Source organism: Pseudomaricurvus alkylphenolicus (assembly GCF_011683955.1).
GTDB classification, from domain to species: domain Bacteria; phylum Pseudomonadota; class Gammaproteobacteria; order Pseudomonadales; family Cellvibrionaceae; genus Pseudomaricurvus; species Pseudomaricurvus alkylphenolicus.
The window spans coordinates 1-46,344 of sequence record NZ_JAAQPI010000033.1; the positions used below are offsets into that span (position 1 = coordinate 1).

Annotated in this window: 33 protein-coding genes; 7 read left to right on the plus strand and 26 right to left on the minus strand. The window is 53.0% G+C overall.

The window, feature by feature from the left end; genetic code table 11:
• Positions 1-137 precede the first annotated feature (137 nt).
• Positions 138-851: a helix-turn-helix domain-containing protein gene (locus tag HBA55_RS35830; RefSeq protein ID WP_167000763.1), complete on the plus strand. Its 714-nt coding sequence runs from the start codon at positions 138-140 to the stop codon at positions 849-851.
• Between the two features lie 11 nt (positions 852-862).
• Here the strand turns inward: HBA55_RS35830 and HBA55_RS35835 are convergent, their stop codons facing one another.
• Positions 863-1,582: an AMP-binding protein gene (locus HBA55_RS35835; protein WP_167000765.1), complete on the minus strand. Its 720-nt coding sequence runs from the start codon at positions 1,580-1,582 to the stop codon at positions 863-865.
• Positions 1,583-1,791: 209 nt separating this feature from the next.
• Here HBA55_RS35835 and HBA55_RS35840 point away from each other — a divergent pair, with 209 nt between their 5' ends.
• Positions 1,792-2,994 carry an acetyl-CoA C-acetyltransferase gene (locus HBA55_RS35840; RefSeq protein ID WP_167000767.1) on the plus strand — a complete coding sequence of 401 codons (1,203 nt, stop codon included), beginning with the start codon at positions 1,792-1,794 and terminating at the stop codon, positions 2,992-2,994.
• Between the two features lie 14 nt (positions 2,995-3,008).
• A complete protein-coding gene (locus HBA55_RS35845) occupies positions 3,009-5,156 on the plus strand; it encodes a 3-hydroxyacyl-CoA dehydrogenase NAD-binding domain-containing protein (protein ID WP_167000769.1) in 2,148 nt (715 codons plus the stop codon).
• A gap of 218 nt (positions 5,157-5,374) precedes the next feature.
• On the opposite strand, the gene HBA55_RS35850 is transcribed toward HBA55_RS35845, so the two are convergent.
• The 4 genes from HBA55_RS35850 to HBA55_RS37945 all read right to left on the minus strand — a co-directional run bounded on the left by HBA55_RS35850 (position 5,375) and on the right by HBA55_RS37945 (position 16,875).
• Positions 5,375-7,780 carry a hypothetical protein gene (locus tag HBA55_RS35850; RefSeq protein WP_167000771.1) on the minus strand — a complete coding sequence of 802 codons (2,406 nt, stop codon included), beginning with the start codon at positions 7,778-7,780 and terminating at the stop codon, positions 5,375-5,377.
• A gap of 23 nt (positions 7,781-7,803) precedes the next feature.
• Positions 7,804-8,430, minus strand: coding sequence for a hypothetical protein (locus HBA55_RS35855; protein ID WP_167000772.1), 627 nt, complete (start codon positions 8,428-8,430; stop codon positions 7,804-7,806).
• A gap of 51 nt (positions 8,431-8,481) precedes the next feature.
• On the minus strand, positions 8,482-16,284 hold the full coding sequence (locus HBA55_RS35860; RefSeq protein ID WP_167000774.1) for a Calx-beta domain-containing protein: 7,803 nt from the start codon (positions 16,282-16,284) through the stop codon (positions 8,482-8,484).
• A gap of 468 nt (positions 16,285-16,752) precedes the next feature.
• Positions 16,753-16,875, minus strand: a complete 123-nt coding sequence (locus tag HBA55_RS37945) for a hypothetical protein (protein WP_277345774.1) — start codon at positions 16,873-16,875, stop codon at positions 16,753-16,755.
• Here HBA55_RS37945 and HBA55_RS35865 point away from each other — a divergent pair.
• Positions 16,874-17,980 (plus strand): helix-turn-helix transcriptional regulator, encoded by a 1,107-nt coding sequence (locus tag HBA55_RS35865; RefSeq protein ID WP_167000776.1) that lies wholly within the window; start codon positions 16,874-16,876, stop codon positions 17,978-17,980. The genes HBA55_RS37945 and HBA55_RS35865 overlap by 2 nt on opposite strands.
• A 104-nt stretch (positions 17,981-18,084) precedes the next feature.
• Complete coding sequence (locus tag HBA55_RS35870; protein ID WP_167000778.1) at positions 18,085-20,730, plus strand: cation-translocating P-type ATPase; 2,646 nt, start codon at positions 18,085-18,087, stop codon at positions 20,728-20,730.
• Here HBA55_RS35870 and hypE read toward each other — a convergent pair.
• The 15 genes from hypE to HBA55_RS35945 all read right to left on the minus strand — a co-directional run bounded on the left by hypE (position 20,713) and on the right by HBA55_RS35945 (position 36,753).
• Entirely contained in the window at positions 20,713-21,768 is a 1,056-nt protein-coding gene (hypE, locus tag HBA55_RS35875; protein ID WP_167000781.1) for a hydrogenase expression/formation protein HypE, read from the minus strand. The two genes, HBA55_RS35870 and hypE, sit on opposite strands and share 18 nt — an antisense overlap.
• Positions 21,761-22,876: a hydrogenase formation protein HypD gene (gene hypD, locus HBA55_RS35880; protein ID WP_240946466.1), complete on the minus strand. Its 1,116-nt coding sequence runs from the start codon at positions 22,874-22,876 to the stop codon at positions 21,761-21,763. The genes hypE and hypD overlap by 8 nt, the downstream gene beginning before the upstream one ends.
• A complete protein-coding gene (locus HBA55_RS35885) occupies positions 22,854-23,087 on the minus strand; it encodes a HypC/HybG/HupF family hydrogenase formation chaperone (RefSeq protein WP_167000783.1) in 234 nt (77 codons plus the stop codon). Before HBA55_RS35885 ends, hypD begins: the two co-directional genes overlap by 23 nt.
• A complete protein-coding gene (gene hypF / locus HBA55_RS35890; protein WP_167000785.1) occupies positions 23,078-25,360 on the minus strand; it encodes a carbamoyltransferase HypF in 2,283 nt (760 codons plus the stop codon). The genes HBA55_RS35885 and hypF overlap by 10 nt, the downstream gene beginning before the upstream one ends.
• The gene (locus HBA55_RS35895; RefSeq protein WP_167000787.1) at positions 25,353-25,613 is read right to left on the minus strand and encodes a hydrogenase maturation nickel metallochaperone HypA; all 261 of its coding nucleotides are present in this window, start codon (positions 25,611-25,613) and stop codon (positions 25,353-25,355) included. The genes hypF and HBA55_RS35895 overlap by 8 nt, the downstream gene beginning before the upstream one ends.
• A 22-nt stretch (positions 25,614-25,635) precedes the next feature.
• Positions 25,636-26,082 (minus strand): hydrogenase maturation protease, encoded by a 447-nt coding sequence (locus tag HBA55_RS35900; RefSeq protein ID WP_167000789.1) that lies wholly within the window; start codon positions 26,080-26,082, stop codon positions 25,636-25,638.
• A gap of 12 nt (positions 26,083-26,094) precedes the next feature.
• Complete coding sequence (locus HBA55_RS35905) at positions 26,095-27,399, minus strand: Ni/Fe hydrogenase subunit alpha (protein WP_167000791.1); 1,305 nt, start codon at positions 27,397-27,399, stop codon at positions 26,095-26,097.
• A complete protein-coding gene (locus HBA55_RS35910; protein WP_167000793.1) occupies positions 27,392-28,195 on the minus strand; it encodes an NADH-quinone oxidoreductase subunit B family protein in 804 nt (267 codons plus the stop codon). Before HBA55_RS35910 ends, HBA55_RS35905 begins: the two co-directional genes overlap by 8 nt.
• Before the next feature lie 3 nt (positions 28,196-28,198).
• Positions 28,199-30,211 (minus strand): 4Fe-4S dicluster domain-containing protein, encoded by a 2,013-nt coding sequence (locus HBA55_RS35915; protein WP_167000795.1) that lies wholly within the window; start codon positions 30,209-30,211, stop codon positions 28,199-28,201.
• A complete protein-coding gene (locus HBA55_RS37680; RefSeq protein WP_167000797.1) occupies positions 30,204-30,689 on the minus strand; it encodes a cyclic nucleotide-binding domain-containing protein in 486 nt (161 codons plus the stop codon). The genes HBA55_RS35915 and HBA55_RS37680 overlap by 8 nt, the downstream gene beginning before the upstream one ends.
• 133 nt (positions 30,690-30,822) lie before the next feature.
• The gene (locus HBA55_RS35925) at positions 30,823-31,275 is read right to left on the minus strand and encodes a c-type cytochrome (protein ID WP_167000799.1); all 453 of its coding nucleotides are present in this window, start codon (positions 31,273-31,275) and stop codon (positions 30,823-30,825) included.
• Positions 31,276-31,323: 48 nt separating this feature from the next.
• Positions 31,324-31,779, minus strand: coding sequence for an ATPase (locus HBA55_RS35930; RefSeq protein WP_167000801.1), 456 nt, complete (start codon positions 31,777-31,779; stop codon positions 31,324-31,326).
• A 101-nt stretch (positions 31,780-31,880) separates the two neighbouring features.
• On the minus strand, positions 31,881-33,545 hold the full coding sequence (locus HBA55_RS35935; protein WP_167000803.1) for a formate--tetrahydrofolate ligase: 1,665 nt from the start codon (positions 33,543-33,545) through the stop codon (positions 31,881-31,883).
• A gap of 1,277 nt (positions 33,546-34,822) precedes the next feature.
• On the minus strand, positions 34,823-35,308 hold the full coding sequence (locus HBA55_RS35940; protein ID WP_206020121.1) for a thioesterase family protein: 486 nt from the start codon (positions 35,306-35,308) through the stop codon (positions 34,823-34,825).
• Positions 35,308-36,753 carry an MFS transporter gene (locus HBA55_RS35945; RefSeq protein WP_167000804.1) on the minus strand — a complete coding sequence of 482 codons (1,446 nt, stop codon included), beginning with the start codon at positions 36,751-36,753 and terminating at the stop codon, positions 35,308-35,310. Before HBA55_RS35945 ends, HBA55_RS35940 begins: the two co-directional genes overlap by 1 nt.
• 220 nt (positions 36,754-36,973) lie before the next feature.
• On the opposite strand from HBA55_RS35945, the gene HBA55_RS35950 reads away from it, so the two are divergent.
• The gene (locus HBA55_RS35950) at positions 36,974-38,065 is read left to right on the plus strand and encodes a helix-turn-helix transcriptional regulator (protein WP_167000805.1); all 1,092 of its coding nucleotides are present in this window, start codon (positions 36,974-36,976) and stop codon (positions 38,063-38,065) included.
• A gap of 117 nt (positions 38,066-38,182) precedes the next feature.
• Here the strand turns inward: HBA55_RS35950 and HBA55_RS35955 are convergent, their stop codons facing one another.
• The 5 genes from HBA55_RS35955 to HBA55_RS35975 form a co-directional block, all read right to left on the minus strand.
• On the minus strand, positions 38,183-39,349 hold the full coding sequence (locus HBA55_RS35955; protein WP_167000816.1) for a CaiB/BaiF CoA transferase family protein: 1,167 nt from the start codon (positions 39,347-39,349) through the stop codon (positions 38,183-38,185).
• Positions 39,350-39,375: 26 nt separating this feature from the next.
• On the minus strand, positions 39,376-40,152 hold the full coding sequence (locus HBA55_RS35960) for an enoyl-CoA hydratase/isomerase family protein (protein ID WP_167000818.1): 777 nt from the start codon (positions 40,150-40,152) through the stop codon (positions 39,376-39,378).
• Between the two features lie 82 nt (positions 40,153-40,234).
• A complete protein-coding gene (locus tag HBA55_RS35965) occupies positions 40,235-42,421 on the minus strand; it encodes a TonB-dependent receptor (protein ID WP_167000820.1) in 2,187 nt (728 codons plus the stop codon).
• 246 nt (positions 42,422-42,667) lie between these two features.
• Positions 42,668-43,834, minus strand: a complete 1,167-nt coding sequence (locus HBA55_RS35970; protein ID WP_167000823.1) for a CaiB/BaiF CoA transferase family protein — start codon at positions 43,832-43,834, stop codon at positions 42,668-42,670.
• A gap of 24 nt (positions 43,835-43,858) precedes the next feature.
• Positions 43,859-44,635 (minus strand): enoyl-CoA hydratase-related protein, encoded by a 777-nt coding sequence (locus HBA55_RS35975; protein WP_167000825.1) that lies wholly within the window; start codon positions 44,633-44,635, stop codon positions 43,859-43,861.
• Positions 44,636-44,910: 275 nt separating this feature from the next.
• Here HBA55_RS35975 and HBA55_RS35980 point away from each other — a divergent pair, with 275 nt between their 5' ends.
• The gene (locus HBA55_RS35980) at positions 44,911-45,996 is read left to right on the plus strand and encodes a helix-turn-helix transcriptional regulator (protein ID WP_167000827.1); all 1,086 of its coding nucleotides are present in this window, start codon (positions 44,911-44,913) and stop codon (positions 45,994-45,996) included.
• Positions 45,997-46,004: 8 nt separating this feature from the next.
• Here the strand turns inward: HBA55_RS35980 and HBA55_RS38275 are convergent, their stop codons facing one another.
• Complete coding sequence (locus tag HBA55_RS38275; RefSeq protein ID WP_420821522.1) at positions 46,005-46,208, minus strand: 2Fe-2S iron-sulfur cluster-binding protein; 204 nt, start codon at positions 46,206-46,208, stop codon at positions 46,005-46,007.
• Between the last annotated feature and the right edge of the window lie 136 nt (positions 46,209-46,344).

Below are 46,344 nucleotides of genomic sequence, written 5' to 3' on the forward strand. Positions count from 1 at the left end.
TCTTTCCCGGTCAAAGATTGACCAGATTGTAGGGCTTCCAGTGCTTTGTTAAAGTCGAACTCGTTGGACATGTGTCGTTCCTTTTGGGTCGTGATTATAGGAATGACACAGAATTTTTAACAGTCCCGGCAAAAGAGGTGTTTTCGAAGTACTTCTCTCACAACGACTACTTGCTGCGTCTGACCAATTATGTGCGACAAAACACCTGGTATAACGAAATCAAGGAGACCTTTCCCTTAACGGACCTGTTGCCCTTCGCCATCGAGGAATCCGCGGTACGGAGCAAGACTTTGCCGGAGGTATTGACCGGCAAGCCCCATCCTATCTTGGAGCTGCACTTGACCTATCCTGGAGAAGGCCGGGCCGAACTCTACGAAAAAACCTTCGAGTGCCCCTGCTACTTTGACCAACCCAAGAATCTGATGAAGCTGGATATCAGCCGCCTGGACGATAAGATTTTGATGGCCGATGAGGAGATGTTCAAAATTTGTGAGCAGCAGTGTAAGGAGCTGATTCTGACTCGCGAAGCGAGTTCCCGGGTTGCCGATAAAGTGCAACGCATACTGTTGAACATGCCTGGCCAGTTCCCCACCATGGATGAAATTGCGTCGATTCTGCACATTGGCACACGCACGTTGCGCCGTCAGCTGGCGAGTGAGGATATGTCTTACCAGCAAATCGTTGACTCAACCCGAAAGAGTCTGGCCCTGCAATATCTCGATGAATCGCGCCTGTCAGCGAAAGAGATCAGTTATATGCTGGGCTACACCCACGTGAGCAATTTTCGTAAGGCTTTCAAGAACTGGACCGGTCAGAACATCACGGAATATAAACGCAGCAGCTGCCACTGATTGGCGGGCTGTTAACACAGCTCCAACCATTGGATTTGTGCCCGTTTCATCCATAGCGCCAACATCCAAACAATTCCCAGCGGATGCCCCAGACTCAAGGTTACCGGTACGGATGGAGTGATCAGTCTATCCTCTATTGATTGAGCCACCCCTTTTGCGCAAAGAATCAACTCCCGGCTCTCTATACGCTGTGGTGCCAGTGACTGTGCCTTGGACAGGTGATCAAACCACCATATCGGGCTGTAACCGGGGGAATGTTCTACGCTCAGGGCCGTTACATCTGCTTGCGGTAAGTCTCCCTTGTCAATGTAAAGCACCCAGGCGTCACGCAGGAGCTGGTGAATGGCGTCAGCGATGGCACCGCTGTCTTCTCCGTCCCATTGGCCCGGCATAATGACGACACTGGGGCGACGGCTCTCACAAATTTGATAGAAACGATGGCGGTCCATTGTCGGCAGCACTGGTGTTTGTTCGGCGCCGAGTGAGTCCAGCGCAATGGCCAGGATCATCGCATCGGTGCCTTCAGGTAAACGCCATACCACGGGGGTGCCCTGTTTAATACCCAGGCGATGTAACCCGGCGGCACAGCCAGACACAGATTCAATCAATTGCCGAAAATTGTGATGCCGACCACCGGATTCGCGCATGGCTGCGGCCGTGGGTGAGCGCCCTTCTATTTGGCAAAGCAGGTCCCAGATACCCGCAGGTTCCTTCACAGCCGTTAGTGTCATGTCGTGTTCCCCTGGATCGACTTAATCCAATGTTACTCCAGTGTAAGCGGTTTCTATACCGACAAATGGGGAATCGCCGCCCATCACTCTTTGATGGCCGGTATGGATACCGATTGCCTCCTCAAATGCCATTGGTAGTCGACGGTTTTTGACATTGTTGTCACTGTGCGAGTCGATAAGCTGTGTGGGGTTTTTATTGAGAATTTGTTATGACACAAGACGTTTTTATATACGACGCAATTCGAACCCCGAGAGGGAAAGGCAAACCCGGAGGCGGATTGCATGAAGTCAAACCGATTGATCTCGTGGTCAATCAACTGAATGCGCTTCGCCTTCGCAACTCGTTGGATACTTCACTGGTAGAGGATTTGATTCTGGCAACCGGAGAACCGGTGGACGAACAAGGCCAGAACCTTGCCAAAGCGGCCATCACCTACGCCGATTGGTCTGATGCCACCACCGGTGCGCAACTGCATCGCTTTTGTGCCGGCGGTTTAGATGCCGTCAATCTTGCCTTTGCCAAAATCGCGGCAGGTATAGAATCGCTCAATTGCGCCGGTGGCGTGGAGTCAATGTCGCGACTGGGCATCGGGGCCAGCGGCGGTGCCGTGAGTGATCCCTGGGTAGCCTGGCAAAGCGACTTTGTTCCCCAGGGGGTCGCCGCTGATCTAATCGCCAATCTGAATGACTTTGACCGCGAGCAGCTCGACACCTACGGCGTTCTCTCTCAAGCTCGTGCAACACAGGCACAGACCAATGGTCACTTTCGCTCCCTGGTACCTGTGGTCGATATGAATGGTGTAACCATTCTGAATCGGGACGAAACCATCCGCCCCCAAACGACGGCAGAGGGTTTGGCAGACTTGTCGCCAGTGTTTGAATCCTACGGCGCTCTGGGCTACGACGAGTTAATCAAATTTAAATACCCACAGATTGCTTCATTGCGACATCACCATACCCAGGGCACCTCCTCTGGCATCGCTGACGGGGCAGCGTTAGTCCTGCTCGGAAACCAGCAGGCCGGCAAGCAACTGAGCATCGAACCCCGTGCCCGCATCGTTGCCACCGCTTTGGTGGGTACAGAACCGACCATTATGCTGTGCGGACCGGCCCCTGCCGCCCGTAAAGCCCTGGCCCAGGCAGACCTCAACATCGAAGATATCGATCTTTTTGAAGTGAACGAAGCCTTTGCCTCGGTGGTTTTGCTTTTTGCCAAAGAACTGGAACTTCCCATGGACAAGATCAACGTCAATGGTGGCGCCATTGCCATGGGCCACCCCATCGGTGCTACCGGCGCCATGTTAGTGGGGAGCCTGATTGACGAATTGGAACGGCGCCAGCTCCGTCGGGGCATGGTCACGCTCTGTGCCGGCGGTGGTATTGGTATTGCAACGATCATAGAGCGGGTTTAACAGGGGTACACACCATGGGATATATTCAACTGCAGAAAGATGCCGACGGCATCGTCGAGCTGATCTTCGACCAACCGGGAAAATCGGTAAACATTATGGGTGAAGATTATACCCAAGCCATGAGGGCTGCTGTTGCCCAATTGCAGCAGAGCAAAGAGACGATTACCGGTATTTATGTTCGCAGTGGCAAACCCGGCCAGTTTTTTGCCGGTGGCGACATTAATCGCATGCTGTCCATGGACCTGAAAATGGACACCACCGAAAAGGAAGAGATGTTTAACAATGTGATGCTCGCCAAGGCGCCGCTGCGGATCTTGGAAACATTGGGGGTACCTGTCGCCGTAGGCATTAATGGCCCAGCGCTGGGCGGTGGTTTTGAAATCGCCCTCGCCTGCCACCATCGTATTGCGCTGCGCTCGACCGTTATCGGCCTGCCGGAGGCTCAGCTGGGGCTGATCCCCGGTGCCGATGGATTGGTACGAACCACGCGTCTGCTGGGCATCCAAAAAGCGATGGAGGTGATTTCGCAGGGTCGTCAGTACCGGGCTGAAAAAGCGCTGGAGCTTGGGCTGTTGGATGCTGTTGTAGACAGTGAGGAAGACATGCACCGAGCGGCTAAGCGCTGGATTCGCGAAAACCCCGACGCCACCCAACCCTGGGACAAGAAAGGGTTTGACCTTCCCGGTGGCAGCCATAGCAGCAAGTCCATCCAACAGATGTTGAACTTTGCCCCCCTGCGGGTAAAGAACAAAACCCGCGGACTGATGCCCGCGCAACAGGTGATTACTGCGGCCATCAGCGATACCTCGCGTGTGGATTTTGCCAGCGCGCAACGCATTGAAGCCAGGTACTTTATCAAGCTGCTGCTCGACCAGACCGCTCGTAACCTGATGCGAACCTTTTTTGTCCAAATGAATGACTTGAAAAAGGGCGCCAGCCGACCGTCTGAGCCAGCACCCTCAACGGTATCCCATCTGGGCATTCTGGGAGCCGGCCAGATGGGCGCGGCCCTGGCCTTTTGTGCAGCACGGCAAGGCATCGAGGTGACGCTGCTTGACCGGAATCAGGAAGTCGCCACCAGGGGATTGGAATACGCTAAACGCTGCTGCGAAAAAGACAAGCGCATGGATGCGACAAGAGCCAGCGAGTTGGTTGCCCGCATCCACCCCGCTGCTGACTATGGCGCGTTATCCACCTGTGATTTTGTGATAGAGGCGGTGTTTGAAGACCGAAGGGTCAAGGCTGAGGTAACCGCAGGTGTAGAAGCCCAATTGCAACAGGATACCGTATTTGCTTCCAACACCTCCGCTTTGCCGATTACCGATTTGGCCGACGCCTGTAACCGACCACATAATTTTATCGGCATGCACTTTTTTTCACCGGCAGAAAAAATGCCATTGGTGGAGATCATCTGCGGCCAAAAAACTTCGCAAGAAGCACTGGCGAAAGCTTTCGATCTGGCGATGCAGTTACAGAAGACCCCCATTGTCGTCCAAGACGCTCCTGGGTTCTTTACCACCCGCGTGATCGGCGCCACGATTCTGCAGGGAGCTGCTCTTCTGGTTGAGGGCATAAACCCGATACTGATCGAGAACGCGGCCCACTTCAACGGATCGCCGGTTGGGCCCCTGGCCATCGTCGACGAAATCAGCCAGGCCACCGCCTATAAAAACGGCAAGCAGAACCGCCTCGACCTGGAAGCCCGAGGTGAAACTTACGTGGAAAAACCGGCCAACATTGCAGTGCGGCGTATGGTTGAGGAATTTGACCGCCAGGGTAAGGCCTATGGTGGTGGTTACTATGAGTACCATGAAGACGGTAGCAAGACTCTTTGGGGTGGACTGAAGGAACACTTTGCACCGCAGGGGTATACGGACATTCCATTTGAGGATATTAAAGATCGACTGATGTTCTCTCAGGTACTGGAAGCCCTGCGTGCAATGCAGGAGGGAGTGATTAAGAGCGCGGGCGATGGCAACATCGGCTCAATTATGGGGATTGGCTTTCCTGCACACACCGGAGGCGTATTTCAATTTGTGAACAGCTACGGATCGCGAGAGCTATTGGATCGCTGTCGGTATCTGGCGGAGCGATATGGAGAGGAGTTTGAACCGCCGGCTCTTTTGGAGGAACTGGCGGAAACCCAAAGGGAATTAGTTTAGAGGATTTGACCAGGGACAGTCGCTGCTTTCCAGTCACAGGGATGTGTTTTTTCGACTCGCGCTTTGACCAGCAGGCGCTCTCATCTAATGGGTAATTGTCGGCCATCTGGAATCTACCCTTTGCCTGCCGCTATTCATCGAAAAACTACATCCCGCATTCCATAATGACCCAGCGTCGAGTACAAGTTCCAGTTGGGTTCCGACTTCCGTACCGATACTCAGATCGCCTGAATCCTCTTTGCATACTTCCCTTTGAAATGAAAATACTCCAACATGCGATCTTCCAGTTTGCGAGTGACGCCTGAGTTACACTCAAAACTGTCTGTGACCTTACTCATAAACTTAACGGCGGCGTCAATGCTGTGGCTGGCGTTTTCTGTGCCTTCGCCAGAGTAGTAAGCATCATAGCGATTTAGCTGCTGGCTTCTGGAGACCAAATCGGCTGTGGTCGCTATAAACATTTTCTCCGCGTCGAAAGACAGGGTTCTGGCCACCGGCAAGAACTTTGGATTTACCTTATAGTGATAACTCACCGGATCATGCTGTTTGCGGTCAATGACAAAACCATAGCGATTCTTGTAATAGGTAGTTTTCTGGCGAGTCAGGGTGTATGTGCTGGCTTGAGGGCTGATACATTGCGGATAGCTGGTTTGGTAGCTCAGCAAGTAGAATTCAAACATCATCGATACCAGTGACCAATTATCTCTCATCAAACGACTGACCCGGGACTCGCCAAGTGAAGACATGTCGCCATTGATCAAGTGCGCAACAGGGTTAACTTGGCCATTGCTAAAACGGTAAGTTGCCTGCGCCATCTTGTTGAATAAATCCGCCATGGGTTGGGCAGACCGATGGTCAATGGCGATAGCGGTTTCAAAGTCACCGTAATAGATAGCGCTGGCGTATTCGCATGCTGGGAAGCCATAAAACGGGTTTTTACCCTTTGCTGAAGGCTCACAGTATTTACGGATTTCGTCCGTATAGGGCGAAACATCCTGTGGCCATAGCTGATGGTCCAGATTATCCTGAAACTCAACGATGAGCATAGCCTTACTATCGGATTCATAGTTGGCCATGCCTTTAATCGTCCCTCCGCACTGCCATCCTCTGATCGACTTCGCGGCGGTGTGTCGGTTTGCATCTTTGGAAAATGCAGATATCAGATTGTCCCGAATTTCGGGGTTGTACTTGCAGCGAAACTCGCAGGCACTGTCGCCATTACAGAAGTTCTCCGCCACATGTTGATACGCATTGGCGACCTCGCCGTAATCAAAAGTACGCTTAGTGTAGCGCTTTACGGGCGCAATAGAGTCCATTGAGTGAGATTTTGCAAATGCCAAATGATCGGGATCTTTGGGCCGCTTAAAGACGTAAGCATCGACAGTGGAAGCAGGACGATTATTTCGAGAATAGTGTGCATAGCGCTTTGGCCAAATCTCTTCCTTAATACCGTCTCTAAGCTGGTTAACCAGAGATTTATCACTACGGCTGCCTTTGTTCTTATAATGAAAATCATTGCAATCAATAATGGCGGCAACCAATCCATCGGCCTGCCGCTCAACAGCATCAAAGTTGACCCCAGAGAGATTGTTCAAGGTTTTGTTGAACGATTTCGCCTGGTTTGCCAGCTTTTTACACTGGCTTTTGCATTGTGATCGCTGCTGAGCGTTGCCTTGGCAACGGTAGGTATAAGAGTCGGCGATGTTGGCCAACATGGTTAAATCTACATTCTTCGCCACATAACCCAACGGCGCCAGTTCCAGATTTTCTTCATAGGGAACCTGATGTTGCTTCGCCAGTTGGAGGTTATGAAACCCGGGATTCTTTTCTATGCCCTCGGCGACCTGGGTGATCACGTTCAGAGCCGCGCTCCGTTGTGGAATGCTGCAACCTCTAGCACTGTTTTTGAGACCGGTTGCCAATGTTTTTATGGTTTTCTCCGCCTCATTAACCTGTGCTGCCGCAATCAGTTTTCCTGTCAGCTCTTTGACCCTATTGCAATTTGTTTGGCAGCCTCTGCCAAAGTGTCTGTCCGAACTGCAAAATCTGGCCAGATTGCCGACCTGAGAGCTGGCCTTTTTCAACTCTGCCAGGTACTGATCAGTGGCTACTGTCGGCACATTGGCGCTTCGATTCGAGGGCGATCGGGCCGGTTGCGGTCGCTGAGTGCCAAAATAAGGCAGTTGTGGATTGCGAGCCACCTGTTGTCGGGCACTGGGCTGCGGCAATTTCCCTTGATTGAGTTGCTGCGCCAGTTTGACAAACTCGCCCAGGGCTGCAGGACCTCGGGGTCCCCAGCCTTGAGCGCAACTCTTAACAGACTGCAGATAAGTGCGAGCGGACGCTACGACAGTTTGCCGATTGACGTTGGGGCGATTGATGGTTGCGTTGAGATTTGCTGATGTTTTGTAGATCATCCCACAGGCGTGTCGGCACCTCTGTGCCTGCTGACCTTGAAAAGTCTGTTGACAGGCCGCCAGTACTTGCTGGCTGAGCGCGGATGCGGCGTTAAGATTCATCTGTCCCTGAGCATTGAGCAGTGAATTTGACGCTGAATTCGCTAATGTCAAACCACTACTGAATACAAGCATAACGATGAGCAATGCTCTTGAATAAGCAACCATAGTTTTCCCCTGGATATCGATATCTATTCCTGATTTTTTCGTGCAAATCGATGTGCGAGATTCCAGCCCATCAGCCCAATCAACATCAGGTACAGTATACCAGGGGCCGGGACGTTGCCTGCACTGACAGTCACGCTGCTGAGTCGGAGTTGAGCGTTGATGTCGACCACCGAGTTCTGTGTTGACAGATTATCAAGCAATGCCTGATTAATCCCAATGCCTGCAAAGCTCAGCAACACATGGGAACCGTAGTCGGTAGCGGCACTGCCACCAGATACGCTCATCAATGCTCTCAGAAATCCGTCACCCACTTCAAAATCCAAGAATGTGGCCTCCAGGAACGGGTTAGGCAGAGGGGGAACCGTTGCAAACAGACCAATAGCACCTGCGGTAATTTCAGAACCGGTCACCCCCAAGAGGCCCGATGTGAGAATCCCACCAAATGGTGTGGCAGGAGGTATCTCAGCAATACCGAAAGGTCCTAAGCCCCCGAAAGTAATGTCGCTGCTGCTAAATGCCATCATCACGTCGCTGGAAAAGGCGGCTCCACCCGGCACCGGCGTTGTCATATCGATCAGCCCGGCACGGGCACCCTGGGTTGCTACTGCTGACAACAAGAGTATCAGGGAGGTAAAGAGTATATTTTTCATTATGTATTTCCTTTCTTCTTACTTGAATTCTCAATTGAGAAAGCGTTGCTATTAAACAAAGTCGATAACTTCCAATGAGCTAACGCCACTAACGATCAGCGTGTCATAGTCTCCGCCATCCAGGTAAATATGCAGATCAGTACCCACAGCAAATGCAAACGAAATGTCTTGATGCGGCAGCTCAATCTGGTCTTCGCCCGGCGTATAGTCGATGATTGTACCCATCTCTCGACCATCGCCGCCGAGCGCTGAGAAGACAAAGACATCGTTACCGCCACCACCAGTGAAGAAATCGAAACCGCCTCCACCGCTTAGGAGACGATCATCATCGTCGGTACCGACTAAGTAATCACTGTTCGTTCCGCCTTCGATTACGTTGGGTTCCGCAGAGCCTTCCTCTTCGTCAACTTCACCATCCTGATCGTTATCCTTGCCGTCGTTGACCTCTTCGGCGCCGGGGTAGATGCTGTTGTCAGAGTCGTCCCAGTCGTTGCCAAACACCGTCCATCCCGGTTGAATCTCGTAAGCGGAAATGGGGGCGGCGGAGTCACCGTAGCCGTCTTCATCCTGGTCTTCGTAAAAGGTGAAGGGGCCATTTACGCCCTCAACCACCAACGTAAACTGACGCGGCAGGCTGGCGCCATCGGCGTCAGACACGGTGGTGGTAATGATAATTTGCGCTTGCTCGCCAGCGGCCAGCTGTTCAGCGAATTGCGCAGGATCAAGCCTCAACAAGCTGTCTTCCAAACTGTAGGCGACCGGATTGTTATGCTGATCCAGCACCAATGTTTCGGTAACAGACAGCGGCCCGCCTTCAGGGTCTGTGGCGTTCTGCAATAAATCGATTTGCAAGGCGCTGCTGTTTTCCTGCACGGAAGGGAGAGCCACGTCGACAAATTGCGGGGCGGCATTGTTGTCATCATTGAGCACCCGAATCCGAATGGGAATGCCGTCGTACTCCGCGCCCTCTATGTCCACCACCCGAACATCGAACACTTCGTCCGCTTCCAGAAAACTGTCTGCCAGCAGTTCAATAAAGACACTTTGCCGGTCGGCATGGGCCGGGATATTGAGCTCCAGCAATAGCGGCTGTTGAGAAGAAAAATCTTCCGCATCAGTGGCGGCTGCGTCCGCAGGAGACTGAATCGCCAGCATCAGTGTGACAGGCGCATCACTGGCGGCGTCTAGCTGCAAGTCCAGCTGTACCTGTGTGGTGCCTCCGGTACCTTCCGGAATCTCCACGACAGGTGCACTGATTGTCAGTTGTGGCAAGGGGACGCCATCGTCATCGAGAACTTCGACGGTGGCGGTTGCTGAGGTAATTAATGCGCCTTCCGGCGCCACCACCGGGGAAATCGACAGGGTAACGCTGCGGTCCGGGTCGACTTCGGTGTCGGCCTCCAGCTGCAGGGTAATGGTTGTGGTGTCTTCGCCATCCGCCAGGGTAATTTGCGACGGCGGCGGAGTGATAAAGTCTTCCGCCAGCAGATCGCCTGACAGGGAGACATCAAAGGTTTGTTCCCCGCTCGCGTCGCCAGTACGATAAACGCGGTACACCAGATCGAGGGTTCCTTCGTCACCCTCTTCAAGCATGGGGGTCGGTGACACAATGCCCAAATAAACCAGGGTATCGTTCTCTTCACTGGCAATGTCTATGTCGTCCAGCGCGGTAATGGGTATCTCCAGCGCGGCTTCGACAAAATCAATACGGCCCGTGACCAGGTAATCGTAAATAGCATTTTTCCTGGCAGTGGGGTCTAGGATTCCCAGCGCATCTACAGCATTTTCAGCGGCGGCCAAAACTTCGTCAGGCAGTGCATCGGTGTCGAGATATCTAGCCGGGAATGACGTATCGGTGAAGCTGTCAGTGGTTTCACCCTCCGCGTAGTTGAACAAGGTGTTTAGCTCAGTCACCCTCCAGCTGTCGGCGTAGATACCGTAGAGTTGTTCCGGGCTCAGTTTTGCCCCCAGCTGGGTGCCATCGGCCAACGCAAATTCGTTATCAAGGTTTTCGTCGAAGTTGCCCAACAATCCATGGAAGCTGCCCGCTTCACGATCGTCTGCAGGAAGGAAGCCGTAGTTGATAAAGCCGTTTTCAACATCAATTGTCAGACTGTCGCCACTGCCATACTCCAGGGTATACAGGTTACCGTCAAAATAGATGCGTCCGGCGCCGAGGTCTTGGTAACCCGGAGCTAAGGGTATATTCAGCGAGACGCCATCAACTGTCAGCGGCGAGGCGTGTTTCGCGTCGAATACAATCCGATGGCCATCCATGTCGGTGGCGATCGCGCTGATCAATGAAGCAACATCGCTGCCCGGTACCGGCTCGGTGCGAATCTGTACGCTGATCGGCGCGCCTAACACCGACTCCAACAGCACAAATTCGCCCACCGCGTGGAAGTCGTAAGCCAATCCGTCCAAGGAAACCAGATGCGGGTCGCCGCCGCCCCAACGCAAGAACCGAGTAGAGAAGGACACACGGTCATCATCGTCTCGCAGAATCTGATCCGCAAAGGATTCCAGAATAACGGCGGAGGAGCCATCGGCCAGAATCGCATTATCAATGTGGAAGGAAATGGTCTGATCGGCCTCCGGAATTCTGTCCGCGTCGACGGGGAATCTGAGGATTTTTTCCGTCTCGCCGGGGGCAAAGGTGACGCTGCCCGACAGTGCGGCGCCGTCAAGCTCCGGGTTTTGGCGCACGGGGACCATAAAGTCGTAGATATAGGTATCAAACAAATCATCAAGAATAATACCTTCCCGCGAGAACACCTCCAGGCCATCGGTAATATCCACCGACAATGTCTTGTCGATAAAGGGCCCCACCGAGCCGCCCAGGCTCAGTACGTCTTCCGGATCGCCCTCCTCCGCGTCCTCTGGTGTTTCGCCGCCGGGCAGTTCATAGCTGAAGGAGAGACCGCCGCCAAGGGCCTTGATCGTCCCGGACATCTTCGGCTGCAGGCGGTAGCTGATGTCCATGGTCATCCCGAGTTCATAGGAGAGGCTGCCTTGCAAATCACCAAAGCTTGACTCGGGTACATCCAGTGTAATGGTTGTGCCCTCATCCAGATCGAAGACCTGACCGGCAATCGTCAGCGTTGTATGAAGTGTAGGGTTTAAGGTGACCGCCTGAATCAAATCCAGGCCCGCCGAGGCAAGCAGCTGCAACAGATTGAAATCCAGCTCCGCACCAAACTCCGCACCAAATAGAGAGAAGCTGGGCAGCTCATATTCCTCCTGGAACCAGTCGAGGGGTTCGAACTGATAACTTAACTCAGAGGCAAACTCCAACAGGTTCAAATTCAAACTCACCAAAGAGCTGCGAATTTCATTGGTGACCTCTGACAGCGCATGGTTGGAAAAGCTGCGGCTCTGCGTATCGCCGCTGGGAATAGAGAATTCCAGGTCAAGCCCTTCAAACAATTCCCGCGAAAAACCATTCAGTGCGTTGACTTCCAAAATTGGAATATCGTCGAGATCAAAAGTAATGGGGGTAATCGGCAGATCAATCGGATCGAGCAATGGCAGATCCAGGCTCAAGTTCTGCAAACCAATACCGGTACTGTCCAAATCAAAGTACAAACCGGTGCCGCCAAATTGTAACGACTGACCTTCGGTATGGTGTTGTATGCCGTTGTCACGCAGCATGATGGTCAGCTCGTCACCCGCCTGCACGTAATTGGGCAGCAGCAATTGCGAGCGCAGGCTGCTGTCGACCTCGTACTCGCCCAGACTGAATTGATCCAGCTTCCACTTCAGTGCACCGGAAAGATCAAAAACGGCCTCTCCAGATAGCACTTTATCGAATGCAACGGGGTCCGGGCTGAGATCGAAACTGGCCAGGGTGTACTCCAGATCACCGCCAAAGACCGGGTCGATGCCTGCCAGTTGGCTTAGCAACAGCGGTTCGTCCTGCTCGAAACGATGGTCCAGAGTCACCAGTTGCAGGTCGCTGCCGATGTCGCCAAAGGGGTTTTCGGCGAAGGCGTTGGCGGTGTCCTCCACGGTAAATTGACTGGCGTATTCAAGCTCGTATCTTGAAAACCGGAACAGCCGCTCGTATCCGAGCCACCAATGCTCGGCTGGTGTGGTACCGTTCTCCCACAGAGAATAATCGACGGTGAGGGCTTGATTAACGTCTCCCTCGCGCCGAATCACATAGGTCATTTCGCCGGGTTCGTCGTGATTTTCGAACCAATAGCGTCCTGAACTGCTTACCCCGCGACCACCGCCTTCATTAACATGAGTGCCCACGGCTTCCACCGTCACCATGGCTTGTTCGTCGTCATTGAGGATGGTGCCCAATGCGGTGCCCTGGTTCAGAATCTCAACGGTGTTACCAAGGTCGGAGGTGGCTTGCTCCAGCACCACTCGGACTTGTTCATTGTCTTCAAAGGTATAGTCGCCGATAATACCGAGTGTGATTTGTTGCTCCGTTTGTCCGCTTTCGAAAATCAGCGTACCCGACTGCGGCAGTGCCCCATCAATGTCGTCGGCAGTGGCGCTAACGCCTTCTATGCGGTAGTCCACCTCGATCCGATCTTGAGTGCCGCCCGAGCGGGTCAGGTTGAACACCAACTGACGATGATCACCCGGGCCGCCTTCGTCCGTGGTTTGCGCATTTAATATCTGAATTTGAGGTGCGTCGTCATCGTTTACCAGCGTGACGGAGGCACTGGGATTACCGATGCTCACCGCGCTGCCGTCTTCCACGCTGGCGGCCAATATCTGCAGTTCAAAGGTTTCGTTTTCTTCCAGCAGGTAATCACCCTGTACATCCACGGCAACCGTTGCTTGTGACTGTCCGTCGGTAAAACTGACTTGGCCCGAGAAAACACTGCCTGGGGCAAAGTCGTCGCTGTTGGTCGGGTCGCTGCCAGTACCCAAGATCTGGTAATCGACATTCAGGGTACCTTCAAGACTGCCGTCACGGGTCAGGGTAAACTGCACCGGGGTTGTGCCACCATTGCCCTCGTCGACCGATTGGTTGGCGCCGGCTGACACCAGATGTTCGCTGCCCGCGATGGTGCCGACGGCGGAAGCGGCAAGAATGTCCACCACACTTTGGTCAGAGCTTTGTGTGTCCGTGATACGCAGCTGCAAGGACTCGGACAACTCTGCCGTGTCGGCATCCACCAACGCCTCCACCGAGAGGCTTGCACCGGTCTCACCCGGCAACATTTGCAATTCTCCGGTTCGGGGCAACAGACCGCTGATATCCGCACTGTCAGCGGCGTTACTGCCTACACCCTCCAGCACGTAGGTAATCGTCAGAAGATTGTCGAGATCGCCGCTGCGGCTTAGCTGGAAAGTGCCCGTTTCGCCCTCATCAATGGCAAACCCGGACACTACGGACAGCTGCTGAGCACCTTCGTTGGGATCGGTTTCTGAGACGGCGAGTTCGAATTCGAATCCACCAAATCGATGCACTGATTGCCAATCCATATCGGCCACGGCCGGGATGTCAAGATCGGCAACGCCAACAAAGAAATCACCGGTATAGGTGGCCACAAAATTGGCGACCAGATCGCCCCCATCGTTGATCACGTCATCGTACAAAAAGCGTTGCAGTTCGTTGCCGTCCTGATCATAAATCGCCAGGTCCAGCGAGCTGCCGTATACAAGACGGCCGTCCAGCTGCAGGGTGTAGCTCTGCCCCTGCTGCCAAGAAACCTTGTACCAGTCCTGATCCTGTCCGGATTCAAGCACGCCGATTTGGGGGGTATCCAGTGCGAGTGTGGTTTCAGTACTCACATCACCGGCGACGCTGTCGAACACCTGCACCACGGAGAACAGATAGTCGCCACTGCCACCCGAGTTCGACTCCACTTCGATAATCAGCTCCCGCTCTTGCAACACCGGCACGATGTAGCTGGTGTCACCTACGCCCCCCGGGCCTTGCCCGCGAATCCACAACTCGCTGTTGGAACCGGTGGCGTCGGGATCATGAAGCCAGGACGTCATCATAAAGCCGTCGAGAGGATTATCACCAATAGAGGAAACGGTAACGTAGACAAAACTGCCCGGGTCGGCCTGGATGCGGAAAAAGTCTTTATCTTCCTCCGATTGCAATCCGGCGACAACTGCCTGACCAATGTCCAGAACAGTGGCGTTATCGATATCGTTGCCGAGGGTATCAGTATTGGTTTCTATCTGTTGGGCTTGCAATACGGATATGCGGTAACCACCGGTAGTTTCTATTGGTTCGAAGAAACCTGTTATGGGGTTGTACCTGGAGCCCGCGTCGACATAAAAGAAGAGCTCTTTGTCTTCCGTATCCGACACCAGATACTGCTCAACCGCTCGGCTGCCGGTGTAGTTGCTGTAATCCACCCGATTGGTTTCATAGTCACCATAGATCACCGTGCCCATGCCGGGTGGCAAAAGGGGATTGCCACCCACACCTATCGTGGTAACGACGTAGAACTCTCCAGCCTCGGCGTTCAGACGAAACTCATCGTGATCGCCAATATGATTGATCGCCGCATAGTAACCGCGTCCCGGCTCCAGGGTTACGGGGGTATTGTAGTCGGGGATAACGTCAACATTGCCTTCCAGTGGCGGTTGCAGGGGGTTTTCGACACCGCCCTTCTCTTGGCCGTCATCCAGCGGACCATCGTCGCCCCCTCCGGAGCTCCCATCTCCGCCGCCAGGGCCATCAAACTCAACCCGATAGTATCCGGATGAAAAAGAATTGAGCTCCACGAGAATCAAGCCATTACGGTATGGCAGAAAATCGTTAATACCCTGGCGCACACCAAGTTGGTCGCTCGTATCCAACGTGAGCGAATTCAAGCTAAGCGGCTCTTCAGTGACAGTGCCGTCATCCATGTAGGTGAAATCGTGGAGCAGATCAATATCAAATTCTGCAGCGCTCAGATCGGTTGCTACAAAAACCACGTCGGCATCCATTCCCGGCAGCGGCAAAAACTGTGTATTGTCTGCAAAGATGTCCAGGTTATAGAGTTCACCAGCCACCACTTCCATCAACAGGACGTCTGTAGCGCCAGAAACATGCGGTAAAGTAACGGCGGTGTTGTTATCGATGATAAGCGGTTCGATGATGGGATCGGGTAACGAAATTACCGTCAGATCGGATTCCGAAACATGGCCCATCTGATCAAACAGCAAGCGATAGGTCTGGCTTGACGACCAGTTTGTGGACACGCGGGCATAGAGCGTTTGATCCACCTCTGGGGTTAACTCCAGAGCTTTTTGGTACGACTCATCCCAGGGATAAACGGTGCGAATAAGATTACCGTCTGCGTCGAGCAACTCCAGCTGCCAGGACCAGTCATTGCCAACACCCAGTTCAGCCCCTTGGAGCTCCAGGGTATACGTCAAGCCCGCCTGTACATCGAATTGATACACATCGACATCCGGGGCATTCGACACCTCGCCGTCGGCACGTTCACCCGCCAGGAGTGGAGCCGCCTGTGCTACGGTATCGCCGACATCGGGGATATCGGCGCTGGCAATTTCGTGGACACCCAAACGATAGTGGCCGGGAAACCCGGAAAAGTCGCTGGTTTGAAGGTAATAGGAGCCTGTTTCCGGCGCCTCAAACTGCAAACCAGAGGCGGAGAACCCCCCGAATTGAAAGCCCCAGTCAATCCATCCCTGATCCGGCCCAAACAGCTCCAGGGACAAACCGTCGTCAAACTCCCCGGTGGCACCAAAACCGGTAAAGCTGTAGGTCTCACCGGCCACCAGGTCAATCTGGTACATGTCGATATCGCCGGAATAATGTGAATAGCCGAAATAGGTATTATTGATTTCGAGCGGATGGGCATTGAGGAAATCATCGGTGATATCGGGTGATGATGGAGTATCGGTGGTTAGTCTGGACACAAAATCGCTCCTTTCAGACTCAGGGGCCTGGCCCCTGGGGATCCTTGGTTAAACAACGTTGGAGTAATCTCAGGGGTTCGCCGAGTGGGAATCCCTCCAACTGGATTGCCGGCGACAGAAACATTGATTCCGTACAGCAAAAAGCGCGCCAGGAGATTAAACCTTTAACTGCCGGCAGCTTGGACGTATGTACCAACTAACTTTGGAGCTCTAATTGTCAATCTGTAAAAATAATTGACGTGCGCACTTTCGATAAAACCGGTGATTTCCCAGAAGGAGCGGCTGCATGGGCAGAGAGGTAAGACCCTGGTATTCATGCCCCAAGCCCTGCCATTCTGACCACACAATTCCACCCCGTAGCCTGCGGGAATTAGCACGCCTGAGACTGTAGAATAAAGGTGCCTTAAAACTTCGCCGGTGTATACAGACGTCAAATTAGCAGCACTGGTATTCTTGCGAACCTACCATTTAGTAGGTGGAGGTTTGGCCGAAGCCTTCCACAAAGCTGGACAGGGGGATGAAGGAGAAGCTATAAATGAAATCAGCCATTGAATGAATGACCACCAAGCCTTCAGGAATATCATCTGTCATGGAATCGATGCATGAGCTGATAAACCGTATCTACGACGCGGCGCTGGCCCCTGAAAATTGGAATCAGGTATTGGAATTGTTCAATCAACGATATAAGGCGATATCCACCGGTTTCTTCACCCAGTCTGATCGTCACGAGCTCTTATTCACCCAAATTATCGGTATGGATGATTCGTATTGGGAATCGTACGATCAATACTACGCGGCCCAAAACCCCTGGCTCATCGTGCCGGGTTTGATGCGACCTGGAAGGATTCTAACCGACCACTCTTTGGAGCGTCTGCATGGTACAAGGGATGCATTCACAGGAACGGAAATATACAACGAGTGGTACGGAAAGCAGGATTTTCGCCACACAATGGGCGGCACCATCGTTGATCACAGTGGAGACAAACTGAACTTCACCGTGAATCGACCCGCACAAGCAGGGTATTACACGACGAATGAGATCCAGGAACTGAAAATACTGTCCAAACACATCATGCGCGCCGTGGACATTAATCAGCGAATTCAACATCTGTCCGTTGTTAACACCGCATCAGAGGCCGCCTATGAATCCCTCAATCTTGGTGTCTGGGCTGTTAATAAAAGGCTGAAGGTAATTTACCAAAATGTTTACGCGAAGAAACTCAGAGATACAACGGAAATCTTTTCTAAGGATGAAGGGGCTGTACTGAACCCAGGTCAGTTTAAAGAAGTGAATTCGAAGCTGCTCAGTAGGATCGAACAGGATAGAAAAGATTTCATTTCCATTCCAAGGGTAGGAAAACCCCCTCTAATGATAACGATTATTCCATGCCGAAGATCCGGTTGGTTTGGGATTCAGGAAATATCAACAATTCTATTTGTATCCAACCCCGATGACAGAGTGCTTGGTAGTCAGGAGTACATTGAACAACGCTGGGCACTCACACCCATGGAGGCGCAGTTCACATTACTAATGTTGCACGGAAAAACGATAACACGTATAGCTGAAGAGCTATCACTGACGAAGGCTACTGCCCAATGGTATTCCAAGCAAGTGATGAACAAGCTTGGGGTGAATCGCCAGGCAGAGGTAATTCTCAAGGTCTTAAGTGATATTTCCCTGCGCCTAAATCAGTAAGTGATCGTCACGTAGATGGGAGAAATAACATAAGCTTTATAGCCTCTCGTAAATCTATGATTCTTTGAAAACGTTGATACAACACAGTAAAGGAATATCTGGCGATGGAACAAACAGCTGCACAAGGCCTGTCCTCTGCCGAAGCCAAAGAGCGACTGCAGGAGTTCGGTCCTAACCAGTTGCCGGAGAAACGCGGCGACAACCCAGCGCGTATTTTTGTGTCTCAGTTCAACAGCCCCTTTATCTACATGCTGCTGGCTGCGGCCCTGGTGTCATTCGGCCTTGATCATACCGTCAATGGGGTGTTTATCCTCGCGGTACTGGTACTGAATGCAACGATCGGAACCATACAGGAATACTCTGCTCAACGTGCCGCCACTGCCCTTAAGCAAATGGTTCCGCAGTTTGCCGCTGTGATTCGCGACGGCGAGACGCAAACGGTGAACGCGACCGAGCTGGTGCCAGGGGATATGGTACTGCTGGTCTCCGGTGACAAGGTTCCGGCAGACTTGGCTCTGTCCAGTGTGCAGGATCTGTTGATCAACGAATCCGTGCTCACCGGCGAGTCAAACGCGGCAATAAAGCAAGTCGACACCCCCATACCCGCAGATGCGCCTCTGGCCGACCGCAGCGATCAGGCCTTTGCCGGCACTATCGTCACTCACGGCCGGGCCAGGGGCGAGGTCATCGCCACCGGGCTGCAATCACAGATTGGTCGTATCGCTGCCGACGTAAGCGCCGTCGAACATATCAAGCCACCGCTGCTGCAACGTATAGAGCGCTTTACGCTGAGAGTATCCTATAGCGTATTAGCAGTGATCCTGTTGTTGTTTGTGATCACGCTATTCCGGGGCGCGGACCTGGCCAGTGTCTTTTTACTGGGGGTCGCGCTTGCGGTTTCAGCCATTCCGGAGGGGCTCCCCGCGGCCATCACCGTGGCCCTGGCTATTGGTATGCGGCGTATGGCCAAAGTCAACGTCATCGTGCGCAAGCTGGTGGCCGTGGAATCCCTGGGCTCCTGCACTTACATTGCCTCTGACAAGACCGGCACCCTGACCGTTAACGAAATGACTGCCAAAGTAGTCCTGCTACCCGACGGCAGACGCTACCGTGTGGGTGGCGAAGGCATGGACATGCACGGCGACATCCTCGGTGAAGGTCTGCCCCCGGGTGAAAATGACGATCTGGAGCCCTTGATTCTCTCGGGTTTGCTGGCCAACGAGGCCAGTCTGGTTTTTCGTGACAACCAATGGAACGCCAGCGGCGATGGCGTAGATCTGGCTTTTCAGGTGCTGGCCGCAAAATACGGCTTTGACTTACAAAACTATCGCCAAACCTATACCGAGCTCAGCCGCATTCCCTATGAATCGGAAAACGCGTATAGCGCCAGTACCAACGACGTCGCGGGTGAACTCCGAGTACATGTGAAAGGCAGTGCGGAGAAGGTGCTTGCCATGTGCAAGCGGCTGCCCGGGGGAGCATCCATCGACCCCACTGCCATTATGACACAGGCCGATCAACTCGCCGGCGAGGGTTATCGCGTGCTGGCATTGGCAAGCGGTGCTGTTTCTGAGGGCACCCCGTCGCTTGCCGGTTGCATCAACGATCTCACCTTTCAGGGGCTGGTCGGTATGATTGACCCCCTCAGGCCGGAAGCCAAGGACGCTATTGCCCGTTGCCGCGACGCTAACATCAAGGTGGCGATGATCACTGGCGACCACCCGCAGACGGCACTCGCCCTGGCCCGGGAGCTGCGCATCGCTGACACTGATGACAAGGCCGTGACGGGCACACAGGTGGAGAAGGCTGCCGCACAGGGCGAGGAGCAACTTGCAGAATGTGTCGCCTCTTCGAGCGTTTTCGCCCGTGTTGAACCCACCCAAAAACTCACGATTGTGCAACGGCTAATCGACTCCGGTCACTTTGTTGCCGTGACCGGCGATGGGGTTAACGATGCCCCCGCCCTGCGCCACGCTCATGTGGGTATTGCCATGGGTAAACGCGGTACCGACGTGGCACGGGAAAGCGCAGAACTCATCATTACTGACGACAATTTCGCCTCGATATTACAAGGCATCAAACAAGGTCGAATTGTTTATAACAACATTCGCAAAGTGGTGTTTTTGCTCATTTCCACCGGTGCGGCTGAGATTACCCTGTTTATTTTGAGTGTCCTGTTCGGTTTTCCCATTCCCCTATTCCCCATTCAGTTGCTCTGGTTAAACCTGGTGACCAACGGTATTCAGGATGTAGCGCTGGCGTTCGAACCTGAGGAGGGCGATGAGCTGAAACGAGCGCCCCGTGCACCCTCCGAAACCATTTTCAATCGCATCATGGTGGAAAGGGTCTTAGTCAATGCTGTGGTGATGGGGTGCCTCGCTTTTATCGTCTTTGCCTGGTCCCTTAGCCAGGGGATGAGCGAAGAGTCCGCCCGTAACATTACCCTGCTGCTGATGGTCCTGTTCGAAAATGTGCATGTGCTCAACAGCCGCTCCGAAACCCAGTCCGTGTTCCGACAACCGTTTTTCGGCAATCCGTTACTGCTGTTCGGCATGCTCGCCGCCCAAGGTATTCATATTGCCGCCATGTACACACCCGGGTTAAAGGACGTACTGCAAGTAGAGCCTGTCAGTCTACTCCAGTGGGCAACACTACTGTGTATCGCACTGGTATTGATCGTTGTCTCTGAGGCCCACAAGCACATTAACAAGCGCAAGGCGGCAACAAGGCCATCAACAGATGCGGGGTAGCTGTTCACCCGATAGTCTGTCAACAACCCGCAGGCTTCCGATGGCGTTTTCCAATACCACCGTGCCGGCATCCGCCTGTTGAACCTCACCAATGGCCGCCGCCAATGGGCAACCGTGCTGGTGCAACACCTGCAGTGCACGCGCCTGATCACTCGCGGCGACAACCGCCACAAATCGTCCCTCACAGGCAACGTACATTGGGTCCAGACCGAGGAATTCGCAGGTATCACGCACGGGTTCACGGACCGGTATCAGGCTTTCCTTCAGGTAGATCCCAAGATGACTGGCGCAAGCCAGTTCGCATAACACGGTCGCCAAGCCACCGCGCGTGGGGTCGCGCAGGCAGGACACATCGATCCCCTGGCGATAAAGTGCTGATACCGGATCAATCACAGGGCCGGCATCGCTGGCCAGCTGAGTCTCCTCAGTCAACAACCCTTCGCGCAATGCCATGATTGCAGCCCCATGGTCACCCACCGGGCCACTCACAATCACACTGTTGCCGGGCCGCATCCTGGCCGGTGAAGGAGGCGCATCCACGGCTTCGTCGAGCAGGGTTCCGATGCCGCTGGTAGTGATATAAACACCGTCGCCCCTGCCCTTTTCCACCACTTTGGTATCACCGGCGACAATCAAAATACCCGCCGCCTTCGCCGCGTCTGCCATTGAATCCACCAACCGATGCAAGTCGGCCAATAGCAAACCTTCCTCCAGGATAAACGAAACACTGAGATACCGCGCCCGGGCCGCGCACATGGCCAGATCGTTAGCGGTACCGTGTACGGCCAGGCTACCGATATCGCCGCCGGGGAAAAACAGGGGACTGACGGTAAAGGCATCAGTGCTCATGGCCACAGGCCCGGACAAATTCAAGGTGGCGCCATCGCCCTGTGCAGCTAAAAAAGGATTATCAAATGCCGCCACAAAGCAGTCGTTGATCAACCGATGCATGATCCGGCCGCCACCACCATGAGCCAATACAACACGCTCGTAGTCGTTAAACGGCATGGGGCAATTCAGGGTGATCTCGTCAGTCATGCGCAAGCCTCACAATCTCTGTAGAGCGGTAGCGGTAGTATGCAGCACAAGCACCTTCGGTAGAGACCATCGGTGCTCCCAGCGGATGCTCCGGCGTGCAACCGCGGCCGAATTCGGGACACTGCGCGGGTTTGACAAGCCCCTGTAACACCTTGGCAGCCATGCAGGCCCGAGGCTCACTTACGTCTCCCGGGTCACAGTCGTATCGCTGTTGCGCATCAAAGGTGCCGAAGGCCTCGCGGATTTTCAAGCCGCCAGCGGGTACTATACCGATGCCTCGCCAGTGCTGGTCGACGACTTCGAACACCTCGCTGACGGCGGCCCTGGCTAACGGATTGCCATCGGCAAAAACGCTGCGGGCATAGCGGTTTTCAACGTTCGCGACACCGGACTCAAGTTGCCTTACCGCCCCTTCAATCCCCAGCAGAATATCCAGCGGTTCAAAACCAGTGATAATCACAGGAACGCTAAAACGCTCGGCAATATCGGGATATTCTTCAACCCCCGCCACCGTACACACATGGCCAGCGGCCAGAAAGGCATCAACTCGGTTTTCGGGCGATGAGAGTATCAAGGACATCGCCGGGGGTACCCGGACATGGGCCGCCAACAGCGAAAAATTGGAGAGTGATAAGGCGGCGGCCTGCTTCACCGCCATTGCCGTTGTCGGCGCCGTGGTTTCAAAACCCACAGCGAACAAAACAACATCACATTGCGGGTTTTGTCGGGCTATGGCCACGGCATCGAGTGAGCTGGTTACAATCCTGACATCGGCACCCCGGGCACGGGCCTCAAACAGGTCGCCTCCCTGACCCGGCACCCGCATCATATCGCCGAAGGTGCACAATATAACGCCGGGCTCCAGAGCCAGGATTCTGGCGCGTTCAATCATCGCCAGGGGAGTGACACAGACTGGACAACCCGGCCCATGTATCAGGGTGATGGCATCGGGCAAGAGTGTTTCGATGGCATAACGGGCGATGGTGTGGGTCTGACCACCGCAGACTTCCATAATAGTCCAGGGCCTGGAACAGCGCTCATGTATGCGACCCAAAACCTTTCTTATGGCCTCCGGTTGGCGGAATTCACTCTGGTATTTCATAGTCATTCAGCAATTTCAAGGTTTCGTGAGCCGCCTCTTCATTCAGTATTTGAATGGCAAAACCCACGTGCACAATCACATAATCCCCGATCTTGGCTTCGGGTGTATAAACCAGGCAAACCTCCTTCGTCACACTGCCAAACCGAACTTTGGCGCAAGGTAGTTCGGATCCGGTCTTAACCAGTGAGATAATCTCTCCCGGTATGGCTAAGCACATGGTCCCTCCTGCTGTCGTGTTCCAACGTTCTCCAGGGTCATTGCCGCCACCCAGGCCTGCCCCAGTGCCAGACCACCGTCTCCAGGGGGAACTCTCTGTGGAAATATGACCCTGTGGCCGGCATCAACCAATGCCCGTTCACAGCTTTCCAGCAACAACTTGTTTTGAAAACACCCGCCGCAGAGGGCAACCGTATGCATCTGCGAGCGACCGACCACGGCCAACACCATCGCCACCAGGGTGGCGTGGAAACGAGCGGCGATGCGGCCGGGCTGCTCTTTTTCGGCAAGCATTTGCGCTAACGTCGGCCGCCAATCCAACTGCTCCCCATCGAACGAAAAGTCATAGGGATTGATTACGCCATCGCCTTGCGACTCAGCAAATGCCGCCATGGCAGCGTATTCCACCGCCATAGCGGCCTGGGCTTCGAACTGCGATTGTTGGCAGAGTCCCGACAACGCGGCCACGCCATCAAACAGGCGCCCCATACTGCTGCTCAATGGCGATGATGTCGATGACCTTGCCAGCCGCGCATAAGCGCAGAGCTGCTTATCGGTGTCGGGCAGTGCCAGTCCGGCTTCCGCGCATAAACCCGCAAGCACCCGCCGACCATCGCGCGAGGCCGCATCACCTCCCGGTAAAGGAAAAGGCCGCAACCCTGCCAGGCGTCGATAGCCGGACGCAGTGACCTGCAGGAATTCGCTGCCCCATAAGCTGCCGTCAGCGCCGAGTCCGGTGCCGTCCCAGGCAATACCCAGTGCCGACTTTATACCGTGCTCGGCCATACAGGCGGCCACATGGGCGTGATGGTGTTGAACCGCAATCACCGGACGCCCGTCTTTCCGCGCCCACATACCGGGCGCATAGTCGGGGTGCATATCCGTCGCCAGAAACTTCGCCTTGACCCCGAGGCAACGTGTGATGGATCGAAACCCACTGAGCATGGCATTTTGGGCGGCAAGCGTTCCCTGATCACCGACTTGTGGCCAACACAGGACGCGATCCTGAACCCATAGCGCCGGCGATTGTTTGAGGTGGCCACCGGTGGCGAGTATGGCCGACCCTGCCGTCAATCCCGACTCCTCATCACGGCCGCTTAACGCCAACATGGTCGGCGCATATCCCCGAGCCAGTCGCAGTATTTGTAATCGATGACTCGCAATCCGCACCACCGAGTCGTCGGCGAGGTTAAAAATGTCGCGATTATGAACCAGAAAACCATCGGCGATATCGGCAAGCCCCTCAAGCGCCTCGGAGTCATCGGTAAACATCGGTTCGCCGTGGAGATTACCGCTGGTGACCACCGTCGGTGCACAACGCTTTTGAGCCAGTAAAAAATGTAACGGTGATGCCGGCAACATCGCGCCAAGCCAGGGACTGCCGCATGCCACCGACCCCGCCAGGGAATCGCCGGTGGCGCGCAACAGAACAATCGGTGCCGCAAGGCTTTCCAATGCTTGCTTTTCGTCTGCATTAACCGACGCATAGCGAGACACATCATTGGAATTTAAAAACATCACCGCAAGCGGTTTGGCCGGGCGATGTTTTCTCCGTCGCAGGCGTTCGACCGCCTGCTGATTGTCGGCGGCAACCAGGAGTTGGTAGCCGCCAATACCCTTAAGGGCCAGTATGCCGCCATTGGCCAGCAAGGAAAGCGCCTCATCCAGTGCCTGGCTGCTTTGGGAATAGCTTCCATCTGCGCGGTGAAAAGCCAGCCGGGGACCACAATCCGGGCAGCAAATACCCTCTGCGTGAAAGCGCCGGTCGGTGTCGCTGTCGAATTCCGCACGGCAGCTTTCACACAACGCAAATGTCCGCATAGCGGTGTTCTCGCGGTCATAGGGTGAATTGGCAATGATGGTAAAACGGGGCCCGCACTGGGCGCAGCAAATAAACGGGTATTGGTAGCGCCGGTTATGCGGATCATTCAGTTCCCGCAGGCAGTCGCCGCACGGAGCCAGATCCACAGACGTGGCAAGTTGCGGAAAACGTTGTTCCTCACTGGCGAGAATTTCGAAGCCACTGCTTTTTCGCCGCGGAACTTGGCATTGGTCAATGTCGGTAACGTCGCTGCCCCGTGGAGCATCGCACTGCACGCGCGTTAAAAAGTGATCGAGCCGTTGCGATTCACCCTCAATTTCCACAACCACTTCACCCGACAGGTTTTGCACAAAGCCAACGAGGTCCATGGCTCTTGCCAGCCGTGTGACGAACGGGCGGAAACCGACGCCCTGCACGACGCCCCGGACAGCGACACGGCGCCGTTCAATCATGGCGCGGCTCTGCCAGATCCACAGAGACGATCTCGACACCACCCAGATAATCCGGGTCCTCGATAATATCGAGGCCGATATCGCCCAGGTTTCGGTTGGCAATTTCCACCTCGAAATGTGATCGCAGGTGATTCGCGGAGCCACCCGCCAGGGCCCCCAGCCGCAGGGTAACAGCCCTCAGCTCCGACCCGTGGCTGCGTGCCGTTGCCATTGCGGTTTCGAGCAAGTTACGAATCAGGCCAGTCTCGTGCATGCTTGTCTCCTCCTCGTCTCCTTTAGCTGAACTCACTGATGGCACGCCGAACGCAGTCGACATATGAATCCATGGCTTCTCTGACCGCTGCCGACAATGCATCCCCGGGAGCGAAGTTCTGCCCCTCTATGCCAATAAAACAGCCTTCGGGCAAAGGGCGACCGAGAGCCTGACCCAACTGCAGTGTTTCCGTCGGTCCGAAGCCGTGGGAAGACAGCTGCTTACCCGGACAGAGGTTGTTGAGCAAATCATTAAAGCTCAGTTTCACGATCTTTCCCGGTTGCCCCGTACCCGCCACCACGTCCAGCAAAATCACCGCTTCGTCAACCTCGAGCAGATCCAACAGCTCGGCCCCGGGACGCCCGGCAAACACAATGTCCGCTTTGCAACTCGCCTCAATGGCTTTGGCTGCAAGCAGTGCCGCGCCGTCATCACCGGCGACGTTATTGCCCAGTGCAATAATTCTCACTCTTGTCTCACCTCATAATGTGTTGTCCCAATCAATATCGAGGCGCAAGAAATGCGTGGCGCAGGAAATACAGGGATCGTAGGAACGAATCAACTGCTCACACAGATGCGTTGCCTGTTCGTGCTCCATAGACAGCAACTGTGGCGCAACCGAGACCAGATCCGCTTCGATCTGCGCCTGATTCTGAGAGGTCGGCGGAATAATCGTTGCCTCTTTGACAAGGCCATCTTCGCCTATTTGGTAGCGGTGGTACAGTACCCCCCGAGGCGCCTCGGTAGCACCGGCCGCAACAGCATCGCGCGTCTTGTAAATCTCAAAAGCGGGATCGGGCTTTTGATAGGCGTCAATAATATCCAGGGCTTCAGCAAGCGCGTGGACCAGCTCCAGCGAACGAACCACTATCGATTGATAGGGGTTGCGAACCGGCAGAGCGAGCCCGCATCTTTGCAACGCATCCAGCGCCAGCGGATGCAACTGTTGATGATGTCGGTTAATGCGCGCCATAGGTCCGCAGAGATAGTGCTTTGCGTTTTTCAGGCGGCTGTGCAGTGCGGTGGAATGAGGTACCTGAGTCTCGTTGATCTGGCTGTGAAAGTCGGCCACGGGTACGCTGCCCTGACCACTGATGTGGATGTGGTCCCCCCACTCCAGCGGATAGTCAACGCCGTCGAGGCAAACAAAGGTATAGTCCTGCTCGAACTCCGGAAAGGAAAAGCCGGCTGTCCACTGCACCGTATCCAGCGCATCACTGAGTGCTTGCTGCAGTGCCGGGCGCAAATCGGATAAACTCCGCGGCTGCGGTGCGGCAGTAAAACCGCCCAACCGGACACTGACCGGGTGTATCGCCCGGCCACCCAGCGCGGCGATCAAGGCATTACCGATCTTCTTGATTCGCAACCCCTTTTCAACAAGGTCGCGGTGATCGGCCGCCATTGCCATAGCACTGGCATAGCCCAGAAAATCCGGCGCATGGAGAAGAAAAATATGAAGCGCATGGCTTTCAACCCACTCTCCGCAATAAAGCAGACGCCGCAGTGCACGAATGGACGGTGACGGCACCAAGCCGACGGCATTTTCCAGCGCGCGCACAGCACTCATCTGGTAGGCCACCGGGCAAATGCCACAAATTCTGGCGACGATGTCAGGTACTTCTTCAATAGCGCGACCACGCAGGAGGGCTTCGAAGTAGCGCGGCGCCTCAAATATGTTCAACTGTGATTCGATCACTTTCCCATCTTGGACTTTCAGGTAAAAACGCCCTTCTCCCTCAACCCGAGTCAGCAGATCGACTTTGTAGACCTTTTTTTCGTCACTCATGCCGCTTGCTCTCTTTTTCGAATTCCGGCGAAGCCGCCGTAAACAAGCGGAAGGACCTGAGAATTTCCTGCTCAGACCGACCAATATTTTTCATCTGCGTCGCCAGGGATTCGGTGGCAGCGGATTCCCGCGGACCGAAACACCCGTAGCAACCGCGCCGGAACGCCGGACAAATCGCACCACAACCGGCATGGGTTACAGGCCCCAAACAGGGAGTGTTATCGGTCACCACCACACAGACGGTGCCCCGGCGCTTGCACTCGAAACAGACACTTTCATTTTTGATAGCAGGTGTCCTGCCGCGCAAATAGGCCGTGATCAATTCCAACAATTGACGTTTGTCGATGGGACAGCCACGCAGTTCAAAATCCACCGCCACATGCTGTGAAACCGGGGTGGACGTTGCCAGACTATCAACATACTCAGGTCTGGCATACACCGCTTTTCGGAACTCGTCGAATCCGTCCTCCTCGCCGCTAACGAAGTTTCGCAGTGCCTGAATACCACCGCTGGTGGCACAGGCACCTATGGTGACAAGCACACGGGACTGGCTGCGGATCTGCTTGACCTCTTGCAGTTGCTCGGCGGTGGATACCGACCCCTCGATGATGGCCAGATCAAACGGCCCTTCGCTCCTGGCGGGCGAGACGCCCTCGGGAAAGTGTACGATATCGATTGTGGCGGCCAGCAACAGCAGCTCATCCTCGCAGTCCAGCAGCGTCAGCTGGCATCCGTCACAGGAGGTAAGTTTAAAAACCCCCAACCTCGGTCGCTCTGGGTTTGCGGTCGCCGTCATGGTTCAAAACCCCCGCTTGCCAAACAAAAAAGACAGCTTGTCGTAGCCCAGTACCGGTCCATCTTTGCAGATAAAATAGGGGCCGTACTGACAGCGCCCGCAGTGGCCGGCGGCGCATTTCATGTTGCGCTCCATTGACAGGTATATATGCTCGGGTGGTACCTGTGCATCCAGTAACACCCGGACCACTGCCAACATCATCACCTCAGGACCACACACCAGGTAAAGGCTTTCAACCGGTATCCGCTTGCGGCTCAGAAACGTGATCACCGTACCGACATTGCCGGTCCAGCCGGAGGTACTCTGATCAACCGTCACCGCCACTCGGAACGCCGGGTTTTTGCGCCACTGCTCCAACTCCCGGGTAAACAACAGCGCCTCCGGATGTCGCGCACCGTAGATAAGCCGCAGCCATTCCGTATCCCCATTTCTGCTGCCACTCTCGGCTTGCTCAAGCAGCCGGCGTATCACCCCCCTGAGCGGTGCCAATCCAAGCCCACCCGCGATCACGGTTACCGGTCGGCTCCGCGCCAGTGCCATTGGCCAGCTTGAACCATAGGGTCCACGCACACCCAGCGTGGACCCCGGTTCGAGCCCATTGAGTGCCTCTGAAACATTGCCGACGCTATGAATCGTATGTTCAAAAGCACCGTCGCTATCACCGGAAACTGATATGGGCACCTCTCCGATTCCGGGCAGCGACAGCATATTGAACTGACCGGGCTGATAGTCATAGCCCACAGGCATGGTCAGCGCCAGCGTCGCTACCTTGGGCGCCTCGGTGACCACACCTGCCACAGTAGCCTCAGTAGTCGCAAATATTGGCGTGGTGCTCTCGCCGGCGTCCTGCTCAGTGGCTGGTGCAATGGTTACCGTCTCGCACGCAGGCATAGATACAGGTTCCTCAGCCCCGACCCGTATCGCCGCCACCTCTTCGGTCAAATCAATGCCGACAGGGCACCAGGCAATACAGCGGCCACAACCGACACAGCCACTGGTGCCGAACTGGGATTGCCAGGAAGCCAGTTTGTGGGTTAGCCATTGCCGGTAACGGTCCTTGATCGCGGGCTGGAAAGTAGCCCCATTGATCTTTGAATGCTGCTGCGAAAAACAAGAGTCCCAACTGCGCTCGCGCTGCGGGGGATCATCACCCAGATCCGCCACTTCGTCCACGCTGTAGCAAAAGCAGGTGGGGCACACCATGGTACAGTTGCCGCAGGCCAGGCAGCGTTCAGACACATCCTCCCACTGAGGATGCTCAAGGTTGCCAAACAGCAGCCCTTCTATGTTTTCAGTGTCGAGCTGCCGCCCCATACTCTGCCGACATTGTGCCAATCCGGTGAGCAATGCCTTATGCTCATCCTGACTGGCAGCGGCGAGCGGTAGTTGAGCGACGATACTATCTCCACGCTCACTTCCTGCCTGTACCAGAAAGGTGCTATCCAATTCGGTCAGGCAGATATCGAAACCCGATTTGACTTCCGGACCGGTTCCCATGGAATCACAGAAACAGAGATCTCCCGCCTGCAGGCAGTTAACCGCCACAATAAAATGGCTATGGCGTCGATTGTGATACCCCTGATCAACATACTTACCGCCGATAAAAACCCGGTCTTGAATACCGATGCCAGCCAGATCGCAGGCGCGTACGCCAATAAATGCGGTGGCGACGGTGTGATCATCGGATTGGCGCCACATCCCGGCGGATTCGTCGTAGGTTGCCTGGTGCAGTGTTTCCTTTGCCGGAAACAGGAACTGCTTCCAGGAGTGTGGTCCGACCACAAAGCCAAATGCGCGATCATCCCCGCTTTTTTCCAAACGATAGCGACCCGGTGATTGCCGGTCCGTCCAGCCAATGGGCAGGTCCTTTGTGGTGGCTATGTCATCAAACACGATAGCACCCTCGCTGATCGTCGGCCCCACCAATCGATAGCCCTCTTGGGACAAAACAGACAATAGCGTTTCCAGGCCGGAACGCGGCATCGATTTGTGCACCTGGGTTCCGGAATCAACCATCCCTGCCCCCAAAGATGTCCAGTAATTGCAACCGACTTTCCGAGAGCCGCTGGCCAACGACGACCAGCGCATTTTTCATCAAGCAATATCCGATCACCGGGTCCTGCTCACACAGCTGGCGGATGGATTCCGCCCGGGCTCGTATGAGACGACAGGGCTTCAAGGCACTGACAGTGGCTTGCCAGTCAGTCTCAGGCAGGAGTGCTGACCAGCCGACCAACTGCCCTTTGGAGAGCGTTGATACCACCGTTTCATAGGCGGCTCTTCCCGGAATCGAAACGGATATCGCCACGCGGCCTTCCAAGAGCACGTATAAATAGTCAGCAGACTCGCCATCGCGGATAAACTCCGCGCCGCTGGCGATATCGACCGCAGTGAAGAGAGAGGCTAATGCCTGAAGCCGCTGATCATCAAGTCCCTCAAACAGGCCGAGTTCTCGTATCAGCTCAGTCGTAACGGTGTTTTCAGCGATTTTCACAGACTCCTATGATTGGCCTCGAAATCCCGGAGCCCATGAATCCTCAGATACATCAAATATGGCCAAAATTGGTGATATTTCAAGTGGGCCAGAATGGTCCTGTCTGTGACCTCAGTTGACTGGATCAGATTGCTTAGTAGTAAGGCTGATAGTGAGTCGGCACGTAGGGCTTTATTTCATAGGCACCCTGCAGGAAAGTCACCAAATCGATAAGCTGCTCGACCGTCATCGCCGAGTTGTAGTTAGTCATTTTTGAGCGCTCTCCATCCGCGATCATGGCGTCGGGATAGCCCTTGGCAAGCTTGTGAGAGGGATTTACGATGGACGTCAGCAGCTCGCCATAGGTCTGGATGCGTTGCACCTGCCCCCCAAGCTCGACCGTAACTTCAGGCGACGCAATTTGTTTGATATCGGGTTTGCCGCTAATCACATGGCAGGCGTTACATTGAAGATCCACAAAGGTGGTGGCGCCCTTCTCGGGGTCGCCTTCCGGCAGTGAGAACCCGCGGCCGGATTTGGGGCCCATTTCGCAACCGCTTATCGCCAACAATAGAATTGCAGTGACCAGTACTTGAGCGTATTTCATTGTGGGTCTCCAAAATCAATTTGGAATGGTGAATACTCAACTTTTCAGTTACATCTCCTGCATGCGATTGGCACCCTGTACCATCGTCATAACCTCATGCTCTTCGACGCCCAGTAACTGCGACAGGCATTCCCGTGCGGAGTCGGTTTCAGCGCGTGATTGCAGGTAGCGATAGAGTTCGATGATCTTCTGATGCTGCTCCACCACCAGTTGGAGAATCTGGTCGGTGCTCATGTCCGCCAAAGGCGAATCCACCGTCGGCTCGGTCGTGGGGTTTTTATCCATCCATTCGTAGCACCAAGTATTGAGCGCGGTAATATCACCGGAGTGCTCAAACACCTCCATCTGCTCGGACAGGAGCTTTTCGTGGTCAGCCAGATAACCCAACAGCATCTGGTTGCGCTCGTTGCCACTCTCGATGGATGACTGCATCATGCGCTCCGACAGATGGGCATGGTAGTCGCGGGTCCAGTGAATAATGTCCTTCAGAGTGTCGATTTTCATTGCGTTCTCCGTTTTGGGGAAAAGGAGCTTATACTCTCAGGATAGCATCACTGATTTTGGTTCACTTTGCGGTAAATCAAGATGTTATCAATTTCACCGACCTACTCCATACCTTCAATTTCTCCCCGGCTATTAACCCACATTCGTGTCGCTGCAGGCTCTCTGGGCAAACCTGGCATGCGAAGAATATCACCCGTCAGGACCACCAGAAAACCGGCACCGGCGTTGAGGTGAATCCCCCGCACCGTCACTTCAAAATCCCTCGGTCGACCGTGCAGTGCTGGATCATCGGACAGGGAGCTGGGCGCCTTTGCCAGGCAAATGGGTAACTCCGTCATGCCCAGCTTTTCCAATTGCCGCAGATCTTTCTCCGCTTCCCGGGTAAAGGCTACGTCATCCGCGCCGTACATTTCGCGGCAGACAATACGGATTTTTTCCTGGACCGGTTGATCAAGCTCATAGAGAGGCGCGTAAGCCTCGCTTTTTTGCACCGATGCCATCACTTTCTGTGCCAGTTCCACAGCGCCCTTGCCACCTTCGGTAAAGTGGTTGCTAATGGCAAAGGAAACCGCATCAGAGCTGCAGCGTTCGCGCACCAAAGCAATTTCCGCTTCGGTATCCGAAGCAAATCGATTGAGTGCCACCACAGGATGCTTGTTGAACTTGCAGACATTTTCGATGTGTTTGTCGAGGTTTTCCAAGCCCCGCCGAACAGCTTCAACATCCGCGTCGCCAAGATGAGCCTTGGGCTTACCGCCGTGCATTTTCAAAGCTCGCACCGTTGTAACCAGCACCACCGCATCCGGGTCAATGCCACCGAGACGACATTTGATATCAAAGAACTTTTCCGCCCCTAAGTCGAAACCAAATCCCGCTTCGGTGATGGTCCAATCGGCGTGGTGCATAGCCATACGGGTCGCGATGAGGCTGTTGCAGCCGTGGGCAATATTGGCAAAGGGACCACCGTGTATCAGTGCCGGCGTGCCCTCCAGGCTCTGTACCAGGTTTGGATGTATTGCATCGCGCAAAAGGGCCATCATTGCACCGGTGACCTTGAGTTGACTGGCAAATACGGGTTCATTGTCGTAGCTGTAGGCAATCAGAATACGATCGAGACGCGCTTTCAAGTCATCCAAATCCTCTGCCAGACACAGAATCGCCATTACCTCTGAGGCGGCGGTGATATCAAATCCGCCCTCCCTGGGAATACCCTGGTTTTTGCCGCCCAGTCCCACGACGATATGCCGCAGACTGCGGTCATTCATATCCATTACCCGTCGCCACAGGATCTGCCTGGGATCAATGCCCAGGGCATTACCATGGAAAAAGTGGTTATCGATAGCCGCAGACAGCAGGTTGTTGGCGCTGGTGATGGCGTGAAAGTCACCGGTAAAATGCAGATTAATGCGATCGGCTGGCATGATCTGACTGTGCCCGCCGCCGGTAGCTCCGCCCTTCATACCAAGGCAGGGGCCAAGTGAAGGTTCGCGCAAGGCCAGGCACACCGATTCGCCGAGCTCGGTGAACGCCTGACCCAGTCCAATGCTGGTGGTGGTCTTGCCTTCTCCCGAGGGGGTGGGGGTAGTCGCCGATACCAGGACCAGACGTCTCTTGGTCACCGTGGATGACTTCAGGGCGTTGAGATCCACTTTGACGACGTCGCGGCCACAGGGGACCAGGTGCTCTTTCTCGATACCCAACTTTGTGGCTATATCGATGATGGGCTGGGACGAGTACTGGGCTGCTATTTCGATATCGCTGGGCACGGGACAATCCTTTCTGATGGTTTCGACAGTTGTTCGAAAAGTATAGCTGCCCTGGGCCTGCCTGCGACCCTTGAGGAGATCCAATGATAAATCTGATTTTTCCGACAACTGTCCAACTGCATCAGGAGCTGTCTGTCGCTGTCGCCTTGTCGGAACGCTAGTAGAAACAAGGTGAATGTTAACAGCAAAGGGATCTACGTTGCGTGCCCTGACAATATTCAGCGTGATTGCGTTGTCCTACTCGGTATATAGTTTGCCAACGCGCCACTGGATATCGTTCGTTTATCTCGGCAGGTACGAGCCCAAACATAGGCGAGTGCTTGGGCCGTTTCGGGCATTGGCGCCATGTCTGCTAGCGGTGGCGTAATTGGTTGCTGTAGAGCAGCCGAGGCTGTTCTTTTATGAGTGCGGATTGAATTGTAAGGATGATATCCGGTGTGAGGCAGTGGTGCTCTGGAGTGACCAAAACGGAATGATTAATAATCGATCCCCCAATAGCGGAAAATTCAAAACGACAAATATGAGCTAGAAGAAATACCGGCCTGTACCCAAAGCGGGACGACTTAACTTTGGATCAGACTATCTTATCCGGTGCATCAACCGATATATCGATTTCAAAGACTGAAATGTAGAGTGGCGCGCTTACGCGAAGGTACTTTGCTCTATGTTCAGAGTTATAAATACAAGCAGATTGAATATTAAACTCCTTTAGAAGCCGTCGAACCAGGGTATCCAGTTCCAGTAGGGATTTGGATAGGTTGTTGTGAGCACTTGAAATGGCAATGCTGAACATTGCTGCCATCATATTCCTGTGAGTACAATCAGAACCAGGAAAGCTCTGTTTAAGGGGCGCGCTGAAACCGATAGTAGCCCAACACCTCGAGCCAGTGCGAGTGAGGTTTGCTTAACAGTACCTCCGCCGGTGACTTGGCCCTTCGCTCCACTCTGGCACCGCGAATTACTCTCTCGAGGTTTCTAATTCATGAATCACGAAATCGTATAGTTCTCGGCGCTCTTCCGGTGTGGGTCCTGCCTTGTTCAGAATGCTGCGCTCTATCCGGCGCTTAGTGACCGATAACTCGTAGATCACGTTATCGAGACTGTTATCCGACGGGGTAAATTCCTTATCCAGTGCAATCTGCAGAGCCTTAGCTTATCTGCCGACAAATTTCCGTCTTGTGTTGTTCTCCTGGGCGGTACGGGTCATTGGGATAATGCGGCTTTATAGCTGAACCCCTGAAATGATGAAGAATTTAATCAATCGTGCGACTTAACCGCTAATGAGGTTTTTGACACAAGAACTGGTAAGGAATCTCCGCATCAGCCGCCTCCAGCATTGCCGGCGTGTAACTGCTGACAAACTCCGGGGGCATGCGGCAAAGTTTCCCACTGGACATCAGCGTACAGACACCCAGCCACCGTCCTTTGAGCAGCAACGCCTGGTCCATTTCCCTCGTAATCAGGAATCGACGTCCCAGACTCAGGCGACTGTCGCCTTTTACCAACCATGTTGCGATACAGAGATTCTCTCCGAGGTAGGAAGGTGCCAGGTAGTTATATTCGGCCACGCTAACAACAATTGCACGATCCAGCTTCTGATACATCTTAAGGTCAATTCCCAGCGCACAGGAGTGCGCCCAGGCTGCACGCTCGCAGATCCGGGCATAGGCCAGATTATTGGTATGCGACAGTGCGTCGATATCTTCTTCCCTGACCTGCTGTTGCAGAGTGAAGATACGAGGATCACAGCTCGCGAGAAACACTATTCTTGGCCCGCGCAGGAATAGTGTTCACGAGCTTTCAGATTTCGATGTATTTCCTTCAGTTGTTCCTGAGTCATCGAAAAGCGGAAAGTAAACAGCCAGGAAAGCATGAATAGAGGCACGGAGCCTAGGACGATGGCCCAAACCAGACCAGTCAATACTTCCGGCGGCACCGCGTCTACCGACACACTGCTATCAAGTCCAATCAAATCAAGCGCAAACCCGCCATAAAGTGGCCCGATTGAATGAGCAAGTTTGGCGTTAAACAGCAAAACGGAATAGATGCCGCCTTCCTGTCGTGTACCTGTGCGCAGCTCCAGCTCGTCGGTCAAGTCAGCCGCAAGCGAGAATGTTGACACGACACGCATCATCAGAAAGCACTTTAGACCACCAAATTGCAGAGCCAGTAGCGATACCACCAGCCAGTGACCATTTTCAGGCAGCACATCAAGTTCCCGAAGCGGGAACAGCCAAACGGTATTGATCATAGCCGCAATAAGTGTGTACCGAATCACTTGGTGCTTGGGCCACAATCTGCCAATGAACTTTTGCGCGTACATCCCCGCCGGCACGCCAATTAGAACCCCGACGCCAAAAACGGTGCCAAGCGTATCGGAGTCGACTTCCCAATAATACGTATAGGCAATTACATTGAACGCATAGATGGCGCCATAGGCGGCGGCCGCACTCATGTCATAGCAAAGCAGGTTGCGGAAATTTGCGCTGTGGAATGTGGAAAAGAAGTCACCGATCAAACCGCGCATGCCACTTGAGTGGGGAGCACCGGTTGTTTGCAGTTTATCTTTGTCGATGAACCCCCAAATGCCTCTGATGGTAATCACAGAAAATACAACAACAATCAATGCTGACATCAAACCAAAATGCGCATAGTTTTCAGCAACGAAGAGGCCTTCGACACCGTCTGTCTCACTAAACAGGAAATACAGACTGATAGCGGGTAAAAAGCCGCCGGTCAAATACATGAGGCCAGCCCGAACATTCAACAACTGGCTTCGATCATGGTAGTCCTGTGTAATCTCAGGCACCATCGCCAATTGAGGAATGCTGAACAGCGTCATCGCTGTGCGTAGCCAAATAGAAGTACCCAAAAGCCAAATGGCCAGATAGGTAGAGTTGGCTGCGACAAAATCGGGTGGTGAAAACAGGCCGATCAAACCGAGTGGCATAAGGATGACACTAACTGCCATAATCGGCAGGCGACGCCCCCAACGGCTGGAAAAACGATCCGAATACATCCCAACCATTGGATCTGAAATCGCATCCCAGGCGACGCCAATCGTGAGCATCAACCCCGTTACCGTACCACTCAATCCTAAGACCTGAGTGTAGTACAGCAGTACAAAGGTAGAAAAAGCCGCCTCTTTGGTAGCAAAAGTTATTCCACCAGCACCGAAAATTGCCCGTTTTCTAACAGATAGACTCAAAACAAAACCCTCTCGTTTATTCTTATCATAGCGGCGCTACCATGTCGCATTGCAATGGCAGGGGAACATCTGCCTATGAAAGTATTGTAAACTGAATGCTAACCTACTATGGCGCCAATACTTGCCTTGCCGGAACAACCTTTTGTTGCATCAACACTATCTGTCTATGATGTGACAATGAAAAACTTGATCGCTTTGTTATGAGTGGTATGGTATCTGAATGAGCATGCTTAACGAAAAAGACATTGCCGTCACCGCTAAGGCTTGTGAAAAGTACTACAATTTCAGCCGCGATGGGGCCCTTACTGATATTTGTTATAGCAATGACCCTCCACTGGGACCGCCGCTGCTCGACCAAGGTCACGATAATATCAACTACCCTTTGCTGCTAGAGCTGCTGCATTATTGGCAAAAGGAAGGCAGAACTTCCCGATTTATTCGCTTTCGGCAAGAGGGGGTGCGCGATAGATATTACCATTTGCTTGGTCCCAGTCTCCTAATGGGGGTGTTTGATGGTGAGGTAAACGCAGGTAGAAAACCGGTTCCCCTGTGGTTGAACGGCCTGGCTTTACTCAGGATCAATTTGCACGGTGATGTAGGTTATAACATTGGTCCAGACCTGCTTGACTTGAAAGAGGCTGTTGGATTATTTAGCTTTGGTGAGGAGGTCCCCCTCACTAAAAACTTTTACAGTGAAGAACCAGAAACCGGTATATCTATATTGGTTAATCCTAAATGGCTCAGTGAGAAACTGGATGTACATCAAAGTCAATTGACCGATTTGATGTGTGAAGAAGGTGAAACGGCAGGCTCCATTACCCGGTTGATGCGTCTTGATGGCAGATTGATGGATTTAGTCAACCAACTACTGCATATAAACACCGCCAACCCTTTGTATTTCCTGGAGGTGGAAGCACTCACCCTGCAGCTGCTGTTCCAAAGCTTTAATCTGCTCATTGCTCAGTCCAGGGAGGGTTACCAGGCTCACAAACTGAAAAAGTTGGACGTGGAGAAGCTTTTCCAGGTACGGGAATTACTCGAAACCTACTATACGAACCCCCATTCGCTGGATGAACTTAGTCGCGAAATTGGTCTTAATCGGCGTAAGCTCACGGAAGGGTTTAAGGGGTTATTTGGCACAACTGTTCATGAGTATTTACTACGTCAACGAATGGCCAAAGCTGCGGAAATGCTCCGTCAGGGGGTGTCCGCCAAAAAGGCAGCTTACCAGGTGGGCTATATGGAGCAATCCAGTTTCACCCGTGCCTTTAAACGCCATTATGGCGTATTACCGAGAGAATTCTCCGTTTAGCAAAATAACATGTCTGCGATGACAGGGTGTTGTTCACGTTGATGCACTGGCCACTGACTAGAGTACGAAACAAAAAACGCCTTCGTATGAGGGCGTTTTTTGGAGCGTACCGTGCGCTTAAACAATAGTTTTCTGTTGAGCTAATTCATTCACCTGTCCGTCCGTTAAACCCAGCCAATCCTGAAGCACCGCCCTGTTATCTCCCCCCTTGCGCGATGGCGGATTCTTGGGCCCGGTTTCCATGCCAGAGAAGCGGAAAGGTGTATTTAGCACCGGAATTTCACCGGCCTCTGGGGAATCTATATTAACCACCATATTGCGATCCCGTACCACCGGGCTGCTCATCACTTCAGCTGTACTCTGTATCCTGCCGAAGGGGACATCGTATTCTTCGAAAATTTCACAAGCTTTATCTATGGTAATATCTGCAGCCCAATCGCGGACATATTGCCGGTAAGCGGGGTAATTTTCCGTAAGCCTGGTAAGATTACTGAACCTCTCATCTTGCGCCAGATCTGGCCGCCCGATAGCCTCAATGACCCTGCGAAAGGGTATCAACAGTGAAGCCGCCATGTAGCCATCCTTCATTTTGAGCGGGGGTTGACCTGGAGTATCGGACTCAGGCTTCTCACCACCTGTAAACACATGTCGCTGCAGCGTGGTATCATTACAGGCGATCATACAGTCCATCATGGCGATATCAATAAACTGACCCTCACCGGTTATCTGCCGATTAAAAAGTGCCGCCAAAATGGCAATGGTGGCATTCAGTGATGTGTTTGTATCCGCGTAGGAGATGGGCATCCCCGGCACATTACCATCCGCTCCGTCCATATTGCCAAACGCATAATCCAGTCCGCTCAGTGCGTGGACAATGTCCGCAAAGGCCGGGCGGTTGGCGTATTCACCAGTCTGGCCAAAGCCTGAAATAGAGCAGTAGATAACGTCCGGGTTGATTTCCCTTATGGTTTCATAACTAAGGTCCATCTCAGCCATGGTGCCAGGGCGAAAATTCTCCAGAATCACATCGCACTCTGCAGCCAACTTCTTAAGCAGCTCAATACCTTCTTCGGTGCGATAATCCACTGAAATACAACGTTTTCCCGTATTAAACTGTGTGAAGTAGCAGGAAAATTCTCCTCTGAATGTATAACCAGACCGGGTCTGATCCCCGCTTACCGATTCGACTTTGACGACTTCGGCACCCAGATCCGAGAGCATTCTTGAACAGAATGGACCGGACAAAACACGGCTGAAGTCAAGAACCTTTATTTTGTGAAGCATATTTATACCTTTGATGTGAGCAATCGTTACCTGTTTTTCCAGACCGGCTTACGCTTCTCTGCAAAAGCAAGCGGACCTTCAACGGCATCTTCGCTGTCCCATACTTTCTTGAAAACGGTCTGGGCCAGCTCATCCCCACCACCACCAGGCAACTCCATAAACTTGCGGTAGTACTCTTTGTGGGCACGGGTATCAATCGGTGCATTGGCAACCACCATATCGGCAAGCTCAATGGCCCGTTCCAACAGCTTTTCGCGCGGTACAACTTCGCTCACCAGTCCCATGCGAAGTGCCTGTTCGCCGGAAATAACCACGCCAGTCAGGCCCATATACAGGGTATTTGCCAGGCCAATATCCCAGCTGGTAGGGGCGCGATAAGGAGGAGCAATACTCCATCGTGATTCTGTGCATCCAAACTTGGCACACTCAGAGGCAATGTGAATATCTGAGTACTTAAGCCCAACGGACATGCCGGCTCCCAGGCAATACCCCTGGATAGCCGATATAATGGGCTTGGGGCTGTTTCTCAAAGCACTGTAATAATCGTCTTCGTACAGCACCTTTCCGCCAGTCTCCTGTTGGTGATCGGAAAGCCACTTAATGTCGCCACCGGTACAGAAGTTATCGCCTTTACCACTGAACACGCAGCACCACAGGTCGTTGTCGTCATTGTATTTTTCAAAGGCTTCTTTTAGCTCACCAAAGACCTGCAGATTCATGGCATTCATCTTTTCAGGTCGGTTGAAGGTAATGAAAGCAATTCTTCCTTTCGTTTCAAACAATACAGTTTTTTCTTCGCTCATTTCGTCGTTATCTCCTAATAAATCAGTTCGCGAGGGGTTCGGGAACTCAGTCGTCCCGTCACCCCTACCCGGCAGGGAACCCTTAGAACCGCAGCGTAAACTCGACGCCGTAGTCCTCTGGTTTGTTGAATGAGCGATAGTGTGGTGAGCGGCCAATATTGAAGGTGGTATACGCCGTCCTTTCGTTAGTAATGTTCTTACCATAAAGCGCTAAAGACCAGTCCTGTGCTTCCACACCAACCCGGAAGTTTATGAACTCCTTGGGAGTAATGTCGTAGGTGGTCACGAATGGATCCTCGGGCGTCGCTGGAACGCTCAGTGAGAGGTACATCTCACCCTGATACCTGTAATCCGCTCTTGCAACCAGTTCCAGACCATCATCGAGAGGGTGGTTGTACTGCAGGGCCACATTGGCAGTCTTGTCAGGCGCCGCCGGGGTCGACAAGCCTCCGGAGTCTTCAATCTCAGAATCAAGATAGCTGAGTCCCACCTCCAGTAGCCATTGGTCGGTCAATTTGCCAACGAACTCTACCTCGGCTCCGAGCAATTCACTTTCCGGGATATTGACAGTACGCCTAAACGGCGGTTCATCCGTGCCATCTGAGGTTTGCTGTTGTGAATAGTCCGTATAGAAAATAGAACCATTCAAGGTCATCCGACCATCGGCCAATGTACTCTTGAATCCTACCTCGTAATTATCTGAGGTTTCTGGTGCCGCTAAGCTTGAGGTATTGAAGAAGCCCGTTCGGAACCCTCTACCCGCGCTGCCAAAGACAGTAAGATCTTCACTGACGTCAAATGAAACCTGAACCTTGGGCTGGAACTCAGAATCGGTCACTTCCAGCTCGTCAACATGGAGCCCGTTGCTCGGATCAATTATGCCGCCGGTCGGCTGGCCTGTGGCCGGGTCGACTTCAATGGTGCTGTAGGTATTTTCATCCCAGCGCGCTGCCAATGTGAGCTCAATCCGGTCGGTGATGTCCCAGTTAAACTGACCATAGACACCCCAAAGATTGTCTTCTCGATCATCTTGCTGGTTCACAAACTGAGACACGGTGCCGGGAACCGGCCCCACGATGCGCCCGAGTGAGAGCAGATTGGTGTACTCACGGTGCAAGTACTCTGCACCCACCACCCATCTGAAATCGCCATCGCCGGTTGAGGTCAGACGAATATCCTGGCTGAACGTTTCGATATTATCTTCCGTATTCTGGAAGTTGTCGATCGATTGGCCAGCTTCCGCACCACTGCCAAAAACTGGCCCCAGGAAGGTATCGTCAAACGGAGGGTTTGCCCAGGAGATGGTGCCATATACTTCCTGTTCAAGGTCGCTATAGGCAGTCACGCTTGACAGTACCGCGCCCTCAAACTCATAGTCGACTTTTAAAGCTGTTTCAAAGAACTCACGGGTTTCACTGCCGAGGATGCCCCGCTCCAGCCTGGCAACAGAGCTGCTAAAATCATTGACATACTCAGGGCCGGGAATTCTGTCTTGTGTTACCGCACCTGCCTCAATATCCGTATAGGCTATCCTGTAGTCTAGAGTCAGGTCATCTGTCGCTTTGGATATCAAGCGAAGACGAACGACCGTCTCTTCTTCAAAATCTACATCATCGCCATCCGCATCATCGATAAGGCCATCGGTATCAAGGTAGTTTAGATTCAGGCGGTACAGCAGTGACTCACCTGAGCCCAGGGGGCCAGATGCAACCGCCTGAACGGTTTTTCCATTACCTTTGCCTAACCCCAACTTGACCGCATATTCAGGATCCTCCGTTGGCGCTTTTGTAATTACGTTGATTGCACCCGCAATGGCGCCGGCACCATAGAGACCACCTTGTGGACCTCTCAAGATCTCGATACGCTCGATATCGGTAAGAGAGGCCCCGTTCAAGGCGTCTTGCGAAGAAGCTTTGACGCCATCAACAATATAGGTTACCGGTGCCCAGCCATTTTGAGCACCGGTAATCCCACGGACGGTAAGCGATGTAGAGCCTGCTCGAAAACCTTCCCGTAGTATGATGTTAGGCGACAGGTTCACATAATCTTCGAGCCGGGTAACACTTGCGGTTTCCAGCTTTGTTGAGTTGAATACGGTAATGGCGTCGGGCACATCTTGAAGGCTTTCGCTGCGCTGTCGAGCAGTTACTACTACCTCTTCTAATGCGTCAGCCGTTTTTCCCGATTCATTCTCTTGTGCAACCGCCGAGCCGGCACCAACAACGGTCGCCATCGCCGCGGCGATACTTAATTTTGGGAGCTTATTCATGGCTTTTACTCTCATCTGGTGAATTTTTTTTATAACCAAATCCCTGCCACAGATTATTTCATAGATATCACCGCTGAAACTCAATGGGTTGTCGTTGCTGATATTGCTTCTGCAATTTACCAGCAACCATCATTGAGCTCTGGGTCAAGGACTAGATATAACCATACTATTTAATTGATTTGGCAGGCGGAGTTTCATTTGTCAGATCGGGACTATCTCTTGTTACAGTGGTACGAATTGATGATTTTAGAAAATCGTATCGGTTTTTTTCAACTCATCAACCTGCTCACTGGTCAAGCCAAGCCAATCCTGGAGAACCTCTTTATTGTCACCCCCCTTGCGAGAAGGAGGACGCTGCGGCCCGGTTTCCACACCCGAGAATCTAAACGGTGTGTTCACTACCTTCACATCACCCACGCCTGGCAACTCAACATCAACCAGCATATTTCTCTCGCGCACTACCGTACTATTAACCACATCAGCGGTAGTTTGAACTTTACCGAAAGGAATCTCATACTTTTCAAATATTTCGCATGCTTGCTCCACTGTCGTTTTGGCAGCCCAGCTGTATACGATTTCCCGGTAATCACGGTAATTATTGTAAAGATTGATAGGCGGATTGAATCTCTCATCCTCCAACAGATCCGGGCGCCCGATAGCCTCAGCAACTCTTGGAAAAGTCAGCACCAAAGAAGCGGCCAGGTGCCCATCTTTCATTTTAAGAGGCGGCTGGGCAGCTGGAGGGGGAGCGTCGTTCAAGCCATCTGAAAACACATATTTCTGAATGGTTGAATCGTTAGACGCCAGAAGACAGTCTATCATCGCGATATCAATATACTGACCTTCGCCGGTATTCTTGCGGTTATACAACGCAGCCAAAATAGCAATTGCAGCATTCAGCGACGTATTGGTATCGGCGTAGGAGATGGGCATCCCCGGAGGATTTCCATCCGCACCATCCATACTGGCGCCCGCATATTCAAGCCCACTCAGAGCGTGGACAATATCAGCATAGGCAGGGCGATTTGCGTACTCCCCAGACTGGCCGAATCCTGAGATAGAGCAATAGATGATGTTTGGATTAATCTCCTTCAAGGTTTCATAGCCAAGTCCCATTTCCGCCATGGTACCTGGACGGAAATTTTCCAGAATGACGTCACATTCAGCAGCCAGCTTTTTCACCAGATCGACACCCGCTTCACTGTGAAGGTTTACACTAATGCATCTTTTCCCCACATTAAATTGCGTGAAATAGCAAGAGAACTCGCCCTTAAACGCCATCCCCGTACGAGTGCCATCACCGGATTTTGATTCAACCTTGACAACTTCAGCCCCCATGTCGGCAAGCATTCTTGAACAAAATGGACCAGACAAAACGCGGCTCAAGTCGAGCACTTTTACATCTTTAAGCATATTGATACCCTTTTTGAGCAACTCTTACTTGTTCTGCCAGACCGGCTTGCGTTTCTCCGCAAAGGCTTTTGCACCTTCCACGGCATCTTCGCTGTCCCATACTTTCTGGAAAACGTCCTGTGCCAACTCATCTCCCCCGCCGCCTGGCAATTCCATAAATTTCTGAAAGTATTCCTTATGGGCTCGTACGGATATGGGGGCATTTTTGCAGATCGTCTCTGCAAGCTGACTCGCTCGCTCCAACAACTCTTCCCGAGGCACCAGCTCATTCACCATGCCCATACGCAACGCTTCCTCGCCACCAATAATCTTGCCGGTAAGCGATAGATACTTGGCGTTATTCAAACTGACATTCCAGGGCAGAGGAGCACGATAAGGAGGGGCAATACTCCAACATACGTCCGTCATTCCAAATTTTGCGTCCTCGGATACCACCTGAACATCGGCATACAGCAGTCCGATGGACATACCCGCCCCCATGCAGTAACCTTGAATGGCTGATACGATCGGCTTTTCGGACTCCTTCATAGCCTTATAGTACTCTTCCTCGTACAGTACCTTCTCACCCGTTTCCGCTTGATACTCGGCCAACCACGCAATATCGCCACCAACACAGAAATGATCGCCGTTACCGCTAATTACCGCACACCAGAGATCATCGTCAGCATTGTATTTTTCAAAAGCTTCTTTAAGCTCTTCGAATACCGACCCATTCATGGCATTCATTTTTTCGGGTCTATTAAAGGTAATAAAGGCAATTCGTCCCTTTGTTTCGAAAAGCACAGTCTTCTCGCTACTCACTGATATCTCCCAAAAAATCGGTTTTGCATAAAGTCAACTCACAAAGTCAGGCTTTTAATATATAAGCGCAGACAAGCGGATACTTGCCTTGCCGGAACCATCTTTTGTCTCAACGACACTTCAGCGACTCCTGGCACAAACGAAGAAGCGGCCCTACTAATGCGACACCCAAAGAGGAGCATGGCACACTTTTTGCTTTATCAACTTATAACTCTGGGTTCTATATAATATTTTTTACCTTGTCGGCCTTTTAACTTCAGTGCTATCGTTGTCTTATGAACAGCTCTCACGACATCCATGACATCGCCAAACAATGCGAAAACTGGCTTAACACCAGCAGACAGGGTGCGCTGACCAATATTCACCTCAACGATAATGCCCATCTGGCGCCACCACTCTTCGATGCGGACCGCAATATTGTTAATCTTCCACTTCTTCTGTCAGTGTTTGATCAGTGGCAGCAGCAAGGTAAGATCACTCGCTTAATTCATTTCTACAGACAAGCGGATCAACACAGGCTATTTCATCTATTGGGCTCCGACCTGTTGATGTGGACCTATGATCAGGAGGAAACCAAAGGCAAGTACTTTAGCCCCATTTGGCTCTCTGGCTGGGCACTGCTGAAAATAAATCTTCATGGCAGTGTCACCTACGACGTCGGTGATGAGCTGTTGGATCTCAACCAGGCTGCCGCATTTATGGTTTACGGCCAGGACGAACCGATCAATAAAAATGTCTATAGTAACGAGCCTGAAACCGGGGTATCGATTCTGTTTAACCCCAAATGGCTCAATGAAAAGCTGGGTAGCCAGCAAAGCGAATTGATGCGTTTTTTGCGCAGAGATGAAGACACTAAAGACTCCATCACACAGCTGTTCCCGGTTGACGGAAAATTAGTTGACTTGGTTCGCCAGCTCCTGAAGCTGGATCCGGATGACTTCCTGTATCTACTGGAGATTGAAACAATCTCCACCAATATATTGCTCCAAAGTATAAAGATGCTGCGAGAACAATCGGCAACGACTGGCAGTGCCCACAAATTCAGAAATCAAGACATCGACAAACTCACCAACGTCAAAAGTCTCCTGGAGTCAGATTATAGCCATCAATTTTCTCTGGATTATCTCAGCCGACATGCTGGCCTTAACCGGCGTAAGTTAACCGAGGGCTTCAAAGGACTGTTCGGCTCTACCGTCAATGAGTATTTGTTGCGCCAGCGTATGATTAATGCTGCAGACATGTTGAAACAAGGAGTATCCGCTACAGAAGTTGCTCATCAAGTAGGCTACAAGGAGCAGTCCAGTTTTACTCGGGCTTTTAAGCGCTATTACAACATTCTGCCGAGGGATTTTGCCACCTGAATTTTGGCCTAACAAGCAGTCAATTCGATAGTTAGTTCATCCGAATCCGGTTTCGCACTGCACAACAACACCTGTTGCTCAGCGGGACTGTGAGTCAGGCTGTGCTCATAGAAGACATCGCCTTGTACCAGGCTGGCACTGCAAGATTGACATACGCCAATTTTGCAGGCGTGTGCCGGTTTGAGTCCAACGGATTCAGCAAGCTCCAACAAACTTAGATTCCCCCTGTGTCAGGATAGATGTCACCCCCTAAATTGTTGAAAACTTGAACAGGGGGCTGATGAGGAATGAGTGAAACACTATTCACCAGAAAGGAAAGAAGCGGTACTTAAGAAGCTGTTGCCACCA

Bases quoted from the DNA above. Each gene is read 5' to 3' on its own strand.
- HBA55_RS35835 (WP_167000765.1), bottom strand. From the start codon at position 1,582: ATGACACTAACGGCTGTGAAGGAACCTGCGGGTATCTGGGACCTGCTT.
- HBA55_RS35840 (WP_167000767.1), top strand. From the start codon at position 1,792: ATGACACAAGACGTTTTTATATACGACGCAATTCGAACCCCGAGAGGG.
- HBA55_RS35845 (WP_167000769.1), top strand. From the start codon at position 3,009: ATGGGATATATTCAACTGCAGAAAGATGCCGACGGCATCGTCGAGCTG.
- HBA55_RS35850 (WP_167000771.1), bottom strand. From the start codon at position 7,780: ATGGTTGCTTATTCAAGAGCATTGCTCATCGTTATGCTTGTATTCAGT.
- HBA55_RS35855 (WP_167000772.1), bottom strand. From the start codon at position 8,430: ATGAAAAATATACTCTTTACCTCCCTGATACTCTTGTTGTCAGCAGTA.
- HBA55_RS35865 (WP_167000776.1), top strand. From the start codon at position 16,874: ATGGAATCGATGCATGAGCTGATAAACCGTATCTACGACGCGGCGCTG.
- HBA55_RS37945 (WP_277345774.1), bottom strand. From the start codon at position 16,875: ATGACAGATGATATTCCTGAAGGCTTGGTGGTCATTCATTCAATGGCT.
- HBA55_RS35870 (WP_167000778.1), top strand. From the start codon at position 18,085: ATGGAACAAACAGCTGCACAAGGCCTGTCCTCTGCCGAAGCCAAAGAG.
- hypE (WP_167000781.1), bottom strand. From the start codon at position 21,768: ATGACTGACGAGATCACCCTGAATTGCCCCATGCCGTTTAACGACTAC.
- hypD (WP_240946466.1), bottom strand. From the start codon at position 22,876: ATGACTATGAAATACCAGAGTGAATTCCGCCAACCGGAGGCCATAAGA.
- HBA55_RS35885 (WP_167000783.1), bottom strand. From the start codon at position 23,087: ATGTGCTTAGCCATACCGGGAGAGATTATCTCACTGGTTAAGACCGGA.
- hypF (WP_167000785.1), bottom strand. From the start codon at position 25,360: ATGATTGAACGGCGCCGTGTCGCTGTCCGGGGCGTCGTGCAGGGCGTC.
- HBA55_RS35895 (WP_167000787.1), bottom strand. From the start codon at position 25,613: ATGCACGAGACTGGCCTGATTCGTAACTTGCTCGAAACCGCAATGGCA.
- HBA55_RS35905 (WP_167000791.1), bottom strand. From the start codon at position 27,399: ATGAGTGACGAAAAAAAGGTCTACAAAGTCGATCTGCTGACTCGGGTT.
- HBA55_RS35910 (WP_167000793.1), bottom strand. From the start codon at position 28,195: ATGACGGCGACCGCAAACCCAGAGCGACCGAGGTTGGGGGTTTTTAAA.
- HBA55_RS35915 (WP_167000795.1), bottom strand. From the start codon at position 30,211: ATGGTTGATTCCGGAACCCAGGTGCACAAATCGATGCCGCGTTCCGGC.
- HBA55_RS35925 (WP_167000799.1), bottom strand. From the start codon at position 31,275: ATGAAATACGCTCAAGTACTGGTCACTGCAATTCTATTGTTGGCGATA.
- HBA55_RS35930 (WP_167000801.1), bottom strand. From the start codon at position 31,779: ATGAAAATCGACACTCTGAAGGACATTATTCACTGGACCCGCGACTAC.
- HBA55_RS35950 (WP_167000805.1), top strand. From the start codon at position 36,974: ATGAGCATGCTTAACGAAAAAGACATTGCCGTCACCGCTAAGGCTTGT.
- HBA55_RS35955 (WP_167000816.1), bottom strand. From the start codon at position 39,349: ATGCTTCACAAAATAAAGGTTCTTGACTTCAGCCGTGTTTTGTCCGGT.
- HBA55_RS35960 (WP_167000818.1), bottom strand. From the start codon at position 40,152: ATGAGCGAAGAAAAAACTGTATTGTTTGAAACGAAAGGAAGAATTGCT.
- HBA55_RS35965 (WP_167000820.1), bottom strand. From the start codon at position 42,421: ATGAATAAGCTCCCAAAATTAAGTATCGCCGCGGCGATGGCGACCGTT.
- HBA55_RS35970 (WP_167000823.1), bottom strand. From the start codon at position 43,834: ATGCTTAAAGATGTAAAAGTGCTCGACTTGAGCCGCGTTTTGTCTGGT.
- HBA55_RS35980 (WP_167000827.1), top strand. From the start codon at position 44,911: ATGAACAGCTCTCACGACATCCATGACATCGCCAAACAATGCGAAAAC.